We start from the raw sequence: 57,319 nt of genomic DNA, 5'->3' as shown, positions 1-57,319 counted from the left end.
GGGCGGGGGGCTGGACAGCCCCTTCGTGCTGGGGATGCTGGCCTGCTTCGCCTTGAACGCCGTCCTGCTGGCGGCCTTCATCACGCGGATCACCCAGAACGTACGCACGCGCGACGCGCGCCTGGCCGCGCTGCGCCAGCGCGCGTCCGAAGAGGAACATATCGTTCACATGGGCCTGCTGGCCTCGGGAGCGGCCCATGAGCTGGGCACCCCTCTGGCGACCCTGGACGTGATTCTGGGCGACTGGGCGCATGCGCCCGCCGTGGCCGCCGACGCCGAACTGCAACGGGACGTGCGGGATATGCAAGCGCAGGTGCAGCGCTGCAAGACCATCCTGAGCGGCATCCTGATGTCGGCCGGCGAAGTGCGCGGCGAAGTCCTGACGCGCACCACCGTGACGGCCTTTCTCGATGGGCTGGTGGCGCAATGGCGGCAGGCGCATCCTTGGGCCCGCCTGAAATACAGCCGCCGGATCGATACGGATGCCGTGGTGATCGCCGACCGGGGCCTCCAGCAAATGGTGTTCAACGTCCTGAACAACGCCCTGGAAGCCTCGCCCTCTCTGCAGCAACTGACCGCCGTCCTGGAAAACGGCCAGCTCATGCTCGAAGTGCGCGACAGAGGGCCGGGCTTCGTCCAGGAAGTCCTGCATTCGCTGGGCAAGCCCTACCGGTCCACCAAGGCGCAGCCGGGCAGGGGGCTGGGCTTGTTCTTGTCGCACAAAGTGGCGCGCTCCTTGAGCGGCACCTTGAGCGCGAACAATCTGCCTGAAGGCGGTGCCTGCGTCACGATTCGTTTTCCCTTGTCCGCCCTGACGCCAGAGGATGCCGATGAATCCGCCGATTGAAGAGGGCGCCGACGCGCGGCGCCTGCTGCTCGTGGTCGAGGATGACGAGTCGCTGTCGCAGTCCCTTGTGCGCTCGTTCGAGCGCCGCGGCTACCGCGTGCTGCGCGCCGCCAGCCTCGAATCCGTCGAGGCGTTGCTTGCGCAGGGCCACGCGCCCGGCTACGCCGTCGTGGATTTGAAGCTGCAAGGCGAGGCTTCCGGCCTGGCCTGCGTGCAACGGTTGCACGCGCATGCGCCCGGGATGCTGATCGTGGTGCTCACCGGCTTTGCCAGCATCGCGACGGCCGTCGAGGCGGTCAAGCTCGGCGCCTGCCATTACCTGGCCAAGCCCTCGAATACGGACGATATCGAACGCGCCTTCGCCCGCACCGAGGGCGACGTCGAGGCGGCTCTGGCGCCGCGCCAGGCGTCGATCAAGACGCTTGAATGGGAGCGCATCCACGAAGTGCTGGCGGCGACTAATTTCAATATTTCAGAGACGGCCCGCCGGTTGGGCATGCACCGCCGCACCTTGGCGCGCAAGCTGGAAAAACGCCAGGTTCGTTGATGGGGCGTTTCCACGCTGTGGCATCAAACGCCGGGAGGCACCGGTCTTTGATGGGGTCGGAAGAGGGTGTTGATTTGTTTATTGGTTATTGATTCCAATGCTTTTTTGTTTTTTGGTATTTTATTCTTCATCCGCCCCTTCATCTCGCACCCAAGCTACAATAATTGCCGCCGCAGGGATATCCCTTGCAGAAAATATTGATGCCGGCGGGTAGACTGAACGCCGCATCGCACGATCCGGACACGACCCGGCATCGCCCCCCATTCAAAGGAGCCCCTTCATGAATCTGCATCCCGTCCTTCGCAAGCTCGCGGGTGCCGCCGCCGTGGTCGGCGCGCTGGCTGCCGCGCAGGCCCAGGCTCAATCCGTGGCGGTCGCCTCTATTGTCGAGCACCCCGCCCTCGATGCCGTGAGGGACGGCGTGCACGAGGCGCTGGCCTCGGCAGGCTACACCGAGGCCAAGGGCCTGAAATGGCAATTCCAGACGGCCCAGGGCAACACCGCCATCGCCGCCCAGATCGCCCGCAAGTTCGTGGGCGACAAGCCCGACGTCATCATCGCGATCGCCACGCCGTCCGCTCAGGCCGTGGTTGCCGCCACCAAGTCCATTCCGGTGGTCTATTCAGCCGTCACCGATCCGGTCGCCGCCCAACTCGTGCCGGGCATGGAAGCCTCGGGTACCAACGTCACGGGCGTGTCCGATGCGCTGTCGCTTGAAAAGCAGGTCGAACTGATCAAGCAGGTCGTGCCTGACGCGAAAAAGGTCGGCATGGTCTACAACCCCGGCGAGGCCAATTCCGTGGTGGTGGTCAAGCGCCTGCGCGAACTGCTGCCGCAATCGGGCATGAGCCTGGTCGAAGCCACCGCCGCCCGCACCGTGGATGTGGGCGCCGCCGCCCGCAGTCTGGTCGGCAAGGTCGATGTGATCTACACCAACACCGACAACAACGTCGTGTCCGCCTACGAATCCCTGGTCAAGGTCGGCAATTCCGCCAAGATTCCCCTGGTGGCTTCCGACACCGACAGCGTCAAGCGCGGCGCCATCGCCGCCCTGGGCGTGAACTATCACGACCTGGGTATCCAGACCGGCAAGCTGGCGGTGCGCATCCTGAAAGGCGAAAAGCCCGGCGACATTGCCTCCGAAACCAGTTCCAAGGTCGAGCTCTACGTCAATCCCGGCGCAGCGGCCAAGCAAGGCGTGACCTTGTCGGACGCCCTGGTCAAGTCCGCAGCCCAGGTCATTCAGTAATTCCCGCTCGTTCCGCGTTCCCGGGCCGCCTCGAGGCGGCCCGGCCGTCATTGCGGCGTTCACGCGTGGAGCCGCATCCAGAGATTTTCATCCCATGTCCATCTATTCCATGTGGGGCGCCCTCGAGATCGGGTTGATATTCGGCCTGGTCGCACTGGGCGTCCTGATTTCCTTCCGCGTGCTGAATTTCCCCGACCTGACCGTGGACGGCAGCTTTCCCCTGGGCGGGGCAACGGCCGCCATCCTCATCCATCACGGCACGGACCCCTTTCTGGCAACCGGCGTCGCAACCCTGGCCGCCGGTTTCGCCGGCATGGTGACGGGCTGGCTCAACGTCCGGCTCAAGATCATGGATCTGCTGGCCAGCATCCTGATGATGATCGCGCTGTATTCGATCAACCTGCGCGTCATGGATGCGCCCAACGTGCCGCTCATCACCGATCCCACCGTGTTCACGGTACTGCAGCCCGGCGGCATCGAGGATTACATCGCCCGGCCGCTGGTCCTGCTGGCGCTGGTGGTGGCCGTCAAGCTGCTGCTGGACTGGTTTTTCGCCACCCAGGTAGGCCTGGCCATGCGTTCGACGGGTTCCAACCCGCGCATGGCGCGCGCCCAGGGGATCCGCACGGACAACATGGTGTTGCTGGGCATGGCGATTTCCAATGCCCTGTGCGGCCTGGCCGGCGCCTTGTTCGCGCAGTCCCAGGGCGGGGCGGATATCTCCATGGGCATCGGCACCATCGTCATCGGCCTGGCGGCCGTCATCATCGGCGAATCCATCATGCCCAGCCGCCGCCTGATGGTGGCCACGCTGGCGGTGGTGATCGGCGCCGTGCTCTATCGTTTCTTTATCGCCTTGGCGCTGAACGCGGATTTCGTGGGCCTGAAGGCCCAGGATCTGAACCTGGTCACCGCGGTGCTGGTCACCGTGGCGCTGGTGATCCCGCTGGTCAAGCAGCGCTTGTCGAAAAAGAGGGTCTGAACCATGCTGAGCGCACAAAATCTGCATCTGACCTTCAATCCCGGAACCCCGATCGAGACCCAGGCCTTGCGAGGCATGTCCCTCGACATTCCGGCAGGCCAGTTCGTCACTGTGATCGGCTCCAACGGCGCCGGCAAGTCCACGTTCCTGAACGCCATCTCGGGCGAGCAGGCCGTGGATGGCGGCGCCGTCCTGATCGATGGCGAGGACGTCACCCGACAGGCGGTCTGGGATCGCGCCCGCAAGGTCGCGCGCGTCTTCCAGGATCCGATGGCCGGCACCTGCGAGAACCTGACCATCGAAGAAAACATGTCCCTGGCGCTAGGCCGGGGCCAGTTCCGCAGCCTGCGCCAGGCGGTGCGCGAAGAAATGCGCGCACTGTTTCGCGAACGCCTGGCCATGCTGGGGCTGGGGTTGGAAGATCGCCTCACCGACCGGATCGGCCTGCTCTCGGGCGGCCAGCGCCAGGCCGTCAGCCTCTTGATGGCGGCGCTGCGTCCTTCGCGTATTTTGCTGCTGGACGAACACACGGCGGCGCTGGATCCCCGCACCGCCCAGTTCGTGCTGGATCTGACCGCCCGCATCGTGGCGGAGCACGGCCTGACCACGATGATGGTCACCCACAGCATGCGCCAGGCGCTGGATGTGGGCGACCGTACCGTCATGCTGCACCAGGGCCGCGTGGTGCTGGACGTTTCCGGCGATACCCGCCGGGGTCTGGAAGTCCCCGACCTGCTTGCCATGTTCGAGAAAGTTCGAGGCGAGGAACTAGCCGACGACACCCTTCTGCTGGGATGAGGCTGGACACAAAAGGGTCCCTGCGGACCCTTTTGTGCCTGCCGAATCCGAGCGGCTTGCAAGCCGCGAGGTGGACAGTCCGAGTCGCGCCAAGCGACGAGGGGGATATTACGGCTGGAGATTATTTTGTGCCTGCCGAATCCGAGCGGCTTGCAAGCCGCGAGGTGGCTAAAACAAAATTGACAAAAAACGTTCCTTTTGTCAAAATTCGCCGATGTCACCCAAGCTGAGTTCGAAAGCTATGATCGCGCGGCGCGCCAGGATACTGGACGCGGCGCGCTGGTGCTTTTTGAATTTCGGCTTCGCCCGCAGTTCGCTGGGGGACATCGCCCAGCGGGCGGGCATTTCCCGCACCTTGCTTTACCGCAGCTTCAAGGACAAAGAAGACCTTTTCATGCAGGTCTTCGATGACTGGATGCTGTCGCGCCTGCCCCTGGCCATGGAAGTGGTGCACGCGCCCGGCACGAAGCGTAAGCGTCTCTTCGAGGTCTGCCGATGCGTGTTGCTGGAGCCCTGGTCCGAGATGGAGGCCGCCCCGATGTCGGGTGAGTTCCTGGAGATATGCCGGGGCTTGAGCCCCGAGGTCGCCGGCCTGCATCGCACCCGCTTGCTGGCGTGTCTGAGTGAAGTGCTTGATGATCCCGAGGTGGCGCTGGTGTTTCTGCTGGCGCTGGAGGGCATGATCGAGGATCAGCCCCGCCTGGAAGTCCTGGAGCGCCGGGTCCGCATTCTGGTGGATCGCTTCACGGCGGAAGGCTCCTGACGCATGGGTTCCGACGACACCTGCCGCCGCGTATCGAATTGCAATGTTTTGACCTTATACTTTTGGCTTGCCCGCAGACCCGGATATTCCGGCCCCCGTCTTGCCGGGCTGCCATCCTCCGCTTCATCCAACTGAAAATATCATTTCTGGAGCTTTTCCTATGGCCTTGAATCGACTGACCACCGGCCGGACCCTGTGGCCCTTGGCGCTGGCGTCGCTGCTGACCCTGGCTGCCTGCTCGGACGAGCCGCAGCAAGGGATGGAGGGCATGAAAGTCCCGGTCAGCGTGATCCAGGTCCAGCCTCAGGCCGCCGTCCTGCGCACGGAACTGCCCGGCCGCGTGCAGGCGATCGAAGACGCCGAGATCCGCGCCCGGGTCAACGGCATCGTCCAGTCCATCGATTTCGAGCAGGGCAGCAAGGTCAAAGCCGGCCAGTTGCTGTTCACCATTGATCCGGCGCCGTACCAGGCGGCGCGCGATCAGGCGGCGGCGCAGTTGAAGAACGCCCAGGCGGCCGCACAGACCGCCCGTCTGCTGGCGCAGCGCTACACCAAGCTCATCAAGCAGCATGCAGTCAGCCAGCAAGACTACGACAATGCCGTCGCCCAGTCGCGCCAGGCCGAGGCCGCAGTCGCCGCCGCCCAGGCCGCGCTTGAATCGGCCAAAATCAATCTCGACTACACGCGGGTCACGTCGCCCATCGACGGCACGATCGGCAAGGCCCAGGTCACCGTCGGGGCGCTGGTCAGTGCCACGTCCGCCACTTCGCTGGCAACCGTGCACCGGCTCGATCAGGTCTACGTGGACATCACCCAGCCGGTGGCGCAGATCGCCGAGTTGCGTCGCCAGATCGCCGACGGCATCGTCAAGCCCGACGCCAACGGCGATGCCCAGGCCGAAATCCTGCTGGATCGCGGCACGACCTACCGGCATCCCGGCAAGCTGCTGTTTTCCGGCGTGGCGGTCGATCCCGGCACCGGCCAAGTCAATTTGCGCGCGCTGTTTCCCAATCCCGAGCAGATCCTGCTGCCTGGCCTGTATGTGCGCGTGCGCCTGGCCCAAGGAGTGGACCAGCAAGCGCTGGTCGTGCCCGAGCAGGCCATCCAGCGCACCTCCGACGGCAAGAATACGGTCGTCCTGATCAAGGACGGCAAGGCGGTCTTCACACCGATCGAAGTCGGTCCGCGCACGGAACACGGCTATATCGTGTACCAGGGCATCCAGGCCGGCGATCAATTGATGGTCGAAGGCTTCCAGAAAGTCCGCCCAGGCGCGCCGGTCCAACCCATGCCCTGGAAGCAGGGCCAGGGCGACGCGGCCGGGCAGGGCGGCGCTCAGCCGGCTGCGGCGAGCGGCCAGCCGGGGGCTGAAAAACCCGCCGGCGACGCGTCAGCCGCCGCCAAGCCCGCCTCTGGCCAGGCCCACTGAGCCGGCTTCGGCCGCCCGACACTCCCCCGGATTCCACGCGAGCTCTCATGCCACAGTTTTTCATTGAACGACCGATCTTCGCCTGGGTGGTGGCGCTGGCCATCGCCCTGGCCGGTATCCTGGCCATCCCCAACATGGCCGTGTCGCAGTACCCCGACGTGGCGCCGCCTACGGTGAACATCAACGCCACCTATCCGGGCGCTTCGGCATCCGAGGTGGCCACCAGCGTAGCCAGCGTCATCGAAAACGAACTGAACGGCGCCAAGGGTCTGCTGTACTACGAATCAGTCAGCGACTCCAACGGCCAGGCCGAGATCACCGTCACCTTCGCCCCGGGCACGGATGCCGACCTGGCCCAGGTGGACGTGCAGAACCGGCTGTCCAACGCCACCGCCAAGCTGCCCGCGGCCGTGACGCAGCAGGGTTTGAAGGTCAGCCAGTCGAATTCCGGCTTCTTGATGGTGGTCACGCTGTCGTCCAAGGACGGCTCCGTCGATCAGTACGCCCTGGCCGATTACATCACGCGCAACATCCAGAACCCGATGTCGCGGATCAAGGGCGTGGGCAAGTTCCAGCTTTTTGCCGCCAGCCGCGCCATGCGCGTCTGGGTCGATCCGCAGAAACTGGTCGGCTACGGCCTGAGCATGTCCCAGGTGAACAGTGCCCTGGCATCGCAGAACATGGTCATTTCCGGTGGCCTGCTGGGCTCGCCGCCGAATCCGGATTCGCAGCGCACCGTGGCGCCGCTCACCGTCAACGGCCAGCTCACCACGCCGGAAGAGTTCGGCGCCATCGTGCTGCGGGCCAACCCGGATGGCTCCTCGGTGCGCATCCGCGACGTCGCCCGGGTCGAACTCGGCTCGGACAACTATCAATTCGGCGCGCGCCTGAACGGCAAGGCCACGGCGGCCTTCGCCCTGTCATTGACTCCCACGGCCAACGCCCTCGAAACCGCAGAGCTGGCCAAGGCCAAGATGGCTGAACTGTCCAAGTTCTTTCCCGAGAACATCACTTATCAGATTCCCTACGATACGTCGCCCTACATCGACCTTTCGATCGAGCAGGTGGTCCACACGCTGCTCGAAGCGATGGTGTTGGTGTTCGTGGTGATGTTCGTGTTCCTGCAGAACGTGCGCTACACCCTGATCCCCGCGCTGGTGGTGCCGGTGGCGATGATGGGGGCTTTCGCGGTGATGCTGGCCCTGGGCTTCTCCATCAATGTGCTGACCATGTTCGCCATGGTGCTGGCTATCGGGATTCTGGTGGACGATGCCATCGTGGTGGTGGAAAACGTCGAGCGCATCATGGCGGAAGAGGGCCTGTCCCCCAAGGAAGCCACCAAGAAAGCCATGCCGCAGATCAGCGGGGCCATCGTCGGGATCACGCTGGTGCTCACGACGGTGTTCCTGCCGCTGGCCTTCATGTCCGGCTCGGTGGGGGTGATCTACCGCCAGTTCTCCGTGGCCATGGCGGTGTCCATCCTGTTTTCCGCCGTGCTGGCGCTCAGTTTCACCCCGGCGTTGTGCGCTACGATTCTCAAGCCCATTCCCAAGGGGCACCATGAATCCAAAGGCGGGTTTTTCGGCTGGTTCAACCGCGGCTTCGATCGCACCACGCAAGGCTACACCCGCTGGGTCACGCGCAGCCTGAAGCGCACTTTGCGCATGATGCTGGTCTTCGCCCTGCTGGTGGGCGTGATGGGTTGGATGTACCTGCGTCTGCCCACCTCTTTCCTGCCCGAGGAAGACCAGGGCTATGTGATTGCCAACATCGAGCTGCCCTCAGGCGCTTCGTCGAACCGCACGGTGGAAATCATCGAGCAGGTCGAAAAATACTTCATGGCGCTGCCGCAGGTGGCCGACATCATCGCCGTCCAGGGCTTTAGCTTCAATGGCAACGGCCTGAACGCCGCCATCGCTTTCGTGCCCCTGAAGGATTTCTCCGAACGCAAGGGGCCGGGCGATTCGGCCCAGGCGATATCCAACACCGCCATGGGGCGCTTGCTGTTCGGGTTGCCCGATTCCATGGTGGTGTCCATCACGCCGCCGGCGATCTCCTCGCTGGGCAATGCCTCGGGCTTTGACCTGCGCCTGGAAGACCGCAGCGGCGTAGGCAGCGATGCCTTGCAGGCCGCCACGCAGCAATTGCTGCAACTGGCTTCGCAAAGCCCCATCCTGACCGGGACGCGCATTACCGGCCTCGGGCCGGGGCCCCAGCTCAAGGTGGACATCGACCGTGACAAAGCCGCCGCCCTGGGCGTGGATTTCTCCGAGGCCGCCCAACTGATTTCCACGGCGATCGGCTCGTCCTACGTCGGCAAGTTCACCAATCAGGGCTGGGTGCAGAACATCTGGGTGCAGGCGGAGCAGGACGCCCGCATGGATCCGGACGATATCCTGCGGCTCAATGCCCGCAATGCCAATGGCGAAATGGTGCCGCTGTCCTCGTTCGTGACCTTGTCCTGGACTCAGGGGCCGGTCCAGATCGTCCGCTACAACGGCTACGAATCGATCCGCATCGGCGGCTCGGCGGCGCCGGGCTACTCCACCGGCCAGGCCATGGCCGAAATGGAGCGCCTGATCACTCAGTTGCCGCCCGGCCTGGGCTACGAATGGACGGGCCTGTCCTACCAGGAAATCCAGGCGGGCAGCCAGTCCGCGATCCTGATGGGCTTGTCGATCCTGGTGGTCTTCATGGTGCTGGCCGCCCTTTATGAAAGCTGGGCCATCCCCCTGTCGGTGATGCTGGCCGTTCCGTTGGGCATGCTGGGCGCCGTGCTCCTGAGCAGCCTGATGGGCAAGGACAACGACGTGTACTTCATGGTCGGGATGGTGACCGTGATCGGTCTGGCGGCCAAGAACGCCATTCTGATCGTGGAATTCGCCAAAGACCTGTACGCCAGTGGCGCGGGCCTGGCCGATTCCGCCATCGAGGCCGCGCGGCTGCGTTTCCGCCCGATCCTGATGACGTCCTTCGCTTTCATCCTGGGGGTGGTGCCCCTGGTGACCGCCAGCGGCGCAGGCGCGGCCAGCCAGAACGCCGTGGGCCTGGGCGTACTGGGCGGCATGCTGGCGGCCACGCCGCTGGCCGTGCTGTTCGTGCCGACTTTCTTTGTGGTGATTCTGAAATTGTTCAAGACCAAACCGAAACTGCTGGGCCATCAAGCGCCGCATATCCCCGCCGCAGGCGAATCCGGCTCGGGAGACAAGGCATGATGAATCGACGTCTTCCCGCGCGTGCGCTGGCCATCTCCGCCCTGAGCCTGGCGCTGGGCGCCTGCTCGCTGGCGCCCACCTATCATCGGCCGCAGGCGCCGATCCCCGACCGATTCCCGGTCGTGGCGGCCGAGGCGGGCCAGGCCGAACTGCCCTCCTGGCGGGATTTCTTCCGGGATCCCCGTTTGCAGGCCCTGGTCGAGCTGGCCCTGAAGAACAACCGCGATCTGCGCATTGCCGTGGATCGCGTCGAAGAGGCTCGCGCCCAATTCGGCATCGTCCAGAGCGATCGGCTGCCGACCATCGGCGCGATGGGTTCGGGCCAGATCACCCGGGCGCCCGCCGACATGCGCAACGGCGGCGCCGACGCCAGCTCCGTCAGCCGCAGCTATACCGCGGGCGTGGGCATGACGGCTTTCGAGCTGGATTTCTTCGGCCGCGTGCGCAACCTCAGCGAGGCGGCCTATCAGTCCTATCTGTCCACCGACCAGGCACGCCGCACCGTCCAGTTGGGCTTGATCGCCCAGACGGCCGAAGCGTATTTCCGCCTGCGCTCGGCTCAGGTCCTGCACGGATTGATGGAGCAGACCCTGGAGGCCCGCAAGGGTACGCTGGATCTGGTCCAGTCGCGTTTCGACGTCGGGGTGGCCTCCGACCTGGATCTGGCCCAGGCCCAGGCCCAATACGATACGGTGCGCGCCGATCAGATCGCCACCGAGCGCGCCATGGCGCAGGCCGGCAATGCCTTGCAGTTGATCCTGGGCATGCCGGTTCCCGACGATTTGCCCGAGCCGCTGCCGTTCGGCCGCGAGCAATTGCTGCCGTCGCTGCCTGCGGGGCTGCCGTCACAATTGCTGGAGCGCCGCCCCGACATCGTCGGCGCCGAGCATGACCTCATGGCGGCCAATGCCCAGATCGGGGCCGCCCGCGCTGCGTTTTTCCCGCGGATTTCCTTGACCGGGCTGTTGGGTTTTGCCAGCCCCGATCTGGATGCCTTGTTCGGCGGCAGCCATCGCTACTGGCAGTTTTCGCCTCAGATCCAGATGCCGCTGTTCTCGGGTGGAATCAAGGGCAATCTGGACTTGGCCAAGGCTCGCAGCAACATCGCCGTCTCGGCCTACGAAAAGGCCATCCAGACCGCGTTTCGCGAAGTGGCCGACGGGCTGGCCGGCGAGGCCACCTACAGCCGCCAGCTCGACGCCCTGCGCGCGACCGAAGAATCGGCGCTCAGGGCCCTGAAGCTTGCCCAGATCCGCTACGAGACCGGCGTGGACAGCTTCCTGCAGGTGCAATCCGCGCAGATCGCCTTGTACGGCGTGCAGCAGCAGTTCATCCTGTTGGGCACCGACGCTTTGTTCAATCGCGTGGAGCTCTACAAGGCGTTGGGCGGCGGCTGGTCGGCCGACGATCTCCCCGAGGAGGCCGCCTGATATGGAACTGGGCGTCAACATCGATCATGTCGCCACCCTGCGCCAGCAGCGCCTGACGTCGTACCCCGATCCTCTGCAGGCCGCATTGCGCGCCGAAGAGGCCGGGGCCGACCTGATCACCCTGCATCTGCGTGAGGACCGGCGCCACATTCAGGATGCCGATGTGCGCGCAATCCGTCCGGCCTTGCGCACGCGCATGAACCTGGAGTGCGCCATTACGCCGGATATGCTGGCGATCGCCTGCGACATCCGTCCCCAGGATGTCTGCCTCGTGCCTGAAAACCGGCGTGAGCTGACCACCGAGGGCGGCCTGGACGTGCTGGGTCGCTATGATGAAGTCGCTGCCGCGGTGGCGCGGCTGCACGACGCAGGCATCCGCGTGTCCCTGTTCATCGATCCCGAAGCCGGCCAGATCGCCGCGGCCGCGCGCGCAGGGGCCCGGGTGATCGAGCTGCATACCGGCGCCTACGCCGACGCGGCCGATGCCGGGGCCCGGGCCGCGCAATTGGAACGCGTGCGCGCCGCCGTCGCCGTGGGCGTGGGCGAAGGCCTGCGGGTCAACGCGGGCCATGGCCTGCACTACGACAACGTCGGGCCCGTGGCCGCCTTGCCCGGGATCGCCGAGTTGAACATCGGCCATGCGATCGTGGCCCAGGCCGTCTTCGACGGCTGGGAACCCGCGATCCGCCGCATGAAAGCCCTGATGATCCAGGCGTCCCGTTCCTAGGAGTTTGATGACGATGTCCCCCTTGTTCGATGTCCTGCTCGGCCGTCAATCGGTCAAGTTCGTCCAGGCGCCCGGACCAACCGATGATCAGCTCGACCTGATCCTGCAGGCGGCTTTGCGCGCACCCGACCATGGTGCGGTCAGGCCATGGCGTTTCGTCCTGGTGCGCGGCGCCGATGTCCCCGCGCTGGTGGATGTGGGCGTGCGGGCCGGCCTCGCCGCCGGCGCGCCCCTGCCGCAACCCAAGGTGGACAATGCCCGCAAATGGCTGTCGAAAGTGCCCCTGGTGATCGCCCTGGGCTGCCGTCCGGATCCGGCCGGCCGCATTCCTGAACACGAAAGCCTGCTGGCCGTGGGCGCGGCGGCGATGAACATGCTCAATGCCGCCCATGCACTGGGTTTCGGCGCTTTCTGGAGCACCGGCATGGGCACTTATCTCGACGGCGTGGGTGAAGCGCTGGGCTTTGATGCCCTGGACGAGCGTTTCATGGGTTATCTCGCCATCGGCACACCCATCGATGCGCCTCATCCGGTCGAGCGCCCGGATTGGCGGGATCACGTGTCCGAATGGCACGCGCCGGCAAGGGCCTGACCCTCCAGACCCTCGAGGATCGGGCATTCCGGCCGGTCGTCGCCATGGCAGCGCCGCGCCAGCTCACGCAAGGTGGCCGCCATGCCGCTCAGCAAGGCGGCCTTGGCTTCCAGCGATTCGATGTGCGCCAGCGCCAGGCGCTTGACCTCGGCGCTGGCGCGTGCCCGGTCGCGCCACAGGCTGGTCAGTTCCCCGATCTGCTTCAGTGAAAATCCCAGATCGCGCGCGCTGCGGATGAAACGCAGGGCATGCAGGTCGGTTTCGCCATATTGGCGGTACCCGGCGGCGCTGCGGGCCTGCGGCACGAACAGCCCTTCCTGCTCGTAGTAGCGGATCATTTTGGGGCTCAGCCCCGTGCGTGCGGCCGCTTCGCCGATCGTGAGCGGTTTCTGGGGGGCGGCATCGACGGTTTTTTCAGCGCTGGCGGCGCATGGGCGCAGGCGGGGTTCAGCCATGACGGGCCTCCAGGGGCAACCACCTCAAACGCAGGGCGTTGACGACGACGAAGACGCTGGACAGCGCCATCGCGCCGGCGCCCAGCATGGGCGAAAGCTGCAGCCCCGTGAAAGGATACAGGGCGCCGGCCGCGACCGGGATCAGGGCGGCATTGTAGGCAAACGCCCAGAACAGATTCTGCCCGATGTTGCGCAGCGTCAGCCGCGACAGGGCGATGGCGCGGGCGACCGAGTTCAAGTCCTCGTTCATCAGCACGACATCGGCCGACTCGATGGCCACGTCCGTTCCCTGGCCGATGGCGATGCCCACGTCCGCCGTTGCCAGGGCGGGCGCGTCGTTGATGCCGTCGCCGACGAAGGCCAGCACGCCGGTTTCACGCCGCAGGTCACGCAGCAACGCCGCTTTGTGCTCGGGCAGGGTCTGGGCATGGACAATGTCGATGCCCAGTTCGCGCGCCACGGCGTGGGCGGCGGCCTCGTGGTCGCCGGTGATGAGCGCAGTCTTCAACCCCAGCGCATGCAGGCGGTCGATGGCCTCCCGGGCGCTGGGGCGCAGCGTGTCGGCTACCGCCAGCACGCCTGCCAGCCGACCGCCGCGCGCCGCCAGAAAGACCGTCTTGCCTTGCGCGGCCAGCGCCCGGATCCGCGCGGCGACCGCGGGTTCGACCGGTATGTCCCGGCTACGCATCAAAACCTCGTTGCCCAGCAGCCAGTCGTGTCCCGCGACCCGGCCCTGTACGCCCGCGCCGGTCAATGCTGCGAATTGCTCCACGGCCTCCAGCGTGTGCCCCTGGGAGCGGGCGGCCTCCAGCAGCGCGTGCGCAATCGGGTGTTCCGAGGCACTTTGCACCGAGGCCACGGCCGTCAGCAGGCCCGCGCGATCCAGGCCGGCCAGGGGCAGCACATCGCTGAGCGCGGGGCGCCCCAAAGTCAGCGTGCCGGTCTTGTCGAAAGCCACTACGCGGGCATTGCGCAGGCGCTGCAGCGCGTCGCCCCGACGAAAGACGATGCCCAGACCGGCCGCGCGCCCTGTGGCCACCATGATCGAGATCGGCGTCGCCAGGCCCATCGCGCAGGGGCAGGCGATGATCAGGACCGCGACTCCGGCGATCAGCGCATGCGTCAATCGGGGCTCCGGTCCCCAGGCCAGCCACCCCAGGAAGGCCAGTGCGGCCAGCGCCATCACGGCCGGTACAAACCAGCCGGTGACCCGGTCCACCAGCCGCTGGATCGGCAGCTTGGAGCCCTGGGCCTGTTCGACGAGGCGGATGATGTGCGCCAGGACTGTGTCGGCGCCCACTTGCGTGGCGCGCAGCACCAGGCTGCCGCGCGTGTTCAGCGTGCCGCCGATCAGGCGGTCGCCCGCGCGGCGGGTGATGGGCATGGGCTCGCCCGTGATCATCGATTCGTCCACCCAGGATTCACCCTCGACGACCATGCCGTCGACCGGGATTTTCTCGCCGGGCCGCACCCGCACCTCGTCGTCGACCGCCAGCGCGTCGATCGGCAGTTCGGCCCAATCGCCGCCGCGCCGAGCCCAGGCCGTGCGGGGCCGCAGGCCGATCAGGTGGCGGATGGCGGAGCCGGCCCGGCCCCGGGCGCGGGCTTCCAGCCAGCGGCCCAGCAGGATCAGCGTGGCCACGACGGCGGCGGCCTCGAAATACAGGTGACGCGCTTCATCCGGGAAGAGGGCGGGCGCGGCCGTCACCAGCGTCGAATACAGCCAGGCGCTGCCGGCGCCCAGAGCGACCAGCGTGTTCATGTCGGGCCCCAGGTGCCGCAAGGCCTTGAAGCCGCGCGTGAAAAAGGCGCGGCCCGGGCCGGCCAAGACGGCGGTGGCCAGCGCGAATTGCGCCCACGCCAGCGCCTGAGGGTCGATCCGGGCCTGGATCGCGTGATGGAGCGCAGGGATCAGATGCCCGCCCATTTCCACCAGAAACACGGGCAGCGTCAGCGCCAGCGCCAGAAAGAAACGCCGGCCGGCGGCGGCGTCCTCGTCTTCTTCAGCAGGATCGGCGGCGCCGTCGCGGTGGAGCAAATGTGCCTGGTAGCCTCGTTTTTCCACGGCTTCGATCAAGATCTGGGGATCGGCGCCTTCGGGCGTCAAGGTGACATGGGCCTGGCGCGTGGCCAGATTGACGCTGGCCTGAGCGACGCCCGGGACTTTCGACAGCGCGGTTTCGACCCGCCGGACGCAAGAGGCGCAGGTCATGCCGCCGACCTCCAGGTCGATGGTGGAAGAGACGGGCAGGGCGGGCATGGACGGACTCCGGTTCATTGCAATGATTGTAGAGGATGAGCCTTGACCTCATGGTAAGGTCAAGGCTCGATGTGGGCCCGGGATCCGGGCGGCGATCTGATCGGGAGCGAACGATGGCGAGGCTTGAGCTTCCCACCGTGGCAAGGATTAAGATGTGGCATCCCCCCTCTCCAGGAACCTGTTTCATGAAGACCGAATTCATCGTTTCCGACATGACTTGCAACCATTGTGTGCAGACCATCACCCGGGCCGTGCAGGGCGTGGCGCCGGATGCGGCGGTACAGGCCGATCTGGCCGCCCATCGCATCACGATCGAATCCGCGGCGGATGCCGTGGCGTTGCGGGCCGCCATCGCCGAAGAAGGCTACGAGGTCCAGCCTGCCTGAGCAGGCGCAATGAGCCTGCACATGAACCCTCCAGCCAGCGGTAGAGAAATGACTGCACCCCTCATCGATTGCGACGTCGCCATCGTCGGCGCCGGCTCGGCCGGCCTGCCGGCCTATCGTGAAATCCTCAAGGCCGGCCTCAAGCCCCTGCTGATCGAAGGCGGGCCGCACGGCACCATGTGTGCCCGGGTGGGCTGCATGCCATCCAAACTGCTGATCGCAGCCGCCCAATCCGTGGCCGACATGCGCCATGCGGACGGCTTCGGCATCCGCCTGGCCGGGCCGCCCCGGGTGGACGGGGCGGCCGTGATGGAGCGGGTGCGGCGCGAACGCGATCGTTTCGTGGGCTTCGTGGTCGACGACGTGCAGGCCATGCCGCCTGAGCACCGGCTGGATGCGCCCGTGGAATTCCTGCGCGACGGTGTGCTGCGGGCGGCCGACGGCCGTGAAGTGCGCGCCAGGCGCGTCATCCTGGCGACCGGCACGCGGCCGAACGTGCCGGATCTGTATCGTCCTCTGGGCGCGCTGGCGGTCGTCAACGACGACGTATTCGACTGGCACGACCTGCCGCGCAGCGTGCTGGTGGTCGGGTCGGGCGTGATCGGGGTCGAGCTGGGCCTGGCGCTGGCGCGCCTGGGCGTGCGAGTGCGGGTGCTGAATCGTTCCGACAGCTTCGCCCATCTGGCCGATCCCCGGGTGCGGGCCGCTGCGGTGGATCTGCTGGCGCCGGAGCTGTCCCTGGTGCGCCGTGCCCAGGTCGAGACGGTGCGACGGGAAGGCGATCAGGCGGTGGTGGGCTGGTCGGTGGACGGCGGCCCCGTGACCGTCGAGCGCTTCGACCGGGTGCTGCTGACGGCGGGCCGCAGTCCGGCTCTGGAATCCCTGCGCCTTGAGCGCACCACGATGCCGCTGGACGAGCGCGGCCGGCCGCGTTTCGATCCGGCCACATTGCAGGTCCAGGGGCAGCCCGTGTTCCTGGCGGGCGACGTCACCGGCCGCCATGCCATCCAGCACGAAGCTTCCGACGACGGCCGCCTGGCCGGGCGGAATGCCGCCGCCTGGCCCGATGTGCGGGCGCTGCCGCGCCGCGCGCCCATGGCCGTGGTGTTCAGCGACCCCCAGATCATGCAGGTGGGCGGCGGCTACGCCGCGCTGGACGGCCTCGATGAGTTCGCCGTCGGCGAGGTCGACTGGACCCGGCAGGGGCGTTCGCGCGTCATGCAGCGCAATCAGGGCCTGTTGCATGTCTACATGCGGAAATCAGACCGGCGCTTCCTGGGTGCGGAGATGGTCGGCCCCGATGCGGAGCACGTCGCTCACCTGCTGGCCTGGGCCTTGCAGATGGAAATGACCGTGCCCGACATGCTCGCACTGCCGTTCTATCACCCGACCATCGAGGAAGGCATACGCACGGCGCTGCGCGATGCCGCGCGCCAGGCGGGGTGAAAACCCGCCGGCCAGGTTCAGCGCAACAACGGTTTCAAGGCGGTCAGCAAGTCTTCTTGTGATTCGCCGTCGGCGGCCAGCCAGACGGCCTTGCCCTGCTGGTCGAACGCATAGATGCCGCGGCTGTGGGCGACTTCGTAGGAGGCCTCCGGGTGTTCCGGGTCGGGGCGCTGAATCTGGTAGGCGACCCGATAGCGCCTGGCCAGCGCCGCGATGGCTTTTTCATTGCCGGTCAGGCCGATGGCGTGGGGATCGAACTGATCCACGTAGGCTTGCAGGATGTCGGGCGTATCGCGGTGGGGATCGACACTGACGAACAGGATGCGCACCTGATCGGCCTTGGGGCCCAGGGCCTCAGTCACCAATGCGAGCTGTGCCATGGTCGTGGGGCAGATATCCGGACAACTGGCATAGCCGAAGAACATCAGCACTACCTTGCCTTCGAAGGCTTGTTGCGTGAGGGTGACGCCGCCCGCGCCTTGCAGGGAAAATTTCAGATCCGGCAGAAAGCCACGCACGGGATGGACCGCCGCCAGTGCGAGACTCATGCCGCCCGCCCACAGAGCCAGCGCGGCCAGCAGCCGGTGCAAGGAGCTCGCCCTGGCGGAGGGCGAGGGGGCGCAGGAGCCTGTGCGGCGTGAGGGTTTCATCACGCTTGCGCCAGCCCGCTGTGGCGCAGCAAGGCTTCGATGCTGGGGTCGCGGCCCCGGAATGCGCGGAAGGACTCGGCCGCCGGACGCGAACCGCCCACGGCGATGATCTCGTCCAGGTAGCGGCGGCTGGTGGCCGGGTCGAATACGTTGCGCGTCCCGTCCGGGCCGGGCCGGGCGGTTTCCTCGAAGGCGGCAAAGGCATCCGCAGACAGCACTTCAGCCCATTTGTAGCTGTAGTAGCCGGCACCGTAACCGCCGGCGAACAGGTGCGAGAAGGCGTGCGGGAAGCGATGCCAGGCGGGCGGAATCAAGAGAGCGACTTCCTGGCGCACCTGGTCCAGGGTGTCCAGGACTTCGCTGATGGACAGGCCGCTGGCGCGGGTGTGAATCAGCATGTCGAACAGTGAGAATTCGACCTGGCGCAAGGTCTGCAGGCCGCTTTGGAAATTGCGGGCGGCGACCATGCGGTCGTACAGATCGCGGGGCAGGGGCTCGCCCGTATCGATGTGGCGGGTCAGGGATTGCAGCACCTCCCACTCCCAGCAGAAATTCTCCATGAATTGCGACGGCAGCTCGATGGCATCCCATTCGACGGCGGCGAAGGCCGCCGCGCCGGGCTCGTCAACGCGCGACAGCAGCGTGTGCATGGCGTGCCCGCTTTCGTGAAACAGGGTGATCACGTCGTCATGGGACAGCAAGGCCTCGCGCCCGTCCTGGGGTGCGGGGAAATTGCAGGTCAGCCAGGCCAGTGGCGTGTGCACCCGGCCGGCGCGCACCCGGCGGCTGCGTTCGCTGTCGACCCAGGCGCCCCCCTGTTTGCCGGGCCGCGCGTACAGGTCCATGCCCAGACGGCCGAGTTCCCGGTCTTCGCTGTCCAGCACCCGGTAAATGCGGGCATCGGCGTGCCAGGTGGGGGCGTCGGTCACCTCCAGGCGCACGCCGAAGAGGGTGCGGATCACCTGGAACAGGCCTTCCAGCACCCGGGATTCGGTGAAGTAGGGGCGCAATTCCTCGTCGGAGTAGGCGTAGCGGTTTTCGCGCAACCGTTCGGACGCGTAGGCGATATCCCAGGGCTCCAGGGGGTCCAGCAGCAGCTCCTGGGCGGCGAAGCGGCGCAGTTCGTCGAGATCGCGCTGGGCGCTGGGACGGGCGCGGGCGGCCAGTTGGCGCAGGAAATCAAGCACTTGGCCGGCATTGTCGGCCATGCGGGTTTCCAGGCGCAGGCTGGCGAAATCGGCATGCCCCAGCAGGCTGGCTTCCTCGGCCCGCAAGGCCAGCAGCGATTCGATGGATTCGGAATTGTCGAAGGCCGGATCGCCTTGATCCGAGGCGCGCGTGGCATGCGCGCGATACAGCGCCTGGCGCAATTCGCGGTCCTGGGCGTGCAGCATGACCGGCAGGTAGCAGGGCATGTGCAAGGTCAGCTTCCAGCCGGATTCGCCCGCCGACTTTGCCGCCTGGGCGGCGGCCGCGACCATGTCTGCGGGCAAGCCCTGCAGGCGGGGCTCGTCGGTGATCAGCAAGGACCAGCCGTCGGTGGCGTCGAGTACGTTTTCCGAGAATTTTTGCGACACCTGGGCCTGGAGGTCGGCATTGCGGGCGTAGGTGTCGCGCGCCTCGCCTTCCAGTTCGACGCCGCTCAGGCGAAAGTCGCGCAGCGCCAGTTCGACGATGCGGCGGCGGGTCGGCGAGAGCGCATCGAAGCCCGGGCTGGCGGCCAGTGCGCGATAGCGTTCGTACAGGCCGCGGTGCAGTCCCACCCAGGTCGAGAACTCGCTCATGAGCGGCAGGCAGGCGTTGTAGGCGGCGCGCAGGTCCGGTGTGTTGACCACGCTGTTCAGATGCCCCGCGATGGACCAGGCGCGATGCAGGCGCTCCGAAGGCTCTTCGATGGCTTCGACCAGGTTGTTCCAGTCGGGCGGATCGGTGCGCGCGGCGGCGGTTTCGATCGCGGCACGCGAGGCCTCGATCAGTTCGCGCACGGCGGGCTCGATGTGTTCGGGCCTGACAGCGCCGTAGTCCACGAATGCCTCGGCCGGAACGAGGAGAGGATTGCCGGCAGTGCGAGTGGTGTTCATCTGCTTCAGATGGGGGCGCCGCCCCCGTTGTTCAAGTGTGGGAACCCCTGGGCAGGTTCCCGCGTCGCGCGCCGCGGCGGCGCCCGCTTTCCGCCCCGCTTAGCCGGAGGCTCCGGGCAGCGTGCGTTCGGCGGCTTCGATGGTGTTCACCAGCAGCATGGCGATGGTCATGGGGCCCACGCCGCCCGGCACGGGCGTGATGGCGGAGGCGACCTCGGCGGCCGAATCGAAGGCCACGTCGCCAACGAGTTTGCCGGAGTCCAGCCGGTTGATGCCCACGTCGATCACCACGGCGCCCGGCTTGATCATGTCGCCGGTGACGATGCCGGGCCGCCCCGTGGCCACCACCAGCACGTCGGCGCGGCGGGTCTGGGTGGCCAGGTCGCGGGTCTTGGAGTTGCACAGCGTCACGGTGGCGCCGGCCGCCAGCAGCAGCATGGCCATGGGCTTGCCGACGATGTTGCTGGCGCCGATGATCACGGCTTCGGCGCCGCGCAGGGGCACGTTCTCTGATTCCAGCATCTTCATGACGCCATAGGGCGTGCAGGGCCGGAACAGCGGCCGGCCGGTCATCAGCAGGCCGGCATTGCTGACGTGGAAGCCGTCCACGTCCTTGGCGGCGCTGATGGTCTCGATGACCAGGCCGGTATCGATGTGGCCGGGCAGGGGCAGTTGAACCAGGATGCCGTGGATGGCCGGATCGGCGTTGAGCGTCTCGATGACGTCCAGCAGTTCTCCCTCGGGCGTGTCGGCGCCCAGCGGGATCACGCGCGAATGCATGCCGGCCGCCGTGCAGGCGGCGGCTTTGTTGCGCACGTAGACCTGGGAGGCGGGGTCTTCGCCGACCAGCACCACTGCCAACCCGGGCGTGACGCCCTGGGCCTTGAGCGCTCGCACGCGTTCAGCCACCTGGACGCGCACCTGGGCGGACAAGGCCTTGCCATCAATGATGCGGGCGCTCATGTCAGGATTCCTCGGCGCGGGCCAGGGCGATCTTCATCAGATCCGCCACGGTCGTGACTTCGAGTTTTTCCATGATGTTGGCGCGGTGGGCCTCGACCGTCTTGATGCTGATGTTCAGATCGCCGGCGATCTGCTTGTTCAGGCGGCCGGCCACGATGCGTTCCAGCACTTGTTGCTCGCGGGCGGTCAGCCGGCTGAGCACGGCCTGCTGGTCGCGCTGGGCGTGGGCTTCGCGTACGCGTTCGTGCGCCTGCTCCAGCATGGTGGCCACCAGTGCCCGCAGATCGGCTTCGTTGAAGGGTTTTTCCAGGAAATCGACCGCGCCTTTCTTCATGGTGGATACCGCCATCGGCACGTCGCCGTGGCCGGTGATGAAGACGATCGGCAGCGGAGCCTTGCGGGCGATCAGGGCCTCCTGCAGTTCCAGGCCGCTCATGCCGGGCATGCGGATGTCGGCGATCAGGACGCCGACTTGTTCAGGATCGTAGGCGGCAAGGAATTCCTCGGCGCCGGCAAAGCTGCGCACGGCGTAGCCATTGGCTTCCAGCAGCCAGCGCAGGGAATCGCGGACCGCCTCGTCATCGTCGACGATGTAGATGGTGCTGGGGATTTGGGTATCGCTCATGCGTGCTGTTCCTCCGTGAAATCCGTAGTCTGGGGGCGCGGGGGCGCCTTGGGCAGGGTGAAGCGGAAGATTGTCCCGCCCTCCGGGTTGGGGCTTGCCCACAGGCGTCCGTGGTGCGATTCAATGATGGTGCGGCAGATGTTCAGGCCCATGCCCAGCCCTTCGGACTTGGTGCTGTAGAAGGGCTCGAACAGCCGTTCGGGATTGCGCAGGCCGTGGCCGCGGTCGATGACGGCGATCTCGATCAGGGGATGCTGGTCGGTGATCCGGACGTGCAGGCTGCGCGACTCGCTGTGTTCCATGGCTTCGACGCCGTTCTTCAGCAGGTTCAGCAGCACTTGTTCGATCAGGATGGGATCGGCCAGGACTTCGGGCATGGGATCGGGCAGGTTCTGGACGATCTCGATGCGCCGCTTGCGGGCGTCGATGTCGGCGAAACCGACGGCGTTTTCGACGATCCGGCCCAGCCCCACCGCCTGGCGCCGGGGCTCGCTGCGTTTCACGAATTCACGGATGCGGCTGATGATCTTGCCGGCGCGCTCGGCCTGCTGCGAAGCCTTTTCGAGGGCCTGAAGCAAGGACTCGGTGGGCGCCTTGCCTGATTTCAGCATCGCCACGGCCGCCATATTGTAGTTGCTGATGGCGGTCAGCGGCTGGTTCAGCTCGTGCGCCAGGGAGGAGGCCATTTCCCCCATCGTGGTCAGGCGGCTGGTGAGCTGGGCCTTTTCCTGTTGCACGCGGGATTCTTCTTCGTGTTTGCGGCGCTCTGTGATGTCGCGCGCCACTTGCAGGCGCACGCGGCGGGAATCGGTCCAGGCGAGCATCCGATGGTGGACTTCGAACCAGCGCTGGGCGGTGGCCGAGAACAGTTCCATGGTCTCGTCGGTGAAGCGGCCCAGGCGGCCGCCCAGCAGTTCCGCGTGGCCGCCGGTCTGGGCGCCGAACAGGCGGCGGTAGGTGCGGTTGGCGAACAGCAGCTCCAGGCCCTCGGGCGTGTCGGCGACCACGGAGATCGCGTCATCCAGCCCTTCGAGCACGGTCATGAAGCGCTCGTGAGCGGCGGTCAGGGCCTCGCGGATGCGCTTGGGTTCGGTGATGTCGGTCATCGACGTCATCCAGCCGATTTGCTCGCCCTTGGGGTCGCGCAGGGGAGAGACGTACATGCGCGCGGTGAAGCGCGAGCCATCGCGCCGCTGGGCCTCGATCTCGAGGCCGCTGCTGGGCGTGCGCCCGGACAGCAACTGGGCCAGGGTTTCCCGATGATGATCGTGGCGGCCCGGCAGCCAGTAAGGGAAGGGGGCGGTGCGGCCGATCAGGTCGGCCTCGTTCCAGCCGATCATGCGGCAGAAGGCCGGGTTGACGTAGGCGATGCGGCCCTGCATGTCGAAAACCCGCATGCCCGTGGACATGGAGTTTTCCATCGCACGGCGAAAGCCGGTCTCGGCGATCAGGGCGGCCTCGGCCTGGGTGCGGAAGCGGGTATAGCGCCACAGGGCCAGCAGGCTGAACACGATCACCAGCGACAGGGCGAACACCACCATCATCAGGCGCTGCTGGCGCGTCTCCTGGTCGATGGTGACGAACATGACGCTGTCGTTTTGCAGACGCTGCAGCCAGATGAAGGCCCCCATGACGCATAAATAGAGCACGAGCACAATCGCCGGCGTCAGCCAATACAGACGGCGGCTATGACGGGCGTGTTCGTAAAACGTCGTCGGAATCAGGGACTTGCGATTCGGAGAGGCCATGAGCTTGAGGGTATGCGATTGCGCCATTTTAGACGCGAAAAGCCCATTCAATTTTTCACATAATAAAAATACATATCATCTGATGAAATTTTGCTTGTGCTAGGGCGGGCTCTTTCCTAGAATGGCTGCAAGTGCCGGCTTCCGGGGCGTGAACGTGCCCGGTGCCTCCGTTGCAATGCTGCTGGCGCATCCCCCTTTATCAGGCTGGCGCGATGTGTGGTCGCGTCATCGAACCACACCACAGGAGACACACCCCATGTCCTCTCTTGACCAAGTCCACGCGGCGGCGGCGGATATCGATCAGCAGGAAACCCAGGAATGGATCGATGCGCTGGAAGCAGTGCTCGACCGTGAAGGCGCGGAACGCGCCCACTACCTGATCGAACGCCTGATCGACCTGGCCCGCCGCAGCGGCGCCCACATCCCCTATTCGCTGAACACGGCGTACGTCAACACCATTCCCCCGGGGCTGGAACCCGCCCATCCGGGCAATATGGTGCTGGAAGAGCGCATCCGTTCCTACATCCGCTGGAACGCCATGGCCATGGTGGTCAAGGCCAACAAGGTCGAGCCCGCCGACGGCGGCAGCCTGGGCGGCCACATCGCGTCCTTCGCCTCGCTGGCGACCATGATCGAATGCGGCCAGAATCACTTCTGGCATGCCGAATCGCCCGATCACGGCGGCGACCTGGTGTATTTCCAGGGGCACTCGTCTCCGGGCATGTATGCGCGCGCCTTCCTTGAGGGGCGCCTGACCGAAGAAAATCTGAACTACTTCCGCCAGGAAGTCGGCGGCAAGGGCAAGGGGCTGTCCTCTTACCCGCACCCCAAGCTCATGCCCGATTTCTGGCAGTTCTCCACGGTATCCATGGGCCTGGGGCCCATGATGGCCATCTATCAGGCGCGTTTCCTGAAATACCTGCATGCCCGCGGGCTGGCCGACACGGCCCAGCGCAAGGTCTGGGTGTTCGTGGGCGACGGCGAGATCGATGAGCCCGAAACGCTGGCGGCCATCGGCCTGGCCTCGCGCGAAAAGCTCGACAACCTGATCTTCGTGGTCAACTGCAATCTGCAGCGCCTGGACGGCCCGGTGCGCGGCAACGGCAAGATCATCCAGGAGCTCGAAGGCGCTTTCCGCGGCAATGGCTGGAACGTGCTCAAGCTGATCTGGGGCGGCTACTGGGATCCCTTGTTCGCCCGCGACAAGGAAGGCATCCTGCGCCGCATCATGGAAGAAACCGTGGACGGCGAATATCAGGCCTACAAGGCCAACGACGGCAAGTTCGTGCGCGAGAAATTCTTCGGCAAGCACCCGAAGCTGCTGGAGATGGTCAGCCGCATGAGCGACGAAGACGTCTGGCGCCTGAATCGCGGCGGCCACGATCCGCACAAGGTCTATGCCGCCTTCTCGGCTGCGGCCAACCACAAGGGCCAGCCTTCGGTCATCCTGGCCAAGACCATCAAGGGCTACGGCATGGGCCACGTCGGCCAGGCCAAGAACCCCACCCACCAGCAAAAGAAACTGGACATCGATTCGGTGCGCGAATTCCGCGACCGCTTCAACATCCCCATCCCCGACGACAAGGTCGACGAGATCCCCTTCTTCAAACCGGCGGAAGACTCCCCGGAAATGAAATACCTGCACGAGCACCGCAAGGCGCTGGGGGGCTACCTGCCGCACCGCCGCGCGAAGGCCGACCAGTCCCTGCCGGTGCCGCCGCTCGACGCCTTCAAGGCCGTGCTGGAGCCTACGGCGGAGGGCCGCGAGATCTCCACCACCCAGGCCTTCGTCCGGGTGCTCAACCAGATCCTGCGCGACAAGGACCTGGCGCCGCGCGTGGTGCCCATCCTGGTGGACGAGTCCCGCACCTTCGGCATGGAGGGCCTGTTCCGTCAGATCGGCATCTACGCCCCCGAGGGCCAGAAGTACGTGCCGGTCGACAAGGGCCAGGTGATGTACTACCGCGAAGCCGAGAATGGCCAACTGCTGCAGGAAGGCATCAATGAAGCCGGCGGCTTCAGCTCGTGGATCGCGGCGGCGACGTCGTATTCCGTCAGCAACTGCATCATGATCCCGTTCTTCATCTACTACTCGATGTTCGGGTTCCAGCGCTTTGGCGACCATGCCTGGGCGGCGGGCGACATGCTGGCCCGCGGCTTCGTGCTGGGCGGCACGGCCGGGCGCACCACGCTGAACGGCGAGGGCCTGCAGCACGAAGACGGCCACAGCCACATCCAGGCTTCCCTGATTCCGAATTGCGTGGCCTACGACCCCGCTTTCGCGCACGAAGTCGCCGTCATCATCCGCAGCGGCCTGCAGCGCATGATGCATGACCAGGAAGACGTGTTCTTCTACATCACGGTCATGAACGAAAACTATGCGCAGCCGGGCCTGAAGGCGGGCGACGAGGAAGGCATCCTCAAGGGGATGTACAAGCTCCAGTCCAGCGCCAAGCCCGCCAAAAAGCACGTCCAGTTGATGGGCTCCGGCACGATCCTGCGCGAAGTTCAAGCCGCCCAGGAACTGCTCGAAAAAGACTGGGGCGTGACCTCGGACGTCTGGAGCGTGACCAGCTTCACGGAACTGCGCCGCGACGGCCTGGACGTCGAGCGCCACAATCTGCTGCATCCGACCGAGCCGGCCCAGGAAGCCTACGTCACCCGTCAACTGAAGGGCACCCAAGGCCCGATCATCGTGTCGACCGACTACATCAAGGCCTATGGCGACATGATCCGCCCCTTCGTGCCGGCCGGCCGCTCGCTCAAGGTCCTGGGAACCGACGGTTACGGCCGTTCCGACTTCCGCTCCGAACTGCGCAAGCACTTCGAGATCGACCGCTATTTCGTGGTGCTTGCCGCCCTGCGCAGCCTGGCGGACGAGGGCTCCATCGACATCAAGAAGTGCGCCGAGGCGATTGCCAAGTACGGCATCGACGCCGACAAGGCCAATCCGCACCACGCCTGAGGAGGACGAACAACATGAGCAATATCGTGGAAATCAAAGTCCCCGACATCGGCGATTTCGACGCCGTCGAGGTCATCGAAGTCCTCGTGGCCGTGGGCGACACGATCGAGGCCGAGCAGAGCCTGATCACCGTCGAGTCCGACAAGGCCTCCATGGAGATCCCGGCGTCGCAGGGCGGGGTGGTGAAAGCGCTCAAGGTCAAGTTGGGCGACAAAGTCACCGAAGGCTCGGTCATCCTGGAAGTCGAGGCTTCAGGCGCGGCGCCGGCGCCTGCCGCGGCCCCCGCGCCGGCGAAGGCTGAACCTGCGGCGGCTCCCGCCGCGGCGGGCGGCACGCAGCCCGTGGTCGTCCCAGACATCGGCGACTTCGATACGGTCGAAGTCATCGAAGTCCTGGTTGCCGCTGGCGATACCATCCAGGCCGAGCAAAGCCTGATCACCGTCGAATCCGACAAGGCCTCCATGGAGATCCCGGCCTCGGTGAGCGGGGTCGTCAAGGAAGTGCTCGTCAAGGTAGGCGACAAGGTCTCCCAGGGTACGAAAATCCTGATGGTGGAAGCCGCCGGCGGGGCGCCCCAGGCGGCCGTCCCGGCCGCCGCCGCCCCGGCGCCCGCTCCCGCGCCCGAACCCGCATCGGCCCCTGCCCCGGCCGCGTCCTCGATGGCGTCCAGCGCGCCCGAGCGCACGTCGCCGACGGCCTCCTTTGCCGAAGCCGATGTGCCGCTGCGCAACCTGCCGCATGCGTCGCCGTCGGTGCGCCGGTTCGCCCGCGAACTGGGCGTCAACCTGGCCCAGGTCATCGGCAGCGGTCCCAAGAACCGCATCACCGCCGACGACGTCCGCGCATACGTCAAGCAGGCCCTGGCCACCGGCGGCGCAAGCCCCGTGGGCTCGACTCTGCCGGCGGGCGAAGGCTTCAGCGTGCTGGGCTGGCCCAAGGTCGATTTTGCCAAGTTCGGCGCCATCGAAGCCAAGCCGCTGCCGCGCATCAAGAAGATTTCCGGCGCCAACCTGCATCGCAACTGGGTCATGATCCCGCACGTCACCAACAACGACGTGGCCGACATTACCGAGCTCGAAGCGCTGCGCCAGCAGTTGAATGCGGAAAACAAGAAGTCCGGCGCCAAGGTCACCATGCTGGCCTTCCTGATCAAGGCCGTGGTCGCGGCCCTGAAGAAATTCCCGGAGTTCAACGCTTCGCTGGACGGCGACAACCTGGTGCTCAAGCGTTATTTCCACATCGGCTTCGCGGCCGACACGCCCAACGGCCTGGTAGTGCCCGTGATCCGGGACGCCGACAAGAAAGGGGTGATGGAACTCGCGGCGGAAACCGCCGAACTCGCCGGCCTGGCCCGGGAAGGCAAGCTTTCTCCCTCGCAGATGCAGGGCGGCTGCTTCTCGATTTCTTCCCTGGGCGGAATTGGCGGGACGGATTTCACGCCTATCATCAATGCGCCCGAGGTCGCCATCCTCGGCGTATCGCGTTCGGCCATGCAGCCTGTCTGGGACGGCCAGGACTTCCAGCCGCGCCTGATGCTGCCGTTGTCGCTATCCTATGATCACCGCGTGATCGATGGGGCCGCCGCCGCGCGCTTCAACGCCTACCTGGCGAGCCTGCTGGCGGATTTCCGCCGCATCATCCTGTGAGGGGGGACGGCATGAGTCTCATCGATCTGAACGTCCCCGACATCGGCGACTTCGACACGGTCGAAGTCATCGAGATCCTGGTCGCCGTGGGCGACACCATCCAGGCCGAGCAAAGCCTGATCACCGTCGAGTCCGACAAGGCCTCCATGGAGATCCCGGCCGAGCAGGGCGGGGTGGTCAAGGAAATCCTCGTCAAGCTGGGCGACAAGGTTTCCCAGGGCATGCCGATCCTGCGCGCGGAAGCGGCGCAGTCCGCCGCGCCGGCCGCCCCGGTCCAGCCGCAAGCGCCGGCGGCGGCCCAGGCGCCCGCGTCGCCGGTCGCCGCGCCGACCGCAGCACCGGCCCCGGCTCCGGCGCCAGCACAGTTTTCGGGCGCGGCCGACGGCGAATACGATGTCCTGGTGCTGGGTGCGGGCCCCGGCGGCTACTCGGCCGCCTTCCGCGCCGCCGACCTGGGCCTGAAAGTCGTGCTCGTCGAGCGCTACGCCACGCTGGGCGGGGTCTGCCTGAACGTCGGCTGCATTCCATCCAAGGCCCTGCTGCACACGGTCGGCGTCCTGGAAGAGGCCAAATCCCTGGCCGCCCACGGGATCGCCTTCGGCGAGCCGGAGATCGATCTGGACAAGCTGCGCGGCTACAAAGATTCCGTGGTGGGCAAACTCACCGGCGGACTGGCCGGCATGGCCAAAGCCCGTAAGGTCACGGTCATCCAGGGCGTGGGCACCTTCGCCGACCCGCATCACCTGACGGTGGCCAAGGCCGACGGCAGCCAGGCCACGGTCAAGTTCGCCTCGGCCATCATCGCCGCCGGCAGCCAGTCGGTGAAACTGCCGTTCCTGCCGGACGACCCGCGCATCGTCGACTCCACCGGCGCGCTGGCCCTCAAATCGGTGCCCAAGCGCATGCTGATCGTCGGCGGCGGCATCATCGGCCTGGAAATGGGCACGGTCTACTCCGCGCTGGGCGCCCGCCTGGACGTGGTGGAAATGCTGCCCACCCTCATGACCGGCGCCGATCGCGATCTGGTCAAGGTCTGGGACAAAATGAACGCCGGGCGCTTCGACCACGTCATGCTCAATACCAAGACGGTCGCCGCCGAGGCCAGGGACGACGGCATCTGGGTCACTTTCGAAGGCGAATCCGCCCCCAAGGAACCCCAGCGCTACGACCTGGTGCTGCAAGCTGTCGGGCGCTCGCCCAACGGCAAGAAGATCGGCGCGGAAAACGCCGGCGTGGCGGTGTCCGACCGGGGCTTCATCGCCGTGGACAAGCAGATGCGCACCAACGTGCCGCACATCTACGCCATCGGCGATATCGTGGGTCAGCCCATGCTGGCGCACAAGGCGGTCCACGAGGCGCATGTGGCCGCCGAGGCCATCGCCGGCCACAAGGCCTTCTTCGACGCGCGCGTGATTCCTTCGGTGGCCTACACCGATCCAGAGGTTGCCTGGGTCGGTCTGACCGAGGACGCGGCCAAGAAGGATGGCATTGCCGTCAAGAAGGGTCTGTTCCCCTGGCAGGCCTCGGGCCGGGCCATCGCCAACGGCCGCGACGAGGGCTTCACCAAGCTGCTGTTCGATGCCGAAACGGGCCGCATCCTGGGTGGAGGCATCGTCGGCACGCATGCGGGCGACCTCATCAGCGAAGTGGCCCTGGCCATCGAGATGGGCGCGGATTCCGTGGACATCGGCAAGACGGTCCATCCGCACCCGACCCTGGGCGAGTCCATCGGCATGGCCGCCGAAGTCGCCGACGGGCATTGCACGGACGTGCCGCCCGCCCGGAAAAGGTAAAGGAGCCCCCGCGCCGCGCAGCCTGCATAAGCGGTAGGGATGCTCGTGTACCCCTGGACGGCAGGTGCTAACATCGGCACCTGCCGTCTTTTCATTCCAGGGCTGTCCATTCCCTTTTTCTATTGCTTTTCCGTCTCATGCCTCTCTCCGCTCCCTCCCAGGGCGCCGCGCTCGCCGATTGGCTGGCCTACCTGGAAACCCTGCATCCGAAAGCCATCGACCTGGGCCTGGAGCGCATCCGCGCCGTGGCCGGGCGCCTGTCCCTGTCCCTGGACTGCGTTAAGATCACCGTGGCCGGCACCAACGGCAAGGGTTCCACCTGCGCCATGCTCGAATCCATGCTGCTCACCGCGGGCTACAAGGTCGGCAAGTACACCTCACCCCACCTGCTGCGTTTCAACGAGCGCATCCGCGTCAATGGCGAGGAAGCCTCCGATGCGGACATCGTGGCGCAACTCGAGCGCATCGAAGCCGCCCGCGACGGCGTGACCCTGACGTATTTCGAGATGACCACGCTGGCGGCCCTGCTGCTGTTCCAGGCGGCTCCCCTGGACGTCGCGGTGCTGGAAGTGGGCCTGGGCGGCCGCCTGGACGCCGTCAATCTGATCGATGCCGACTGCGCCATCCTGACCAGCGTAGACCTGGACCACACGCAATACCTGGGCAATACCCGCGAAGCCATCGGTCTGGAAAAGGCGCATGTCTTTCGCGCCGGGAAGCCCGCCATCTGCGCCGACCCGGTGCCGCCGCAGACGGTGATCGATCACGCCAAGGCCATCGGCGCCGACCTGTGGCGCGTCGGCGTCGATTTCAACTATTCCGGCGACCGGCAGCAATGGGCTTACGGCGGCCGCTCGCAGCGCCGCAATGCGCTGGGCTATCCGGCCCTGCGCGGCGCCAATCAACTGCTGAACGCTTCGGCTGCCCTGGCCGCCCTGGAGGCTTTGCGCGACCGGCTGGTCGTCACCCAGCAGGACGTGCGTCAAGGCCTGCTGCACGTCAGCCTGCCGGGCCGCATGCAGATTCTGCCCGGCCTGCCCGCCACCATCCTGGATGTGGGGCACAATCCGCATGCCGCCTCGGCCCTGGGGCAGAATCTGGACAGCATGGGGCATTATCCGCATACCTACGCGGTGATCGGTATGCTGCACGACAAAGACATCGAAACCACGCTGTCGCGCCTGTCGCGGCGGGTGGATCGCTGGCTGTGCGCCACCCTGGGCGGGCCGCGCGGCACCACCGCGCAGGAACTGGCCGATATCGTGCGCCGCATCAGCGGCGAGCAAGCCCCCGTGGATCCATTCATTGCCCAGACCAGCGAAATTTCACGCCCCGCGGGCGAGCAAAAGCCTGGCGTGCGAGCCGCCCCCCGGCCTGCCGTGGCCTCCAGGGACGTCGAGGTTTCCACTTTTGACAGTCCGGAACAAGCCTTTGCCGAGGCCAGGAGACTGGCGACCGACAATGATAGAATTCTCGTGTTCGGATCGTTTGCCACGGTCGGCCCCGTGCTCGACGTCCTGCGCCGCGAAGGCCGGGATGTTCTGTCCTGATCGGGCCGAAGGGCCGATCCGCCACTTTTGATGGGTTGGCTGCACGATGTTTTTTCGCAAGAGAACCGAAACGGGACAACGCGCGCCGGCACGGTCTGCCGGCACCGAGGCCCAGCTTCGTGAATTGCGTGTAAAAGCCCGCCGGCGCCTGATCGGCGCCCTGGCTCTGGTGCTGGCCGCCTTCATCGTCGTGCCCTGGCTGTTCGACGACTCCGTGCCCGACGACCTGCCAACGCCGATCGTGGTGCCCGCGCCGGTCGCCAGCCTGCCGCCCGCCGCAGATCTTGCCGCGGTCCAGCCCGATGCCGGGCAGGATGCCGGCGTAAGCCCTCCTCCGGCCGATCCGGCGCCAGCGGCTTCCGCTCCCGCCGAGCCGCCTCAGACCCAGCCGCCTGCCGCCGCGCCCCAGCCCGCCGAGCAGGCCGCACCGGCCCGCCCGGCGCCCGAGCCGCCGCGCGATCAGGCGGCGGCCGAACCTGCCCGGCCCGCCGCCCACGCCGAGGCGGGCAAACCCGCAACCGCCAAGGCGCCGGCCGAGCGCACGGACGATGGCTCGGTCGCCCTGGCCCTGCTGGCGGGCAAAACGCCGCCGGCCGCTGGGTCGGGCGCCCGTTCCGCCGCGGAAGGCCGCTACTACCTCCAGGTTGCCGCTTATACGACCGAGCAAGACGCCCAGGCGCGGCGCGACAGCCTGCATCAGGCCGGGGTCACCGATGCCTACGTCGAGCGCGGCCAATCCAACGGCCGCACCGTCTACCGCTTGCGGGTGGGGCCCTTCGGATCTCACGAGGCGGCCCAGGCGGCCCAGACCCGGCTGCGCGCGCTTGGCTATCAGAACGGCCTGATCTCCGGCAAGTGACCAGCTTCGACTACTTCGTGCTGGCCGTCCTGGCCATTTCAGCCCTGATCGGCCTGCTGCGCGGGTTTCTGCGCGAGGTTTTGTCGTTGGTCGCCTACATTGCCGCCTTCGTCGCCGCCATCTGGTGGGGGCCGCTGGCGTCGGACTGGCTGCTGGGTCTGATCGACAACGGCCTGCTGCGCTCGCTGGCTGCCTACGGTGCGGTTTTCATCCTGACGCTTTTGCTGGTTGGCCTGTTGAACATGGCGCTGAGCGCGCTGATTGACCGGACCGGCCTGACGCCGGCCGATCACGGCCTGGGGGCGGTATTCGGGGCGGTGCGCGGCATCGTGCTGATCCTGGCCCTGGTGGGGCTTGCCGGCTATACCCAACTTCCTCAAGAGCCCTGGTGGCAGGACGCGCGCACGTCGGCGGCCGCCGTCCGGGGCTTCCAGCAAGTCAAATCGCTGCTGCCGACGCCGGTGGCGGAATTGCTTCCCTATTAGCCGGAATTCATTCTTATGTGCGGAATCGTGGGTGTGATGGGGCGCAGCCCCGTCAATCAGTTGATCTATGACAGCTTGCTGCTGTTGCAGCACCGGGGCCAGGACGCGGCCGGCATCGCCACCGCACATGACCAGTTTTTCAGCATGCACAAGGCCCATGGCCTGGTGCGCGACGTGTTTCGCACGCGCAATATGCGGGCGCTGCCCGGCAACAGCGGCGTGGGGCAGGTGCGCTATCCCACGGCGGGCTCCAGCGCCAGCGTGGATGAGGCCCAGCCCTTCTATGTGAATGCGCCGTTCGGCATCACGTTCGTGCACAACGGCAACCTGACCAATTGGCGCGAGCTGCGCGAATCCTTGTTCAAGCACGACCGGCGCCATATCAACACCAATTCCGATTCCGAAGTCCTGCTCAACGTCTTTGCCCACGAACTGCAGCAGGCCTCCAACGGCGTCACCCTGGATGCCCATGCGGTGTTCCAGGCGGTGCGCGCGGTGCACCGGCGCGCCAAGGGCGCCTACGCCGTCATTGCCAACATCAGCAACTTCGGCCTGGTGGCCTTCCGCGATCCGCACGGCATCCGGCCTCTGTGCCTGGGCCGCCACGATTCGGATGCCGGCGTCGAATGGATGCTGGCCTCCGAATCCGTGGCCCTGACGGGAAGCGGCTTCTCCCTGATGCGCGACATTGCGCCAGGCGAGGCCGTCGTCATCACCGAGGACGGCGAGCTCAGCACCGAGGCCTGCGCCGAGGCCGGCCAGGAGCAGACGCCTTGCGTCTTCGAGTACGTCTATTTCGCCCGGCCCGATTCCGTGATGGACGGCATCTCGATCTACGATGCGCGTCTGCACATGGGCGAGTATCTGGCCGACAAGGTCGCCAAGTCGCTGCGCCTGGGCGACGTCGACGTGGTCATGCCGATCCCCGATTCGTCGCGGCCTTCGGCCATGCAGCTCGCCGCGCGGCTGGGACTGAATTACCGCGAGGGCTTCATCAAGAACCGCTACGTCGGCCGCACCTTCATCATGCCCGGCCAGGCCGTGCGCAAGAAATCCGTGCGCCAGAAGCTCAGCGCCATCGATATGGAATTCCGCGGCAAGAACGTCCTGCTGGTCGACGATTCGATCGTGCGCGGCACCACCAGCCGTGAAATCGTCGATATGGCCCGGGCGGCCGGCGCGCGCAAAGTGTTCTTCGCCTCGGCTGCGCCGGCGGTCCGTTTCCCGAACGTCTACGGTATCGATATGCCGACCCAGGCCGAACTGATCGCCACGGGGCGGGACGAAGCGCAGGTCGCGCGCGAGATCGGCGCCGATGGCCTGGTCTACCAGGACCTGGACGACCTGGAGCAATCCCTGCGCGACCTGAATCCGGCCATGCGTGCCTTCGAATCGTCCTGCTTCAACGGCCGGTACGTCACCGGCGACATCGACGAAGCCTACCTGGAGCGCCTGAGCCGCACCCGGGGGCTGCCGCAGCGCTCAGGCGCCATGGCTGCGGCTGCCGACGAATGATGTCCCGGCACGGCGCAGTCTTTGCGGACCGGCCTGTGCCCGGCGCACGCCGGCCGCCTGCGGACGGCGAAGCCGGGCGCCGCTTGGGCCGCTGCGGCTGAGGCGGGTCAGCCCCGTGTGCCGCGCCTCAGCGCGGCCAGCGCCAGCCCGGCGCAAACGATGAAGATCGCCAGGCCCCACAGTGCGTATTCGATGCCCAGCAGGTGAACGCGGGCATCCATGCAGCTCGCGTAAATGCCGAACAACCAGGGCAGGGCGGCGTCCAGACCCGAGGCCGAGATGAAGCGGTCGGCGAAGGTCTGCGCGCAGGAAAACAGATGCGAGGCCACGTCGTACTGGTACCAGGCGGCGATGGCGCCGCACACCGCCAGGAGGGCGGCCGCGCCCGCGCCCACGCGGCGCACGAGCGCCGGGCCCCATCCCATGCCCGCCAATCCGCAGACGGCGGCGATGGCCAGCAGGATCAGCCGTTGCAAGACGCACCAGGCGCAGGGCCTCATGCCGAATACATGTTGAGAAAGCAGGGCGAAGCCCACGGCGGCCAGGCATAACAGGCTGATGAGGCGCAAGAGGCGGTCGGAACGGGACAGGGTCATGGGAACGTTGCGGGGGTCGGGGAAACGGGAAGAGAGGCATCGGCCGCGGCGCCTAAGGTTTCAAGCACATGGCGCTCGAACTGCATCTGGCCGCGCGGGTGCTCCAGGCCGGGGCCATCCAGGACAAAGATGTCCTCTACGCGGTCGCCCAGGGTCATGATTTTCGCCATCTTCAAGCCGACGCCGTGGCGGGCGAACACCTTGGCCAGGTCGTGCAGCAGGCCGACGCGGTCGGCCGCCGTGACCGACAGCCTCCAGTTGCCGCCGAGCTCGTCGGGCTGCAGCGTGACGGTGGGCATGATCGGAAAGGCTCGGGAGCGGCGCGATCCGGCATGCGGAGCCAGTGCGTCCGGGCGCGAAGCGGGGGCTGCGTCCAGCGCCGCCCGCAGTTCGTGCTCGATCAGGGTGGCGTAGGCGCGGTAGTCGCGGTCGTGCTCGGGCAGGAGCACGATGAAGCTGTCCAGCGCCCAGCCCTGGCGCGTGGTGTGGATGCGGGCATCCTGGATGCTCAGGCCGTGGCGATCGAAATAAGTGCAGATGTCCATGAACAGATCCGGCCGGTCGGGCGCGTAGGCCAGGATCTGCAAAGCTTCGCTCTGGCCCAGGACGCGCGCGCGCACGACTGGATCCGGTCCTTGGAAACAATGGTACAGATGGCGCGTGTGCCAAGCGATTTCGTTGGCGTCGTGGCGCAGGAAATAGGCCACGTCCAATTGAGACCAGAAGGCCTCGCGGCTGTCGTCGCGCAGGCCCATCCGGCGGGTTTCGGCTGCGGCGGCGTCCTTGCGCAGCGCCAGGATGGTCCGCGTGTCGGGCTGCTCGCCGCCCAGGGCGGCGTATGTCCGATGGTACAGGTCTTCCAGCAGCTTGCCTTTCCAGGTATTCCAGACCTTGGGGCTGGTGCCGCGGATGTCGGCCACCGTCAGCAGGTACAGCGCGGCAAGCCGGCGTCGGGAGCCGACCCGGGCGGCGAAGTCATGCACCACCCTGGGGTCGCTCAGATCGCGCTTCTGGGCCACCTGGGACAAGGTCAGGTGCTCGCGCACCAGGAAGTCCAGCAGTTCGACGGACTCGCGCGGCAGTTCGTGGTGCCGCGCGAAGCGTCGCACCTCGGCCGCGCCCAATTGCGAATGATCGCCTCCGCGCCCCTTGGCGATGTCATGGAACAACGCCGCCACATACAGCAGCCAATGCTCATCGAGATCGGCGATCAACTGGCTGGCCAGGGGATATTCCTGGGCATGCTCGGGCATGGTGAAGCGCCGCAGGTTGCGGATCACCATCAGGATGTGCTGGTCCACGGTGTAGGCATGGAACAGGTCGTGCTGCATCTGGCCCACGATGCGCCGGAATACGGGCAGGTAGCGCGGCAGGATGTTCCACATCGTCATGTCGCGCAGGGCATGCACGATGCCGCGCGGCTGGCGCAGTATCTCGAGAAACAGATGGCGGTTGGCCGGGTCGTCGCGGAACGCCCGGTCGATGCGGTGGCGCGCATGCCACATGGCGCGCAGTGTGCCGGCGGCCATTCCTTGCAATTCCGGATGTTGTTGCGTGATCAGAAAAACCTTCAGCAGCAGGCCGGGCGTGCGTTCGAAAGCGTCCTGGCGGATCAGGGCCAGCCGTCCGCGACGGATGCAGAAGTCATCGTCCAGAACGAGGGTCTCGTCCTGGGGCCTGGGAAACAGGTGTTCCTCCAGAGCCAGCATCAACAGCCGGTTGACCTGGCAGACCACGCGCGCGGCCCAGTAGTAGCGCTGCATCAGCAGCTCGCCCGCGCGCCGGTGGGGCTGGTCTTCGAAACCGTAGACCAACGCCAGGCGCGGCTGCAGGTCGAACAGCAGGCGATCCTCGCGCCGGCCCGCCAGCAGATGCAATTCGATGCGCAGGCGCTTGAAGGCGAGTTCCGCCCGCCGTAAAGCCCGGAACTCGGCCGAGGTCAGCAGATCCGTGCGCGCGACGGCGGTCCAGGTCGTGCCCAGGCCGGCCGCGCGGGCCAGCCACAGCAGGACCTGCAGGTCGCGCAGGCCGCCGGGGGCTTCCTTGCAGTTCGGCTCGAGCGCATAGGGCGTGTCCTGGTGGCGCGCATGGCGTTGCTGCATTTCGGTGCGCTTGGCCAGATAGAAATCGCAGGGGTTGAGATCCTGTTGCATCCGCTCGCGGAACCGCTGGAACAACGCCCGGCCGCCGGCCAGCCAGCGGGCTTCCAGGAGGGAAGTCTGGACGGTGATGTCGGCGGCGGCTTCCTGACGGCATTGTTCCAGGGTGCGCACGCTCAGGCCCGGCTCCAGGCCGATGTCCCACAGAGCGGCGACCAGCGCCTCGATGCGCTCGCGGTCGGCGGCGTCGGGCGCGCGCTCCAGAAGGATCAGGATGTCGAGGTCGGAGCCGGGGTAGAGCTCGCCGCGGCCGTAGCCGCCGACGGCGGCGGCGCAGGCGCCCGACGGCAGGGGATGGATCTTCAGCAGGCCGCGCAGCGTCTCGTCGGCGGTGCGCCTCAGGGTCGACAGCAGCGTGTCGGGGCGCAGGTGCGCGCGCCAGGCTTGCACCGCCTCGGTCCTCCGTGCCTGCATCCGGGTGCGCAGCTCGGCCAGCGCCTGCTGCGGCCGGTCGGAATCCTTTGCGGCGGGCGGCAGCGATGCTGCCGGACGCGTGGCCATGCGCGTCAGGCGACCGTGCGGGCAGCCTTGGCGAAGGCCGGCGGCGCAGGCATGCCGGGCGAGACCGTCAGAACCTCGTAGCCGTCATTCGTGACCAGAACGCTGTGCTCCCATTGAGCCGAGAGGCTGTGGTCACGCGTGACCACCGTCCATTGATCGGCCAGCGTGCGGATTTCGCGGCGGCCGGCATTGATCATGGGTTCGATGGTGAAGATCATGCCGGGCTCCAGACGCATGCCCGTGCCGGGTTTGCCGTAATGCAGCACCTGGGGATCCTGGTGGAAGCGCCGGCCGACGCCGTGGCCGCAGTATTCGCGCACCACGGAGAAGCCTGCGGCTTCGGCGTGGGTCTGGATGGCGTGGCCGATGTCGCCCAGGGTGGCGCCTGGGCGGACCTGCTCGATGCCCAGCCACATGCACTCGTAGGTGGTGTCGATGAGGCGGCGCGCGAGGATGGACGGCTCGCCCACGCAGTACATGCGGCTGGTGTCACCGAACCAGCCATCCTTGATGATGGTGATGTCCATGTTGAGGATGTCGCCGTTCTTCAGGACTTTGTCGCCGGGGATGCCATGGCAGATGACGTGGTTGACCGAAATGCAGATCGAGGCGGGGAAGGGCGGGTAGCCCGGGGGGGCATAGCCCACGGTGGCCGATTTCACCTTCAGCGTATTGGTGAGGTAGTCCATGCACAGGCGTTCGAGCTCCCCCGTCGTGACCCCGGCGCGCACGTGGGGTTCGAGGTAGTCCAGGATGCTCGCGGCGGCCTGGCAGGCGGCGCGCATCTGGTCGAGTTCATGGGGATCGGTGATGACTGGGCTCATGGGGGTGCTTGCTGTGTATGCTTGAAGAATAGTAGAATTATAGGCTTAGCTGTAAATAGCGTGCCTGGCTACCCAAAGGGTGTCCGTCAAACATCTTAGTCCCGGATACTGGCCAGGTACAAGACCAAACCCTCTCGGAGAATTTTCATGTCGCTCATGCGCGAAATGCTGGAAGCCGGTGTGCATTTTGGCCACCAGACCCGTTACTGGAACCCCAAGATGGCCGAATACATCTTCGGCCAGCGCAACAAGATCCATATCGTCAACCTCGAGCGCACGGTTGAAAAATACCTGGAAGCCAGCCAGTTCGTGCGCCAGATCGCCGCGCGCGGCGGCAACGTGCTGTTCGTCGGCACCAAGCGCTCCGCACGCGAGCTGATCGCCGCCGAAGCCCAGCGCTGCGGCATGCCTTACGTCGACAGCCGCTGGCTGGGCGGCATGATGACCAACTTCAAGACGGTCAAGACCTCGATCAAGCGCCTCAAGGATATGGAAGCCCAGCAGGCCGAAGGCGCCACCGAGCACATGACCAAGAAAGAGGCGCTGATGTTCGCGCGCGAAATGGACAAGCTCAACAAGTCCATCGGCGGCATCAAGGATATGAACACGCTGCCCGACGCGCTGTTCGTGATCGACGTGGGTTACCACAAGATCGCCGTGGCCGAAGCCCGCACGCTGGGCATCCCGGTGGTCGGTGTGGTCGACACCAATCACTCGCCCGAAGGCATCGATCACGTCATCCCGGGCAACGATGACTCCTCCAAGGCCATCGCCCTGTATGCCCGCGGCATGGCCGACGCCGTGCTGGCCGGCCGCGAACAGAGCCTGAACGGCCTGGTCGAAGAACTGGCCGAGGGCGAGGAATTCATCGAAGTCGAGCAGGATCAAGACCAGGAGTAATTCCCTGCCTTCCGCCGTCCGTCCCGCCGCCGCCTGGCGGCGGGCGCGTCGCGCGCCGTGCGTCGGTGCGCGCATTGATTGAACAGGAGAGAACACAATGGCTCAAATCACCGCCGCCATGGTCAAGGAACTGCGCGAAAAGACCGACGCGCCCATGATGGAATGCAAGAAAGCCCTGACCGAAGCCGAGGGCGATCTGGCCCGCGCCGAAGAGTTGCTGCGCATCAAGCTGGGCAGCAAGGCCTCCAAGGCCGCCGAGCGCGTCACGGCCGAAGGCCTGGTCGGCCTGTACATTGCCGACGATGGCAAGACGGGCGCACTGGTCGAAGTCAACTGCGAAACCGACTTCGTCGCCAAGAACGACGACTTCATCGCCTTCGTCAACGACCTGGCCCGCATTGCCGCCGAACGCAATCCCGCCGACCTGGCCGCCCTGAGCGGCTGCGCCATGGGCGAGGGCACGGTCGAGTCCGTGCGCACCCACCTGGTGGGCAAGATCGGTGAAAACATGTCGGTGCGCCGCTTCCAGCGCTTCGATACCGTGGACCGCCTGAACAGCTACGTGCATGGCGGACGCATCGGCGTGCTGGTCGATTTCGCCGGCGAAGATGAAGTCGGCAAGGATCTGGCCATGCACATCGCCGCGACCAAGCCCCGCGCCCTGAATGCCGACGGCGTGGATCCCGCGCTGATCGCCGCCGAACGCTCCGTGGCCGAACAGAAGGCTGCCGAGTCCGGCAAGCCCGCCGAGATCGTGGCCAAGATGGTCGAGGGCTCGGTGCAGAAGTTCCTGAAGGAAGTCACGCTCATGTCGCAGCCCTTCGTCAAGAACGACAAGCAGAGCGTGGAGCAGATGCTCAAGGAAAAGTCCGCGCGCATCAATCGCTATGCCTTGTTCGTGGTGGGCGAGGGCATCGAGAAGAAGTCCGAGGACTTCGCCGCCGAAGTCGCCGCTGCCGCCAGCGGTTCCTGATTCCGACTGATTTCGGGTACGATGGCATCGCGCCTGGATTCGCCATGCTGCGCCGCAAGCCCTCGCGACCGCTAGGCGGTCGCTGCGGCTTGCGCCCCGCCTGACAACCCCAGACCCGCGCGTACCCCTTGCAGGGGGCCTTCGGCCCCCTGCATCGGTGCCGCCCTACGCTTCGATCATTTCTCCTTCCAGGAACCCTGCATGTCAACTCCTGCCTACAAGCGCGTTCTCCTGAAACTTTCGGGCGAGGCTCTGATGGGCGGCGATGCCTTCGGCATCAACCGCGCGACCATACTCCGCATGACCGAGGAAATCCACGGCGTCGTGTCCCTCGGGGTGCAACTGGCCGTGGTGATCGGCGGGGGCAATATCTTTCGCGGCGTCGCGCCGGGCGCCCAGGGCATGGATCGCGCGACGGCCGACTACATGGGGATGCTGGCGACCGTCATGAACGGCCTGGCGCTGCAGGATGCGCTGAAGAACCATGGCGTCGACGCCCGGGTGCAATCGGCCCTCAACATCGACCAGGTGGTCGAGCGCTATATCCGTCCCAAAGCGTTGCGCTACCTCGAAGAAGGCAAGGTCGTCATCTTTGCGGCCGGTACGGGCAACCCGTTCTTCACGACTGATACGGCCGCCGCATTGCGCGGCGCCGAGATCGGCGCCGAGATGGTCCTCAAGGCCACCAAGGTCGACGGCATCTACAGCGCCGATCCCAACAAGGACCCCAGCGCCACGCGTTACTCGCGCATCAGTTTCGACGAGGCCATCGTGCGCCGCCTCGAAGTCATGGACGCCACGGCGTTCGCACTGTGCCGCGACCAGAAGCTGCCGATCAAGGTCTTTTCAATCAACAAGCCGGGAGCCCTTCGACGCGTCGTCTGCGGCGAGGACGAAGGCACCCTGGTTCAGGTATAGGAATCCTCATGAGTCTTTCCGACATTCGCCGCTCGACCGAAGAGCGCATGGGCAAATCCATCGATTCCCTGAAGGCCGGCCTGGCCAAGATCCGCACGGGCCGGGCCCATGCCGGAATCCTGGATCACGTGCAAGTCGAATATTACGGCTCTCCTGTGCCGGTGAGCCAGGTGGCCAACGTGACCGTGATCGATGCCCGCACCCTCAGCGTGCAGGTCTGGGAAAAAACGATGGCCGGCCCCGTCGAGAAAGCCATCCGCGAATCCGACCTCGGCTTGAATCCCATTGCCATGGGCGACAACATCCGCGTGCCGATGCCGGCCCTGACCGAAGAGCGCCGCCGCGATCTGACCAAGGTCGTGCGCGGCGAAGGGGAAGACGCCAAGGTCGCGATTCGCAATCTGCGCCGGGAAGCCAACGAAACCTTGAAAAAACTCGTCAAGGAAAAAGAAATCTCGGAAGACGAGGATCGCCGCGGGCAGGACGAAGTCCAGAAGCTCACCGACCGCTACGTGGCGGAGATCGACAAGCTCGTCGCCCAGAAGGAAGCCGAGATCATGACGGTCTAGAGCCCGTCGGCATGCATCCACGGCGTATGACCGAGACCTGCTCCTCCACGCTTGCCATTCCAGATACCGGGGACGTGCCCCGGCATGTCGCCATCATCATGGATGGCAATGGCCGCTGGGCGACGCGAAGGATGCTGCCGCGTACGGCGGGGCATGTGCGCGGCGTCCAGGCCGTGCGCCGCATCGTCGAGGCCTGCGGCCTGCGCGGCGTGCGCTACCTGACCTTGTTCGCCTTCAGCTCCGAGAACTGGCGCCGCCCGGCCCAGGAAGTCTCTCTGCTGATGCGCCTGTTCGTGCGCACGCTGGAAAAAGAAGTCGACCATCTGGAAGCCCAGGGCGTGCGGCTGCGGGTGGTCGGGGATCTGTCCGCTTTTGACCCGCATCTGCGCGGCCTGATCGAAGCGGCCGAGCGCCGGACCGCCTCGCAGACGGCCCTGACGTTGACCATTGCCGCCAATTACGGCGGGCGATGGGATATTCTGCAGGCCGTCCGGGCCTTGCTGGCGGATCGGCCAGAGCTTGCCGCGCACCCGCAGGCTCTGGACGAGACCGTGCTGACCCCCTGGCTGGCCATGGCCTACGCGCCTGAGCCCGACCTGTTCATTCGCACCGGCGGAGAGCAGCGCATCTCCAATTTCCTGATCTGGCAACTGGCCTATACTGAACTGTACTTCACCGACTGCTGGTGGCCGGATTTCGACGCCGCGCAGCTCGATCAGGCCTTTGCGTGGTATCGGGGCCGGGAACGGCGTTTCGGCCGTACCAGCGCTCAGTTGCGCGACGCCGACTGAAAGGAAGCCCATGCTGCGCCAGCGCATCCTCACTGCCATCGTCCTGTTAGCGATCGTGGCGGCCGCCGTGACGGCCCCCTCGCCATGGCCCATGCTGACGCTGCTGGGCCTGATGACCGGCTGCGCTCTCTGGGAATGGCTGCGGCTGGTCATCGACGGCGCCGCTGTCCGCTGGGGAGGCGCGGTGCTGGCCGTGTTCACGCTGGTGCTGTTTTCGCGCCTGTTGGTCGACGGCCAGCCGGCGCTGGAAACCGCGTTCGGCTTCTATGTGCTGCCGCTGGCGGTGCTGTTCTGGCTCACCCTCGCGCCCGCGACGGTGGTGCGGGCCCGGATCCCGCATGCTTGCCGGCCCGGCGTACTGGTTCTGGCCGGCGTGCTGGTGCTGGCCGCAGCCTGGTATGCGCTGGCCTGGGTATTCCTGCGCCACGGAGCGGCGGCGCTGATCAGTCTGTGGGCCCTGATCTGGGCCGCCGATATCGCCGCTTATTTCACGGGCCGCAGTCTGGGGCGCCATAAGCTCGCCCCGCGCGTCAGCCCAGGCAAGACGCTTGAGGGAGCGGCCGGCGGCATCCTGGCGGCCACGATCTGGCTGATCGCCACGGCCCTGTGGTGGCCGGGCAGTTTCGGGGCGTTGCTGCAGGCGCGGATCGGCTGGGCGGGCCTGGTCCTGTCCGGCGTGGCGCTGGCGGCCTGGTCCATCCTCGGCGATCTTTTCGAGTCGTTGCTCAAGCGTCGCGCGGGGGTCAAGGATTCCAGCCAACTGCTGCCGGGCCATGGCGGCGTATACGACCGCATCGATGCGGTGCTGCCCGTGGCGCCGGCAGCCGCTCTGCTGCTGTTGGCGGGCCTCTAGAGGCCCGCCAGGCGCGTTTCCGTTTCCTTAGCATCCACAGGTCCAGGCATCATGTCCGTTCAGCATCGTCTCTGCATTCTTGGCTCAACCGGCTCCGTCGGCGTGAGCACGCTGGATGTCGTGGCGCGCCATCCGGACCGGTTCTCCGTGCATGCCTTGAGCGCCTACAGCCGCATCGAAGCGCTGGCGGAACAGGCGGCGCGGCATGCGGCGCGGGTCGTGATCGTGCCCGACGACGATGCCCATGCCCGCTTCAAGGCCGCCTGGCCGGCCGGCCGGCCCCTGCCCGAGATCCGCCAGGGGGCCCAGGCGCTGGCCGACACGGCGGCCGACCCCGAAGTCACGGCTGTCATGGCGGCCATCGTGGGCGCCGCCGGCCTGCCCGGTGCGTTGGCGGCGGCGCGGGCAGGCAAACGAGTGCTGCTGGCCAATAAAGAAGCGCTGGTGGCGGCGGGCAGCCTCTTCATGCAGGCCGTGCGGGAATCCGGCGCCGAGCTGCTGCCCATCGACAGCGAACACAACGCCATTTTCCAGTGCCTGCCGCAATCGGCGGATCGCGCGCGCGCGCCCACCAATCCGGCCGAAGGGGTGCGCCGGCTGCTGCTGACGGCCTCGGGAGGGCCGTTTCGCCGCACCGCGCTGGATCAACTCGAATCCGTCACGCCGGATCAAGCCTGCGCCCACCCCAACTGGCGCATGGGCCGGAAGATTTCCGTCGATTCGGCCACCATGCTCAACAAAGGGCTGGAAGTCATCGAAGCCCACTGGCTGTTTTCCATGCCGATGGAGCGCATCCAGGTCGTCGTCCATCCCCAGAGCGTGGTGCATTCCATGGTGGAATACCTGGACGGCTCCATCCTGGCCCAGTTGGGCCAGCCCGACATGCGCACCCCCATCGCCTACGGTCTAGGCTATCCGGACCGCATCGACGGCGGCGTCGGCCTGCTGGAGCTTGCCCGGCTGGGGCGGCTGGATTTCGAAACGCCGGATCTGGTGCGCTTCCCCTGCCTGCGGCTGTCCTTCGACGCGCTGGGCCAGGGGCAGGGCGCCTGTATCGCATTGAATGCGGCCAACGAAGTCGCGGTGGAGGGTTTCCTGCGGGGGCGCATCCGGTATACCCAGATCCCGTCCGTCATCGAACACTGCCTGGACGACTCGGTGGCCCGAGGCGCGCAGACGCCGTCCTCCCTGGCGGAAATCCTGGATCTGGACGCGCGCACGCGCCGTGTCGCCGCCGGTTTCTGCGACGCCCGTTGATTCCGTCTTTTCCCGGCCTTTCCTCATGCTGCTGACGCTGTTCGCCTTCCTCCTCGCCCTGGGCCTGCTCGTGACCTTTCACGAACTGGGCCACTACTGGGTGGCCCGGCGTGCGGGCGTACCCATCGTCCGCTTCTCGGTTGGTTTCGGGCCGATTCTGCTGCGCCGCCACGACCGGCACGGCACGGAATGGGCCTTGTCAGCCATTCCCCTGGGCGGCTACGTCAAGATGCTCGACGAAGCCCCGCCCGGCGCGGACGAAGCAACGCGTCGGGCGGTATTCAACGCCCAGCCGCTGGCCCGTCGCGCCGCGGTGGTGGCGGCCGGCCCCGCCGCCAATCTGATCCTGGCCGCCCTGATCTACGCCTTCCTGGGCTTGTGGGGCATGCAAGAGCCGGCCGCCGTGCTTGCGGCGCCACCGGCCGGCACGCCGGCCGCGGCGGCGGGCGTGCGCGACGGGGATACGCTGACGGCCGTAGGAGGGGAGCCGGTCGCTTCCTGGACTCAGGCCCGGTGGCAATTGGCCGAACCGTTGTCCCTGGGCGGCACGGTCTCCCTGGCGTTGACGTCCCCCGATGGGGCGCTGCGCGAAGAAACATTGAGGCTCGATCCGCAATCCGTCACGCCGGATGGCCCCGATCCGGTGCGGGCCTCGGGGCTGGTTCTGCGGGCGCCGTATCCGGTGGCGGGCGAGCTTGTTCCGGGCGGGGCCGCCGAACAATCCGGCCTGCGCGCGGGCGACAGGATCCTGGCGGCCGGCGACCTGGAACATCCTTCCGTCGAAGACTTCGTGCGGATCATTCAGGCGCACCCCGGCCAGCCGCTGCGCTTGCTTGTAGAGCGCCAGGACGTCCAAGTCTCGCTCTCGGTGACGCCCCGGCCGGAAGCCGGCGAGGACGGTCGCCCGGTCGGCCGCATCGGCGCGCTGATCCAGGCCGAGCGGCCCGAGGTACTGGTCCGCCTGGGGCCGCTGGACAGTGTGTGGCACGGCGTCCGGCGCACGGCCGACATGAGCCTGTTCACATTGCGCATGATGGGGCGCATGGTGCTGGGCGACGTATCCTGGAAAAACGTCACCGGGCCGGTCACCATCGCCGAGTACGCCGGCCGGACCGCGCGGCTCGGACTGGAATCCTATCTGGGCTTTCTGGCGCTCATCAGCATCAGCATCGGCGTGCTCAACCTGCTGCCCATTCCCATGCTGGACGGCGGCCATCTGCTGTTCTACCTGATCGAGGCGCTCCGAGGCGGGCGGCCGCTGTCCGGGCATGCCCGGGACCTTGGCCAGAGACTGGGTCTGGGCCTCGTGCTGGGCCTCATGGTTCTGGCGCTATTCAATGATTTTTCGCGGCTTTTCAGCGGATGAGGTTGTGACTTACAATCGCGCATCGCTGTCGCGTGTTCCCCTACGGCCAAATAGGATTGCCAGGATGTCGTCTCCCCGGAATTTTCGTCTGATCAAGCGTGCCATCCCCCTGGTGCTGGCGACCCTGCTGGCACCCGCCATCGCATCGGCCTTTACGCCCTTCGTGGTCCAGGATATCCAGGTCAAGGGGATCGAACGCGTCGATCCGGGTACCATCTTCACCTATCTGCCCGTTAAAGTCGGCCAGACCTTCACGCAGGAAGAGGCCTCGGCCGCCATCCAGAAGCTCTACGGCACGGGTTTCTTCAACGACGTCAAGATCGATGCCCTGGGCAACGTCCTGGTCGTCACAGTCGAAGAGCGGCCCACGATCGCCTCGATCAATTTCAACGGCATGCGTGAATTCGATGCCAAGGCCCTGACGACGTCGCTGGCGCAGGTCGGTTTCGGACAAGGCCGGATCTTCGATCAGGCCATGCTCGACCGCGCGGTCTTCGAACTCAAGCAGCAGTATCTGTCCAAGGGCAAATACGGCGTGCAGATCAACCCCGTCATCACGCCGCTGGAGCGCAACCGGGTCGGGGTCAGCTTCGATATCTTCGAAGGAGACGTCGCCACCATCGACAAGATCGAGTTCATCGGCAATCACGTTTTCTCCGCCGGCACCCTGGAAGACCAGATGGAGCTGACGACCGGCGGCATCATGACCTGGTACACGGGCACCAACAAATACTCGCGCGAAAAGCTCGAGGGCGACGTGGAGCGCATCCGTTCGTACTACCTCGATCGAGGCTACCTGGAGTTCTCCATGGAGCCTCCTCAGGTGTCGATCTCGCCCGATCGCAAGGCAATCTACATCACCATGACCCTGCACGAGGGCGAGCCCTATACGCTGGGCGCGGTCGATCTGGCCGGCGATCTGCTGGGGCTGGAAGACAAGCTGCAGCCGTTGGTCACCGTCAAAGAGGGCGAGACCTTTTCGGCTGAAAAAACCAACGCCGTGGCCAAATCGATCACGGACTATCTGGGCTCGCTGGGCTATGCCTTCGCCAACGTCAATCCCAGCCCGATGCTGGACCGCGAAAACCGCGTCGCCAAGCTCACCTTCTATGTCGATCCGGGTCGCCGCGTCTACGTGCGCCGCATCAATGTGGGCGGCAACACCCGCACCCGCGACGAAGTCGTGCGCCGCGAAATGCGCCAGCAGGAAGCCGCCTGGTACGACTCGTCCAGCATCAAGACCTCCAAAGAGCGCATCGACCGCCTGGGCTATTTCACCGAGGTCGACGTCAAGACGGATCCGGTGCCGGGTTCGCCCGACCAGGTGGACGTCAACGTCGACGTCAAGGAAAAACCCACCGGCATGATCAGCCTGGGCGTGGGCTACGGCTCCACCGACAAGCTGATGCTGTCGGCCGGCATCAGCCAGGACAACGTGTTCGGCAGCGGCAACTCCCTGTCCCTGAACGTCAATACCAGCAAGACCAACCGCGCGGCGGTGGTCTCGCACACCAACCCCTACTGGACCCAGGACGGCATCAGCAAAACCACGTCCCTGTACTATCGCCGCACCACGCCGTACGATGTCTCCGACAGTGGCTCCACCGGCTGGTACACGGTCGAATCCATGGGCCTGGGCCTGAACTTCGGCGTGCCGATCTCCGAAGTCGACCGCATCTTCGCCGGCGTGACCTTCGAGCGCAACTCGCTCAAGGACATCAACCGCAGCGGCACCAACCCGGCGCCCCTGGCCTACCAGAACTTCGTCGACGACTACGGCGACTCTACCAATGCCGCCATCTTCAGCGTGGGTTGGGCCAAAGACACCCGCGACAGCGCGCTCGCGCCCCACCGCGGCAGCTACACCCGCGTGTCCGCCGATATCTCCACCATGGACCTGCGCTACTACAAACTCAGCGGCCAGCAGCAGTATTACTGGCCCCTGGGCCGGGCCTTCACCCTGGCCCTGAACGGCCAGGTCGATTGGGCCAAGACCTACGGCAACAGCGGCAAGGCCTTCCCGGTCATCAAGAACATGTACGCGGGCGGCATCGGTTCGGTGCGCGGATACGAAGGCGCCTCGCTGGGGCCGCGCGACACCCTGACCGACACTTATCTGGGCGGCTCGAAGCGCATTGTCGGCAACGTGCAGTTGTACCTGCCGTTTCCCGGGGCTTCTCGCGACCGCACCCTGCGCTGGTTCATGTTCTCGGACGTCGGCCAGGTCTCCACGACCGATGGTTCCGGTTGCGCCAACGGCCAGTACGGCCAGGTGGCCGATCCCTGCGGCTGGAAATACTCCGCGGGTCTGGGCCTGTCCTGGGAATCGCCTCTCGGGCCGCTGCAGTTGTCCTTCGGCCGCGCCTTGAACGCCAAGGAAGGCGACCAGAAACAGGTCTTCCAGTTCCAGATTGGTACGGGTTTCTGATTCCCCCCGTTTGATGGCACAATAACTCCCTTTGTAGCTGCTTTGATCCTAGGTGGATTCCTTATCATGTTTGTTTCAGGTCTGAATGTTTCAACCCTGGCGCAACGCGCCGTGCGTGGCCACCGGGCATTGGCCCTGGCGGCGGCCGTGGGCCTGGGGGCGCTGTTCGTCGCGCCCGCCTATGCCCAGGGCACAAAGATCGGTTTTGTGAGCACGGAGCGCATCCTGCGCGATTCCAAGCCCGCCAAGGCGGCTCAGGCCAAGATCGAAAGCGAATTCAAGAAACGCGATCAGGATCTGCAGCGCTTGGCCGACAACCTGCGCGCCGAGGCCCAGAAGCTCGACAAGGACGCTCCGGTGCTGTCCGAATCCGAGCGCGTCAAGCGCCAGCGCAAGCTTCAGGACATGGATTCCGATCTGCAGCGCAAGCGCCGTGAATTCCAGGAAGACTTCAACCGTCGCCGCAACGAGGAATTTTCCGCCATCGTGGAAAAGGCCGATGCCGCGATCAAGAAGATCGCTGAACAGCAGAACTACGATCTGATCATCCAGGACGCCGTCACGGTCAGCCCGCGCGTGGATATCACCGACCAGGTCATCGGCGCTCTGGGCGGCTGATTTCCGATGCCTGTGCTGCTCGCGCCCGATCGGGCACCCGCATTATCCGAGCTGTTGCGGGCTGCCGATACGGTCGGTCTGGGATGCAGCATCGAGGGGGATCCGGAGGCCGGCGCGCTGAAGATTGCGGGCATCGGCTCGCTGCAGTCGGCTGGTTGTTCCGAGATCAGCTTCCTGTCCAATCCCCGTCTGCAGGCCCAACTGGATGATTGCGGCGCGGCCGCCGTCATCCTTCGCCAGCAGGATTGGGAGGCCTACCGGGCCCGCCGCCCGGGCCAACCCGTCTGGGCGGCGGTTCTGTGTCCGCAACCCTACTTGATGTATGCGCTGCTGGCCCAGTGGTTCGACCGTCATCGCCAAGCCGGCTTGCCCCGGGGCATCCACCCCAGCGCCGTGATCGCCGAGGACGCCGTCCTGGCCGACGGCGTCCACATCGGGCCGCTGGCGGTGATCGAATCCGGCGTCCGCCTGGCCGAGGGCGTGCGCATTGGCGCGGGATGCTTCATTGGCGCGGATAGCTCCATTGGCCCCGACAGCCTGCTGCACGCCCGGGTCACGCTCTACCATGGGGTGCATGTCGGCGCCCGCGCCATTCTGCATTCCGGCGTGGTGCTGGGAGCCGATGGCTTCGGTTTTGCGCCCGATCCGCGCACCGCCGGCGCCTGGGCCAAGATCGCGCAACTGGGTGGGGTGCGCATTGGCGACGACGTGGAAATCGGCGCCAATACCACCGTTGATCGGGGCGCGGTCGAAGATACGGTGCTGGGCCATGGCGTCAAGCTCGATAACCAGATCATGATCGGACATAATTGCCGGATCGGCGATCACACCGCGATGGCCGCCTGCGTGGGCGTGGCCGGGTCCACCACGATGGGCCGGCGCTGCGTCATCGGCGGGGCGGCCATGTTCGGCGGTCACCTGACGCTGGGCGACGACGTGCATATTTCGGGCGGCACGGCGGTCACCTCGGATATTCTCAAGGCCGGGCGCTACACCGGGGTCTTTCCCGTGGCCGAGCATGGCGCCTGGCAGCATAATGCAGCCGTGATCGGCCAGCTCGCGCAATTGCGCAAACGGCTGCGCGCCGCGGAACGTCTCGGCGCCGCCGGGACATCCGGCCAGTCGAAGAACCACAAGCAGGACACACAATAATGGAACTCGATATCAAAGACATCATGGAACGGCTGCCGCATCGGCAGCCGATGCTGCTCGTGGACCGCGTCCTGGAAATGGATCCGGGCAAGAGCATCGTCGCCATCAAGAATGTCACCTACAACGAGCCCTTCTTCCAGGGGCATTTCGCCCATCATCCCGTGATGCCCGGCGTCCTCATCATCGAGGCGCTGGCCCAGGCCGCCGCGCTGTTCTCCTTCGCCGACGCCGGCGCGCCCAATCTGGCCAGCACCAAGATCGCCTATTACCTGGTGGGCGTGGATGGCGCGCGGTTCCGCCGCCCCGTCGTGCCGGGCGACCAACTGCGCATGGAAGTCTCGGCCGATAAATTGAGCCGCTCCATCTGCAAATACACCGCCGTAGCCAAGGTCGACGACCAGATCGCCGCCGAGGCCAAGATCATGTGCGCGGTGCGTATCCTGGAGGAATGATGGGCGCCGCGCAGATCCACCCCACGGCTCTGGTCGCGCCGGGTGCGGTGCTGGGCGAAGACGTCGTCGTCGGACCCTACAGTCTCATCGGCGAGCATGTCCGCATCGGGGCGCGCACGCGCATCGGCCCGTATTGTGCGATCGACGGGTACACCGTCATCGGCCCGGACAACCACTTCTACCGCTATTGCTCCATCGGCGGCATCCCCCAGGACAAGAAGTACGCGGGCGAGCCCACGGCGCTGGAGATCGGCGCGGGCAACACCTTTCGCGAATTCGTGACCGTGAACACCGGCACCGCGCAGGATGTCGGCACCACGCGGCTGGGCGATGACAACTGGATCATGGCCTATGTGCACATCGCCCACGATTGCCAACTGGGCAGCCACATCGTGATCGCCAACAGCGTGCAGTTGGCGGGCCACATCCATATCGGCGACTGGGCCATCCTCGGCGGTCTGTCGGCGGTGCACCAGTTCGTGCGCATCGGCGCGCACGTCATGATCGGCGGCACCAGTTCGGTGCGCCAGGACGTGCCGCCCTACATGATCGGCGCGGGCGATTCCTTCCGCCCGGTCGGCATCAATGCCGAAGGCCTGGGCCGGCGGGGCTTCACCCCGGCCGATATCCAGGTCCTCAAGGACGCCTACAAAATCCTTTACCGGCGCCAGCTCAGCGTGGAGCAAGCCATCGAGGCGCTGGCGGCCCTTCAGGCCGAGCATCCGGCCGAGGCGCCCGCCGTCCAGACCTTGCTCGATTTCCTGAGCGCATCCAACCGGGGCATCGCCCGTCCATGAGCCTTTCCGCCGCCATCGTGGCCGGAGAGCCTTCCGGCGACCTGCTGGCGGCGCGCATGCTGCGCGGCCTGAAGGCGCACGATCCCGAAACCCGGGCGATGGGCATCGGCGGCCCGGCCATGCGCCGGGCGGGCTTCGAGGCCTGGCATCCCATGGATGCGCTGTCGGTGTTCGGCTATGTCGATGCCTTGCGCCAGGCCCCGCGCCTGATCCGCACCTGGCGTGATACCCGGCGCCGGACGCTGGCCTGGCGGCCGGACGTCTTCGTCGGTGTCGATGCGCCGGATTTCAATCTGAGGCTGGAGGAAAAACTGCGCGCCGCCGGCATCCCCACCGTGCATTTCGTCGGCCCGTCGATCTGGGCCTGGCGCTTCGAGCGCATCCACCAGATCCGCCGCGCCGTGTCGCACATGCTGGTCCTGTTTCCCTTCGAGGTCGATCTGTACCGCGAGCAGGGCGTGCCCGTCACCTACGTGGGCCATCCCCTGGCCGAACTCATCCCCGTGCATCCCGACCGCGCCGCCGCACGCGCGCGCCTGGGGCTGGAGCCCGGGCGCAAGGTGCTGGCGCTGATGCCGGGCAGTCGCGAATCGGAGATCCGCCTGCTGGCTCCCCGGTTCCTGCAGGCCGCCCAGATGCTGCAGCGCCAGGCGCCCGATCTGCAGGTCATCGTGCCGGTCGTCAATGCGCAGCGCCGGGCCCAGTTCGAGGCCGTTCTGGCGCGGCATCCCGTCCCGGGCTGCCTGATCCTGTCCGCCCCGCCCGAGGCGGGGCCGGACACGCAGGCGCGCGCCGATGGCCTGGATACCGCCGAGTGGCCGGTCGCCTGGCATGCCATGGAAGCCGCCGACGCCGTCCTGGTGGCCAGCGGAACGGCAACCCTGGAGGCCGCGCTTTTCAAGCGTCCCCTGGTGATTTCCTACGTCATCACGCCCTGGATGCGGCGCATCATGGCCTGGAAATCCGGCCAGGACGCACCGAGCCTGCCGTGGATCGGCTTGCCGAACATCCTCGAGCGCGAATTCGTCGTCCCCGAACTGCTGCAAGAGGCCGCCACGCCCCAGGCGCTGGCCGAGCATGTCTGGGCGGCCTTGACCGACACGGTTCTGGCCGAGCGCATCGCCCGGCGCTTCACCGCGCTTCATGAGACGCTCAGCCGCGATACGCCGGGCCTGGCGGCGCGGGCCATCCTGGAGGTCAGCCATGGCCGCGCAGCCTGATCTGTTCGACTCCCGGGAAGAGGGCGGCCTCGTCGCGGGCGTCGACGAAGCGGGGCGCGGCCCCTTGGCCGGCCCCGTCTACGCGGCCGCCGTGATCCTGGACCCGGCCCGGCCCATCGAAGGCCTGGATGATTCCAAGAAACTCAGCGCCGGGCGCCGGGAGCGCCTGGCCAGCCTGATCCGTGAGCGGGCGTTGTCCTGGGCGGTCGCCCACGCCAGCGTCGAGGAGATCGAGCGCCTGAACATCCTGCACGCGACGATGCTGGCCATGCAGCGGGCCTGCCTGGAGCTGTCCCGCGCGCCGGCGCTGATTCTGGTGGATGGCAATCGCCTGCCCAAGGGGCTGCCGTGCCGCGCCCGGGCTCTCGTCGGGGGGGATGCGCGGGAGCCTGCGATTTCCGCCGCCTCGATCCTGGCCAAGACGGCGCGCGATGCCTGCTGCCTGGAATTGCATGCGCGTTACCCGCACTATGCTTTCGACCAGCACAAGGGCTACGGCACTGCGCTGCATCTGGCCCGGCTGGCCGAATTCGGCCCTTGCCCCGAGCATCGGCGCGGCTTTGCCCCCGTGCGCCGTCTCCTATGAGCACTTCCATCCCCGTCCGCCATATCGCCTCACGCGACAACCCGGATTATCGCGCCTGGCTGCGCCTGGCCCAAGGCCGGCCGGGCCGCCGCGACGCCCGTGTCATTCTTGAAGGCGAGCACCTGTGCCGCGCCTGGCTGGAGCACAAGGGCCCGCCGCCCACGCTGGTGGTCGGCGAATCCGCCTTGTCCCTGGACTGGATCGGGCCGATCTGGCAGGCCTGCGCCCAGGGGCGCCGCGTCGTCTTGCAGAACAATCTCGCCACCGTCCTGTCCCAGGTCGAGCACGGCCCCGCCGTGTTCTTCGTGGTCGAGGCGCCCGTCCCGGCGCCGCCGGCGCGGATCGCGGCCGGCACTCTGTGGCTGGATCGGGTTCAAGACCCGGGCAACCTGGGCACGCTGCTGCGCACGGCCGCTGCGGCCGGCCTGCGGCAGGCCTACCTGTCCGAAGGCTGCGCCTCGGCTTGGTCGCCCAAGGTCCTGCGCAGCGGCCAGGGGGCGCATTTCGCGCTCGAAATCTACGAACACGCGGATCTCGCCGCATTGACCGAACGCCTGGACATCCCGTTGGCCGCCACCACGCTGGAACAGGCCGAAATCCTGTATGCCAAGGATCTGCGCCAACCCTGCGTCTGGCTATTCGGCAACGAGGGCCAGGGCGTGGCGGATGATCTGCTGGAACGGGCCGATTGGCGCATCCACATTCCGCAGGTCAAAGGGGTCGAGTCTCTGAACGTCGCGGCCGCGGCCGCCGTCTGCCTGTTCGAGCAGCGGCGGCAGCAATTGGCGCTTATGGTGCAGGCGCGCGCGGCGCGGCGAAAGCAAGGCTAATAGCTCATCCGGTCCAGGCCGACCTCGTCGAGGATCTTGGTGGAGATTTCCTCGATCGAACGGGTGGTGGTGGACAGCCAGGGGATGTTTTCCATGCGCATCAGGCGTTCGGCATCGGCGATTTCCTGGCGGCATTGCTTCAACGAAGCATAGGTGCTGTTGGGACGGCGTTCGTTGCGGACCTCGGCCAGCCGCTCGGGCTGGATCGACAGGCCGAACAGCTTGCGCCGGTAAGGCAGCAGGGCGGCGGGCAGGGCGCCCCGGTCGAAGTCTTCGGGGATCAGCGGGTAATTGGCGGCCTTGACCGCGTACTGCATGGCCAGATAGAGGCTGGTGGGCGTTTTGCCGCAGCGCGAAACCCCCACCAGGATGACGTCGGCCTGCTCCAGTCCCTGGATGTACTGTCCGTCATCGTGGGCCAGGCTGAAATTGATGGCTTCGATGCGGTTGTTGTACTGCTTGCTGCGGCCGTTGGTATGGGAGCGGCCCACCGAACGGCTGGCGCTCACGCCCAGGACGCCTTCGAGGTGGTGAACGAAAGAGCCGAACAGATCCAGGAAGACGCACGGCGCCGCGCGGATGCGGTCGGCGATTTCCGAGTCCACCAGCGTGCTGAACACGAGCGGCGTCGGACCGCCTCGATCCGCCTGCTGGGTGATGCGGCGCGCGGCGGCATCCGCTTTTTCGACCGAGTCAATGAAGGGCAGGCGGATGGACTGGAAAGCGATTTCCTCGAATTGGGACAGCACAGCGTGGCTGAACGTTTCAGCGGTGATTCCGGTGCTGTCCGAGACGATGAACACCGGGCGTTCGATAGGGGAGTCGGTCATGGATTCTTGAACCACCAAGCGTCAGAAACGGTACAATCCGCGAAGGTTACCAGTCACCCGAACCGGGGGCAAGGCTGGTTTGCCGGGCGCACGCGATCATGCCGTACGGGCGGGGCGGGTTTTCCCCGTTCCGCGTACGCCGGGCAAACACGCTTTTTCTATCTCAAAGGTGACACTATGTCGTACGTTGTATCGTTCGAGCAGCTCCGCATGACGGATGTGGACTCGGTAGGAGGCAAGAACGCTTCTCTCGGAGAAATGATCAGCCAGTTGGCCGGCGCCGGCGTCCGCGTACCGGGCGGCTTCGCGACCACGGCCGAGGCCTTCCGCGATTTCCTGAAGTCCACCGGCCTGGATGCCCGCATCAATGCGCGCCTGGACACGCTGAACGCCGATGATGTGCGCGAGCTGGCCGCCGCCGGCGCCGAAATCCGCCAATGGGTGGTCGACACCCCGTTTCCCGCCGACTTCGAGCAGGCCATCCGCACCGCCTTCGCCGCGCTGGATGCCGACGGCAAGGGTTCCTTCGCCGTGCGCTCTTCGGCCACCGCCGAGGATCTGCCCGACGCCTCTTTCGCGGGCCAGCAGGAAACCTACCTCAACGTGGTCGGCATCGACGACGTCCTGGACAAGATCCGCCACGTATTCGCCTCTCTGTACAACGACCGCGCGATCTCCTACCGCGTGCACAAGGGTTATGCGCATGCCGAAGTCGCCTTGTCGGCAGGCATCCAGCGCATGGTGCGTTCGGACAAGGGCAGCGCGGGCGTGATGTTCACGCTGGATACCGAATCGGGCTTCAAGGACGTCGTGTTCATCACTTCGTCCTACGGCCTGGGTGAAACCGTCGTCCAGGGCGCCGTCAATCCCGACGAGTTCTACGTCTTCAAGCCCACGCTGGCCGCGGGTCACTATCCGATCATCAGCCGGCGCATCGGCTCCAAGCTGATCAAGATGGAATTCGACGAGCAGCGCGTTTCCGGCCACGCCGTGCGCACGGTCGAAGTGCCCGCCTCCGAGCGCAACCGCTACTCCCTCACCGACGACGAGATCATCGAACTGGCGCAGTACGCGACCATCATCGAAAAGCACTACCAGCGCCCGATGGACATCGAGTGGGGCCGCGACGGCATCGACGGCAAGCTCTACATCCTGCAAGCCCGGCCCGAAACCGTGAAATCCCAGCAGGGTCACCACGACGTCCAGGAGCGCTACCGCCTGAAGGCCACCGGCGAAGTGCTGATCACCGGGCGCGCCATCGGGCAGAAGATCGGCTCGGGGACCGTGCGCGTGGTGGCGGATGCCTCCGAAATGGACAAAGTCCGCGCCGGCGACATCCTGGTCACCGACATGACCGACCCCAACTGGGAGCCCGTGATGAAGCTGGCTTCGGCCATCGTCACCAACCGGGGCGGGCGTACCTGCCACGCGGCCATCATCGCGCGCGAACTGGGCATCCCCGCCGTGGTGGGTTGCGCCGACGCGACCGACGTGCTTGCCAATGGCCGCGAGGTCACGGTCTCCTGCGCCGAAGGCGACGAGGGGCGCATCTACGACGGCCTGATCGAAACCGAGGTCGAGGAAGTCCGCTGGGGCCAGATGCCCGATATCGGCCTGAAGGTCATGATGAACGTCGGCAATCCGCAGTTGGCCTTCGACTTCTCGCAGATTCCCAACAGCGGCGTCGGCCTGGCCCGCCTGGAATTCATCATCAACAACAACATCAATGTCCATCCCAAGGCGATCCTGGATTACCCCAACGTCGATGGCGACCTGAAAAAGGCGGTCGAGTCCGCCGCCCGGGGCTATGCCAGCCCGCGCGCCTTCTTCGTGGAAAAGCTCGCCGAAGGCATCGCCACCATCGGTGCGGCCTTCCATCCCAAGCCCGTGATCGTGCGTTTGTCGGACTTCAAGTCCAATGAATACCGCAAGCTGGTGGGCGGCTCGCGCTACGAGCCTGAAGAAGAAAACCCGATGCTGGGTTTCCGCGGCGCATCGCGCTATATCTCCGAGGATTTCGCCGAGTGCTTCCGCATGGAATGCGAAGCCCTGAAGAAAGTCCGCGACGAGATGGGCCTGACCAATGTGGAAATCATGGTGCCTTTCGTGCGCACGCTCAGCCAGGCCGACCGCGTGGTCGATCTGCTGGCTTCGCACGGCCTCAAGCGCGGCGACAACGGCCTGCGCCTGATCATGATGTGCGAAGTCCCGACCAACGCCATCCTGGCCGAGGAATTCCTGCAGTATTTCGACGGGTTCTCGATCGGCTCGAACGACATGACCCAGCTCACCCTGGGGCTGGATCGGGATTCCGGCATGGAACTCCTGGCGGCCGATTTCGACGAGCGCGATCCCGCCGTCCAGTTCATGCTGCGCCGCGCCATCCAGGCTTGCCTCAAGGCCGGCAAGTACGTCGGCATCTGCGGCCAGGGGCCCAGCGATCATCCCGACCTGGCCCAGTGGCTGCGCGACGAGGGCATCCTGTCCATGTCCCTGAACCCGGACACGGTGGTCGACACCTGGCAGCGCCTGGCCGACACCAAGGTCGCCGCCTGAGCGTCTCCGCGCGCCGTGCCGCCCCATCGGGGCGCGGCGCGCGCGGCACGCCCGGATCCGGGGCGGGAACGACGATTCGTTTCCGCCCCTTGTCCTTTCGGAGTCTCCCATGCCGTTCTACGCGCTGATCCCATCGC

Annotated in this window: 49 protein-coding genes (2 of these 49 only partly in view); 38 read left to right on the top strand and 11 right to left on the bottom strand. The window is 66.3% G+C overall.

Annotated elements, in window-relative coordinates; translation table 11 throughout:
• The 11 genes from ABRZ00_RS12450 to ABRZ00_RS12400 form a co-directional block, all read left to right on the top strand.
• Positions 1-847, top strand: partial view of an ATP-binding protein gene (locus ABRZ00_RS12450; RefSeq protein WP_368644314.1) — the 3' portion only. The gene continues 467 nt to the left of window position 1, outside the view; 847 of the gene's 1,314 nt are visible here — the last part of the coding sequence; the start codon falls outside the window, past its left edge; the stop codon is at positions 845-847.
• On the top strand, positions 831-1,394 hold the full coding sequence (locus ABRZ00_RS12445) for a response regulator transcription factor (protein WP_368641818.1): 564 nt from the start codon (positions 831-833) through the stop codon (positions 1,392-1,394). The genes ABRZ00_RS12450 and ABRZ00_RS12445 overlap by 17 nt, the downstream gene beginning before the upstream one ends.
• A gap of 280 nt (positions 1,395-1,674) precedes the next feature.
• Positions 1,675-2,643 carry an ABC transporter substrate-binding protein gene (locus ABRZ00_RS12440; RefSeq protein WP_368647702.1) on the top strand — a complete coding sequence of 323 codons (969 nt, stop codon included), beginning with the start codon at positions 1,675-1,677 and terminating at the stop codon, positions 2,641-2,643.
• Between the two features lie 94 nt (positions 2,644-2,737).
• On the top strand, positions 2,738-3,625 hold the full coding sequence (locus tag ABRZ00_RS12435) for an ABC transporter permease (RefSeq protein ID WP_368641820.1): 888 nt from the start codon (positions 2,738-2,740) through the stop codon (positions 3,623-3,625).
• Between the two features lie 3 nt (positions 3,626-3,628).
• Complete coding sequence (locus ABRZ00_RS12430) at positions 3,629-4,423, top strand: ABC transporter ATP-binding protein (protein WP_343835214.1); 795 nt, start codon at positions 3,629-3,631, stop codon at positions 4,421-4,423.
• A 241-nt stretch (positions 4,424-4,664) separates the two neighbouring features.
• Positions 4,665-5,186 carry a TetR/AcrR family transcriptional regulator gene (locus ABRZ00_RS12425; protein WP_368641821.1) on the top strand — a complete coding sequence of 174 codons (522 nt, stop codon included), beginning with the start codon at positions 4,665-4,667 and terminating at the stop codon, positions 5,184-5,186.
• A gap of 160 nt (positions 5,187-5,346) precedes the next feature.
• On the top strand, positions 5,347-6,615 hold the full coding sequence (locus ABRZ00_RS12420; RefSeq protein ID WP_368641822.1) for an efflux RND transporter periplasmic adaptor subunit: 1,269 nt from the start codon (positions 5,347-5,349) through the stop codon (positions 6,613-6,615).
• A gap of 47 nt (positions 6,616-6,662) precedes the next feature.
• Positions 6,663-9,830, top strand: a complete 3,168-nt coding sequence (locus ABRZ00_RS12415; protein WP_368641823.1) for a multidrug efflux RND transporter permease subunit — start codon at positions 6,663-6,665, stop codon at positions 9,828-9,830.
• Positions 9,827-11,260, top strand: a complete 1,434-nt coding sequence (locus ABRZ00_RS12410) for an efflux transporter outer membrane subunit (protein WP_368644313.1) — start codon at positions 9,827-9,829, stop codon at positions 11,258-11,260. Before ABRZ00_RS12415 ends, ABRZ00_RS12410 begins: the two co-directional genes overlap by 4 nt.
• 1 nt (position 11,261) lies before the next feature.
• Positions 11,262-11,987 carry a pyridoxine 5'-phosphate synthase gene (pdxJ, locus tag ABRZ00_RS12405; protein WP_343835206.1) on the top strand — a complete coding sequence of 242 codons (726 nt, stop codon included), beginning with the start codon at positions 11,262-11,264 and terminating at the stop codon, positions 11,985-11,987.
• Positions 11,988-11,994: 7 nt separating this feature from the next.
• Positions 11,995-12,579: a nitroreductase gene (locus tag ABRZ00_RS12400; protein ID WP_368641825.1), complete on the top strand. Its 585-nt coding sequence runs from the start codon at positions 11,995-11,997 to the stop codon at positions 12,577-12,579.
• On the opposite strand, the gene cueR is transcribed toward ABRZ00_RS12400, so the two are convergent.
• Both cueR and ABRZ00_RS12390 read right to left on the bottom strand, forming a co-directional pair.
• A complete protein-coding gene (gene cueR, locus ABRZ00_RS12395) occupies positions 12,543-13,034 on the bottom strand; it encodes a Cu(I)-responsive transcriptional regulator (RefSeq protein WP_368641826.1) in 492 nt (163 codons plus the stop codon). The two genes, ABRZ00_RS12400 and cueR, sit on opposite strands and share 37 nt — an antisense overlap.
• Positions 13,027-15,294 (bottom strand): heavy metal translocating P-type ATPase, encoded by a 2,268-nt coding sequence (locus tag ABRZ00_RS12390; RefSeq protein WP_368644312.1) that lies wholly within the window; start codon positions 15,292-15,294, stop codon positions 13,027-13,029. Before ABRZ00_RS12390 ends, cueR begins: the two co-directional genes overlap by 8 nt.
• Before the next feature lie 185 nt (positions 15,295-15,479).
• Here ABRZ00_RS12390 and ABRZ00_RS12385 point away from each other — a divergent pair, with 185 nt between their 5' ends.
• Both ABRZ00_RS12385 and ABRZ00_RS12380 read left to right on the top strand, forming a co-directional pair.
• On the top strand, positions 15,480-15,680 hold the full coding sequence (locus tag ABRZ00_RS12385; RefSeq protein WP_368641828.1) for a heavy-metal-associated domain-containing protein: 201 nt from the start codon (positions 15,480-15,482) through the stop codon (positions 15,678-15,680).
• Positions 15,681-15,728: 48 nt separating this feature from the next.
• Positions 15,729-17,126, top strand: a complete 1,398-nt coding sequence (locus ABRZ00_RS12380; RefSeq protein WP_368644311.1) for a dihydrolipoyl dehydrogenase — start codon at positions 15,729-15,731, stop codon at positions 17,124-17,126.
• A gap of 17 nt (positions 17,127-17,143) precedes the next feature.
• On the opposite strand, the gene ABRZ00_RS12375 is transcribed toward ABRZ00_RS12380, so the two are convergent.
• From ABRZ00_RS12375 to ABRZ00_RS12355, 5 genes are all read right to left on the bottom strand, one after another.
• Complete coding sequence (locus tag ABRZ00_RS12375) at positions 17,144-17,674, bottom strand: SCO family protein (RefSeq protein WP_368642838.1); 531 nt, start codon at positions 17,672-17,674, stop codon at positions 17,144-17,146.
• Between the two features lie 101 nt (positions 17,675-17,775).
• Positions 17,776-19,857, bottom strand: coding sequence for a M3 family metallopeptidase (locus ABRZ00_RS12370; protein ID WP_368644310.1), 2,082 nt, complete (start codon positions 19,855-19,857; stop codon positions 17,776-17,778).
• Between the two features lie 99 nt (positions 19,858-19,956).
• A complete protein-coding gene (gene folD / locus ABRZ00_RS12365) occupies positions 19,957-20,820 on the bottom strand; it encodes a bifunctional methylenetetrahydrofolate dehydrogenase/methenyltetrahydrofolate cyclohydrolase FolD (RefSeq protein WP_368641831.1) in 864 nt (287 codons plus the stop codon).
• Position 20,821: 1 nt separating this feature from the next.
• Positions 20,822-21,445, bottom strand: a complete 624-nt coding sequence (locus tag ABRZ00_RS12360; RefSeq protein WP_368644309.1) for a response regulator transcription factor — start codon at positions 21,443-21,445, stop codon at positions 20,822-20,824.
• A complete protein-coding gene (locus tag ABRZ00_RS12355; RefSeq protein ID WP_343835892.1) occupies positions 21,442-23,193 on the bottom strand; it encodes a PAS domain S-box protein in 1,752 nt (583 codons plus the stop codon). Before ABRZ00_RS12355 ends, ABRZ00_RS12360 begins: the two co-directional genes overlap by 4 nt.
• Before the next feature lie 256 nt (positions 23,194-23,449).
• Here ABRZ00_RS12355 and aceE point away from each other — a divergent pair, with 256 nt between their 5' ends.
• The 7 genes from aceE (at position 23,450) to purF (ending at position 34,006) form a co-directional block, all read left to right on the top strand.
• Positions 23,450-26,158: a pyruvate dehydrogenase (acetyl-transferring), homodimeric type gene (aceE, locus tag ABRZ00_RS12350; RefSeq protein ID WP_368644308.1), complete on the top strand. Its 2,709-nt coding sequence runs from the start codon at positions 23,450-23,452 to the stop codon at positions 26,156-26,158.
• A gap of 14 nt (positions 26,159-26,172) precedes the next feature.
• On the top strand, positions 26,173-27,804 hold the full coding sequence (gene aceF / locus ABRZ00_RS12345; RefSeq protein ID WP_368644307.1) for a dihydrolipoyllysine-residue acetyltransferase: 1,632 nt from the start codon (positions 26,173-26,175) through the stop codon (positions 27,802-27,804).
• An 11-nt stretch (positions 27,805-27,815) separates the two neighbouring features.
• Positions 27,816-29,597 carry a dihydrolipoyl dehydrogenase gene (lpdA, locus tag ABRZ00_RS12340; RefSeq protein ID WP_368641834.1) on the top strand — a complete coding sequence of 594 codons (1,782 nt, stop codon included), beginning with the start codon at positions 27,816-27,818 and terminating at the stop codon, positions 29,595-29,597.
• 137 nt (positions 29,598-29,734) lie between these two features.
• Positions 29,735-31,147 carry a bifunctional tetrahydrofolate synthase/dihydrofolate synthase gene (gene folC / locus ABRZ00_RS12335; protein ID WP_368641835.1) on the top strand — a complete coding sequence of 471 codons (1,413 nt, stop codon included), beginning with the start codon at positions 29,735-29,737 and terminating at the stop codon, positions 31,145-31,147.
• Between the two features lie 46 nt (positions 31,148-31,193).
• Entirely contained in the window at positions 31,194-32,006 is an 813-nt protein-coding gene (locus ABRZ00_RS12330; RefSeq protein WP_368641836.1) for an SPOR domain-containing protein, read from the top strand.
• Positions 32,003-32,491 (top strand): CvpA family protein, encoded by a 489-nt coding sequence (locus ABRZ00_RS12325; RefSeq protein ID WP_343835190.1) that lies wholly within the window; start codon positions 32,003-32,005, stop codon positions 32,489-32,491. Before ABRZ00_RS12330 ends, ABRZ00_RS12325 begins: the two co-directional genes overlap by 4 nt.
• Positions 32,492-32,506: 15 nt before the next feature.
• Positions 32,507-34,006 (top strand): amidophosphoribosyltransferase, encoded by a 1,500-nt coding sequence (gene purF / locus ABRZ00_RS12320; RefSeq protein WP_368641837.1) that lies wholly within the window; start codon positions 32,507-32,509, stop codon positions 34,004-34,006.
• Positions 34,007-34,113: 107 nt separating this feature from the next.
• On the opposite strand, the gene ABRZ00_RS12315 is transcribed toward purF, so the two are convergent.
• The 3 genes from ABRZ00_RS12315 to map are packed head-to-tail and all read right to left on the bottom strand — an operon-like array spanning position 34,114 to position 38,086.
• Entirely contained in the window at positions 34,114-34,602 is a 489-nt protein-coding gene (locus ABRZ00_RS12315; protein ID WP_368641838.1) for a disulfide bond formation protein B, read from the bottom strand.
• Entirely contained in the window at positions 34,599-37,262 is a 2,664-nt protein-coding gene (locus ABRZ00_RS12310; protein WP_368641839.1) for a [protein-PII] uridylyltransferase, read from the bottom strand. Before ABRZ00_RS12310 ends, ABRZ00_RS12315 begins: the two co-directional genes overlap by 4 nt.
• A gap of 5 nt (positions 37,263-37,267) precedes the next feature.
• Positions 37,268-38,086, bottom strand: coding sequence for a type I methionyl aminopeptidase (gene map, locus ABRZ00_RS12305; RefSeq protein WP_368641840.1), 819 nt, complete (start codon positions 38,084-38,086; stop codon positions 37,268-37,270).
• 147 nt (positions 38,087-38,233) lie between these two features.
• Between map and rpsB the strand changes: the two genes are divergently transcribed.
• From rpsB to ABRZ00_RS12225, 16 genes are all read left to right on the top strand, one after another.
• Positions 38,234-38,986 (top strand): 30S ribosomal protein S2, encoded by a 753-nt coding sequence (rpsB, locus tag ABRZ00_RS12300; protein WP_343835184.1) that lies wholly within the window; start codon positions 38,234-38,236, stop codon positions 38,984-38,986.
• 97 nt (positions 38,987-39,083) lie between these two features.
• Positions 39,084-39,959 (top strand): translation elongation factor Ts, encoded by an 876-nt coding sequence (tsf, locus tag ABRZ00_RS12295; RefSeq protein WP_368641841.1) that lies wholly within the window; start codon positions 39,084-39,086, stop codon positions 39,957-39,959.
• A gap of 201 nt (positions 39,960-40,160) precedes the next feature.
• Positions 40,161-40,877, top strand: a complete 717-nt coding sequence (pyrH, locus tag ABRZ00_RS12290; protein WP_343835181.1) for a UMP kinase — start codon at positions 40,161-40,163, stop codon at positions 40,875-40,877.
• 8 nt (positions 40,878-40,885) lie between these two features.
• Positions 40,886-41,446, top strand: a complete 561-nt coding sequence (frr, locus tag ABRZ00_RS12285) for a ribosome recycling factor (protein WP_343835180.1) — start codon at positions 40,886-40,888, stop codon at positions 41,444-41,446.
• An 11-nt stretch (positions 41,447-41,457) separates the two neighbouring features.
• Positions 41,458-42,237, top strand: a complete 780-nt coding sequence (gene uppS, locus ABRZ00_RS12280; protein WP_368641842.1) for a polyprenyl diphosphate synthase — start codon at positions 41,458-41,460, stop codon at positions 42,235-42,237.
• Between the two features lie 10 nt (positions 42,238-42,247).
• Positions 42,248-43,090 (top strand): phosphatidate cytidylyltransferase, encoded by an 843-nt coding sequence (locus ABRZ00_RS12275; protein ID WP_368641843.1) that lies wholly within the window; start codon positions 42,248-42,250, stop codon positions 43,088-43,090.
• Between the two features lie 51 nt (positions 43,091-43,141).
• Complete coding sequence (locus ABRZ00_RS12270) at positions 43,142-44,347, top strand: 1-deoxy-D-xylulose-5-phosphate reductoisomerase (protein WP_368644306.1); 1,206 nt, start codon at positions 43,142-43,144, stop codon at positions 44,345-44,347.
• Between the two features lie 25 nt (positions 44,348-44,372).
• Complete coding sequence (gene rseP / locus ABRZ00_RS12265) at positions 44,373-45,713, top strand: RIP metalloprotease RseP (protein ID WP_368641845.1); 1,341 nt, start codon at positions 44,373-44,375, stop codon at positions 45,711-45,713.
• Positions 45,714-45,777: 64 nt separating this feature from the next.
• A complete protein-coding gene (gene bamA / locus ABRZ00_RS12260; RefSeq protein ID WP_368641846.1) occupies positions 45,778-48,141 on the top strand; it encodes an outer membrane protein assembly factor BamA in 2,364 nt (787 codons plus the stop codon).
• A gap of 66 nt (positions 48,142-48,207) precedes the next feature.
• Entirely contained in the window at positions 48,208-48,759 is a 552-nt protein-coding gene (locus ABRZ00_RS12255; protein WP_343835171.1) for an OmpH family outer membrane protein, read from the top strand.
• Positions 48,760-48,765: 6 nt separating this feature from the next.
• Entirely contained in the window at positions 48,766-49,911 is a 1,146-nt protein-coding gene (gene lpxD / locus ABRZ00_RS12250) for a UDP-3-O-(3-hydroxymyristoyl)glucosamine N-acyltransferase (RefSeq protein WP_368644305.1), read from the top strand.
• Positions 49,911-50,363 (top strand): 3-hydroxyacyl-ACP dehydratase FabZ, encoded by a 453-nt coding sequence (fabZ, locus tag ABRZ00_RS12245; protein WP_043682505.1) that lies wholly within the window; start codon positions 49,911-49,913, stop codon positions 50,361-50,363. Before lpxD ends, fabZ begins: the two co-directional genes overlap by 1 nt.
• Positions 50,363-51,160: an acyl-ACP--UDP-N-acetylglucosamine O-acyltransferase gene (gene lpxA, locus ABRZ00_RS12240; protein ID WP_368647701.1), complete on the top strand. Its 798-nt coding sequence runs from the start codon at positions 50,363-50,365 to the stop codon at positions 51,158-51,160. The genes fabZ and lpxA overlap by 1 nt, the downstream gene beginning before the upstream one ends.
• Positions 51,157-52,380 carry a lipid-A-disaccharide synthase gene (lpxB, locus tag ABRZ00_RS12235; protein WP_368641849.1) on the top strand — a complete coding sequence of 408 codons (1,224 nt, stop codon included), beginning with the start codon at positions 51,157-51,159 and terminating at the stop codon, positions 52,378-52,380. Before lpxA ends, lpxB begins: the two co-directional genes overlap by 4 nt.
• Positions 52,364-52,966: a ribonuclease HII gene (rnhB, locus tag ABRZ00_RS12230; protein WP_368641850.1), complete on the top strand. Its 603-nt coding sequence runs from the start codon at positions 52,364-52,366 to the stop codon at positions 52,964-52,966. Before lpxB ends, rnhB begins: the two co-directional genes overlap by 17 nt.
• On the top strand, positions 52,963-53,796 hold the full coding sequence (locus ABRZ00_RS12225; protein ID WP_368641851.1) for a TrmH family RNA methyltransferase: 834 nt from the start codon (positions 52,963-52,965) through the stop codon (positions 53,794-53,796). Before rnhB ends, ABRZ00_RS12225 begins: the two co-directional genes overlap by 4 nt.
• Here the strand turns inward: ABRZ00_RS12225 and ABRZ00_RS12220 are convergent.
• Positions 53,793-54,626, bottom strand: coding sequence for a pyruvate, water dikinase regulatory protein (locus ABRZ00_RS12220; RefSeq protein ID WP_343835165.1), 834 nt, complete (start codon positions 54,624-54,626; stop codon positions 53,793-53,795). The genes ABRZ00_RS12225 and ABRZ00_RS12220 overlap by 4 nt on opposite strands.
• Positions 54,627-54,803: 177 nt before the next feature.
• Here ABRZ00_RS12220 and ppsA point away from each other — a divergent pair, with 177 nt between their 5' ends.
• Both ppsA and ABRZ00_RS12210 read left to right on the top strand, forming a co-directional pair.
• Entirely contained in the window at positions 54,804-57,182 is a 2,379-nt protein-coding gene (gene ppsA, locus ABRZ00_RS12215) for a phosphoenolpyruvate synthase (protein WP_368641852.1), read from the top strand.
• Between the two features lie 109 nt (positions 57,183-57,291).
• A protein-coding gene (locus tag ABRZ00_RS12210) for a methylated-DNA--[protein]-cysteine S-methyltransferase (RefSeq protein WP_368641853.1) crosses the window boundary here: on the top strand, positions 57,292-57,319 show its beginning. Its footprint extends 665 nt past the window's final position; only the first 28 of its 693 coding nucleotides appear in the window; it begins with the start codon at positions 57,292-57,294; its stop codon lies off the right edge, out of view.

The organism is Castellaniella ginsengisoli (assembly GCF_040955415.1).
Classification (GTDB): domain Bacteria; phylum Pseudomonadota; class Gammaproteobacteria; order Burkholderiales; family Burkholderiaceae_B; genus Castellaniella; species Castellaniella ginsengisoli.
The sequence above is the reverse complement of the archived record's forward strand: the minus strand, read 5'-3'. Positions and strand labels throughout refer to the sequence as shown.

Bases quoted from the DNA above. Each gene is read 5' to 3' on its own strand.
- pyrH (WP_343835181.1), top strand. From the start codon at position 40,161: ATGTCAACTCCTGCCTACAAGCGCGTTCTCCTGAAACTTTCGGGCGAG.
- ABRZ00_RS12355 (WP_343835892.1), bottom strand. From the start codon at position 23,193: ATGGCCTCTCCGAATCGCAAGTCCCTGATTCCGACGACGTTTTACGAA.
- lpdA (WP_368641834.1), top strand. From the start codon at position 27,816: ATGAGTCTCATCGATCTGAACGTCCCCGACATCGGCGACTTCGACACG.
- ABRZ00_RS12440 (WP_368647702.1), top strand. From the start codon at position 1,675: ATGAATCTGCATCCCGTCCTTCGCAAGCTCGCGGGTGCCGCCGCCGTG.
- ABRZ00_RS12420 (WP_368641822.1), top strand. From the start codon at position 5,347: ATGGCCTTGAATCGACTGACCACCGGCCGGACCCTGTGGCCCTTGGCG.
- ABRZ00_RS12425 (WP_368641821.1), top strand. From the start codon at position 4,665: ATGATCGCGCGGCGCGCCAGGATACTGGACGCGGCGCGCTGGTGCTTT.
- ABRZ00_RS12385 (WP_368641828.1), top strand. From the start codon at position 15,480: ATGAAGACCGAATTCATCGTTTCCGACATGACTTGCAACCATTGTGTG.
- ABRZ00_RS12255 (WP_343835171.1), top strand. From the start codon at position 48,208: ATGTTTGTTTCAGGTCTGAATGTTTCAACCCTGGCGCAACGCGCCGTG.
- ABRZ00_RS12330 (WP_368641836.1), top strand. From the start codon at position 31,194: ATGTTTTTTCGCAAGAGAACCGAAACGGGACAACGCGCGCCGGCACGG.
- ABRZ00_RS12315 (WP_368641838.1), bottom strand. From the start codon at position 34,602: ATGACCCTGTCCCGTTCCGACCGCCTCTTGCGCCTCATCAGCCTGTTA.
- ABRZ00_RS12410 (WP_368644313.1), top strand. From the start codon at position 9,827: ATGATGAATCGACGTCTTCCCGCGCGTGCGCTGGCCATCTCCGCCCTG.
- rpsB (WP_343835184.1), top strand. From the start codon at position 38,234: ATGTCGCTCATGCGCGAAATGCTGGAAGCCGGTGTGCATTTTGGCCAC.
- pdxJ (WP_343835206.1), top strand. From the start codon at position 11,262: ATGGAACTGGGCGTCAACATCGATCATGTCGCCACCCTGCGCCAGCAG.
- ABRZ00_RS12220 (WP_343835165.1), bottom strand. From the start codon at position 54,626: ATGACCGACTCCCCTATCGAACGCCCGGTGTTCATCGTCTCGGACAGC.
- ABRZ00_RS12415 (WP_368641823.1), top strand. From the start codon at position 6,663: ATGCCACAGTTTTTCATTGAACGACCGATCTTCGCCTGGGTGGTGGCG.
- uppS (WP_368641842.1), top strand. From the start codon at position 41,458: ATGCATCCACGGCGTATGACCGAGACCTGCTCCTCCACGCTTGCCATT.
- ABRZ00_RS12445 (WP_368641818.1), top strand. From the start codon at position 831: ATGAATCCGCCGATTGAAGAGGGCGCCGACGCGCGGCGCCTGCTGCTC.
- map (WP_368641840.1), bottom strand. From the start codon at position 38,086: ATGAGCCCAGTCATCACCGATCCCCATGAACTCGACCAGATGCGCGCC.
- ABRZ00_RS12430 (WP_343835214.1), top strand. From the start codon at position 3,629: ATGCTGAGCGCACAAAATCTGCATCTGACCTTCAATCCCGGAACCCCG.
- lpxA (WP_368647701.1), top strand. From the start codon at position 50,363: ATGGGCGCCGCGCAGATCCACCCCACGGCTCTGGTCGCGCCGGGTGCG.
- aceE (WP_368644308.1), top strand. From the start codon at position 23,450: ATGTCCTCTCTTGACCAAGTCCACGCGGCGGCGGCGGATATCGATCAG.
- lpxB (WP_368641849.1), top strand. From the start codon at position 51,157: ATGAGCCTTTCCGCCGCCATCGTGGCCGGAGAGCCTTCCGGCGACCTG.
- ABRZ00_RS12380 (WP_368644311.1), top strand. From the start codon at position 15,729: ATGACTGCACCCCTCATCGATTGCGACGTCGCCATCGTCGGCGCCGGC.
- folC (WP_368641835.1), top strand. From the start codon at position 29,735: ATGCCTCTCTCCGCTCCCTCCCAGGGCGCCGCGCTCGCCGATTGGCTG.
- cueR (WP_368641826.1), bottom strand. From the start codon at position 13,034: ATGGCTGAACCCCGCCTGCGCCCATGCGCCGCCAGCGCTGAAAAAACC.
- ABRZ00_RS12310 (WP_368641839.1), bottom strand. From the start codon at position 37,262: ATGGCCACGCGTCCGGCAGCATCGCTGCCGCCCGCCGCAAAGGATTCC.
- ABRZ00_RS12270 (WP_368644306.1), top strand. From the start codon at position 43,142: ATGTCCGTTCAGCATCGTCTCTGCATTCTTGGCTCAACCGGCTCCGTC.
- ABRZ00_RS12400 (WP_368641825.1), top strand. From the start codon at position 11,995: ATGACGATGTCCCCCTTGTTCGATGTCCTGCTCGGCCGTCAATCGGTC.
- folD (WP_368641831.1), bottom strand. From the start codon at position 20,820: ATGAGCGCCCGCATCATTGATGGCAAGGCCTTGTCCGCCCAGGTGCGC.
- ABRZ00_RS12370 (WP_368644310.1), bottom strand. From the start codon at position 19,857: ATGAACACCACTCGCACTGCCGGCAATCCTCTCCTCGTTCCGGCCGAG.
- fabZ (WP_043682505.1), top strand. From the start codon at position 49,911: ATGGAACTCGATATCAAAGACATCATGGAACGGCTGCCGCATCGGCAG.
- rseP (WP_368641845.1), top strand. From the start codon at position 44,373: ATGCTGCTGACGCTGTTCGCCTTCCTCCTCGCCCTGGGCCTGCTCGTG.
- bamA (WP_368641846.1), top strand. From the start codon at position 45,778: ATGTCGTCTCCCCGGAATTTTCGTCTGATCAAGCGTGCCATCCCCCTG.
- aceF (WP_368644307.1), top strand. From the start codon at position 26,173: ATGAGCAATATCGTGGAAATCAAAGTCCCCGACATCGGCGATTTCGAC.
- lpxD (WP_368644305.1), top strand. From the start codon at position 48,766: ATGCCTGTGCTGCTCGCGCCCGATCGGGCACCCGCATTATCCGAGCTG.
- ABRZ00_RS12375 (WP_368642838.1), bottom strand. From the start codon at position 17,674: ATGAGTCTCGCACTGGCGGCGGTCCATCCCGTGCGTGGCTTTCTGCCG.
- tsf (WP_368641841.1), top strand. From the start codon at position 39,084: ATGGCTCAAATCACCGCCGCCATGGTCAAGGAACTGCGCGAAAAGACC.
- ABRZ00_RS12390 (WP_368644312.1), bottom strand. From the start codon at position 15,294: ATGCCCGCCCTGCCCGTCTCTTCCACCATCGACCTGGAGGTCGGCGGC.
- ABRZ00_RS12435 (WP_368641820.1), top strand. From the start codon at position 2,738: ATGTCCATCTATTCCATGTGGGGCGCCCTCGAGATCGGGTTGATATTC.
- frr (WP_343835180.1), top strand. From the start codon at position 40,886: ATGAGTCTTTCCGACATTCGCCGCTCGACCGAAGAGCGCATGGGCAAA.
- ABRZ00_RS12360 (WP_368644309.1), bottom strand. From the start codon at position 21,445: ATGAGCGATACCCAAATCCCCAGCACCATCTACATCGTCGACGATGAC.
- rnhB (WP_368641850.1), top strand. From the start codon at position 52,364: ATGGCCGCGCAGCCTGATCTGTTCGACTCCCGGGAAGAGGGCGGCCTC.
- purF (WP_368641837.1), top strand. From the start codon at position 32,507: ATGTGCGGAATCGTGGGTGTGATGGGGCGCAGCCCCGTCAATCAGTTG.
- ABRZ00_RS12225 (WP_368641851.1), top strand. From the start codon at position 52,963: ATGAGCACTTCCATCCCCGTCCGCCATATCGCCTCACGCGACAACCCG.
- ppsA (WP_368641852.1), top strand. From the start codon at position 54,804: ATGTCGTACGTTGTATCGTTCGAGCAGCTCCGCATGACGGATGTGGAC.
- ABRZ00_RS12275 (WP_368641843.1), top strand. From the start codon at position 42,248: ATGCTGCGCCAGCGCATCCTCACTGCCATCGTCCTGTTAGCGATCGTG.